The sequence below is a fragment of the Lentibacillus sp. Marseille-P4043 genome (genome assembly GCF_900258515.1).
Classification (GTDB): domain Bacteria; phylum Bacillota; class Bacilli; order Bacillales; family Amphibacillaceae; genus Lentibacillus_C.
This window is the reverse complement of record NZ_LT984884.1, coordinates 979383-1037053: the sequence shown is the minus strand read 5'-3', so window position 1 is coordinate 1037053 and position 57671 is coordinate 979383. Positions and strand designations below refer to the sequence as shown.

General features: G+C 38.0%; 61 protein-coding genes and 4 pseudogenes (2 of these 65 cut by a window edge). 24 read left to right on the top strand and 41 right to left on the bottom strand.

What is annotated here, in order from left to right:
- On the bottom strand, positions 1 to 1187 hold the 5' portion of the coding sequence (locus C8270_RS05375) for a cytochrome P450 (protein WP_106495844.1). The gene continues 73 nt to the left of window position 1, outside the view; the window shows 1187 of its 1260 coding nt (coding positions 1-1187); it begins with the start codon at positions 1185 to 1187; its stop codon lies beyond the left edge, outside the window.
- Between the two features lie 245 nt (positions 1188 to 1432).
- Between C8270_RS05375 and C8270_RS05370 the strand changes: the two genes are divergently transcribed.
- Positions 1433 to 2494 carry an NAD(P)/FAD-dependent oxidoreductase gene (locus C8270_RS05370; protein ID WP_106495843.1) on the top strand — a complete coding sequence of 354 codons (1062 nt, stop codon included), beginning with the start codon at positions 1433 to 1435 and terminating at the stop codon, positions 2492 to 2494.
- A gap of 111 nt (positions 2495 to 2605) precedes the next feature.
- On the opposite strand, the gene C8270_RS05365 is transcribed toward C8270_RS05370, so the two are convergent.
- The 6 genes from C8270_RS05365 to C8270_RS05350 form a co-directional block, all read right to left on the bottom strand.
- Positions 2606 to 3349 (bottom strand): hypothetical protein, encoded by a 744-nt coding sequence (locus tag C8270_RS05365; RefSeq protein ID WP_106495842.1) that lies wholly within the window; start codon positions 3347 to 3349, stop codon positions 2606 to 2608.
- 107 nt (positions 3350 to 3456) lie between these two features.
- Complete coding sequence (locus C8270_RS20615) at positions 3457 to 3579, bottom strand: hypothetical protein (RefSeq protein ID WP_267894829.1); 123 nt, start codon at positions 3577 to 3579, stop codon at positions 3457 to 3459.
- A 125-nt stretch (positions 3580 to 3704) separates the two neighbouring features.
- Positions 3705 to 3974, bottom strand: coding sequence for a hypothetical protein (locus C8270_RS05360; protein WP_106495841.1), 270 nt, complete (start codon positions 3972 to 3974; stop codon positions 3705 to 3707).
- Positions 3975 to 5063, bottom strand: coding sequence for a hypothetical protein (locus C8270_RS05355; RefSeq protein ID WP_234028486.1), 1089 nt, complete (start codon positions 5061 to 5063; stop codon positions 3975 to 3977).
- The gene (locus tag C8270_RS20390) at positions 5026 to 5565 is read right to left on the bottom strand and encodes a hypothetical protein (RefSeq protein ID WP_234028485.1); all 540 of its coding nucleotides are present in this window, start codon (positions 5563 to 5565) and stop codon (positions 5026 to 5028) included. The genes C8270_RS05355 and C8270_RS20390 overlap by 38 nt, the downstream gene beginning before the upstream one ends.
- A 49-nt stretch (positions 5566 to 5614) precedes the next feature.
- A complete protein-coding gene (locus C8270_RS05350; protein ID WP_106495840.1) occupies positions 5615 to 6418 on the bottom strand; it encodes an ABC transporter ATP-binding protein in 804 nt (267 codons plus the stop codon).
- A 231-nt stretch (positions 6419 to 6649) separates the two neighbouring features.
- Between C8270_RS05350 and C8270_RS05345 the strand changes: the two genes are divergently transcribed.
- The 5 genes from C8270_RS05345 (at position 6650) to C8270_RS05320 (ending at position 11270) form a co-directional block, all read left to right on the top strand.
- A complete protein-coding gene (locus C8270_RS05345) occupies positions 6650 to 6928 on the top strand; it encodes a DUF5344 family protein (RefSeq protein WP_106495839.1) in 279 nt (92 codons plus the stop codon).
- 20 nt (positions 6929 to 6948) lie between these two features.
- On the top strand, positions 6949 to 8646 hold the full coding sequence (locus tag C8270_RS05340; RefSeq protein ID WP_106495838.1) for a T7SS effector LXG polymorphic toxin: 1698 nt from the start codon (positions 6949 to 6951) through the stop codon (positions 8644 to 8646).
- 12 nt (positions 8647 to 8658) lie between these two features.
- A complete protein-coding gene (locus C8270_RS05335; RefSeq protein ID WP_106495837.1) occupies positions 8659 to 9081 on the top strand; it encodes an SMI1/KNR4 family protein in 423 nt (140 codons plus the stop codon).
- A gap of 25 nt (positions 9082 to 9106) precedes the next feature.
- The gene (locus tag C8270_RS05330) at positions 9107 to 9304 is read left to right on the top strand and encodes an SMI1/KNR4 family protein (RefSeq protein WP_106495836.1); all 198 of its coding nucleotides are present in this window, start codon (positions 9107 to 9109) and stop codon (positions 9302 to 9304) included.
- 523 nt (positions 9305 to 9827) lie between these two features.
- Positions 9828 to 11270 carry a potassium/proton antiporter gene (locus C8270_RS05320; protein WP_442785822.1) on the top strand — a complete coding sequence of 481 codons (1443 nt, stop codon included), beginning with the start codon at positions 9828 to 9830 and terminating at the stop codon, positions 11268 to 11270.
- A 73-nt stretch (positions 11271 to 11343) separates the two neighbouring features.
- On the opposite strand, the gene C8270_RS05315 is transcribed toward C8270_RS05320, so the two are convergent.
- Positions 11344 to 11988: an SDR family oxidoreductase gene (locus tag C8270_RS05315; RefSeq protein WP_106495833.1), complete on the bottom strand. Its 645-nt coding sequence runs from the start codon at positions 11986 to 11988 to the stop codon at positions 11344 to 11346.
- Between the two features lie 353 nt (positions 11989 to 12341).
- Here C8270_RS05315 and C8270_RS05310 point away from each other — a divergent pair, with 353 nt between their 5' ends.
- From C8270_RS05310 to C8270_RS05295, 4 genes are all read left to right on the top strand, one after another.
- Positions 12342 to 14732: an immune inhibitor A domain-containing protein gene (locus C8270_RS05310; RefSeq protein WP_106495832.1), complete on the top strand. Its 2391-nt coding sequence runs from the start codon at positions 12342 to 12344 to the stop codon at positions 14730 to 14732.
- 110 nt (positions 14733 to 14842) lie between these two features.
- The gene (locus C8270_RS05305; RefSeq protein ID WP_106498453.1) at positions 14843 to 15547 is read left to right on the top strand and encodes a DUF4396 domain-containing protein; all 705 of its coding nucleotides are present in this window, start codon (positions 14843 to 14845) and stop codon (positions 15545 to 15547) included.
- 243 nt (positions 15548 to 15790) lie between these two features.
- The gene (locus C8270_RS05300; RefSeq protein WP_106495831.1) at positions 15791 to 17017 is read left to right on the top strand and encodes a dicarboxylate/amino acid:cation symporter; all 1227 of its coding nucleotides are present in this window, start codon (positions 15791 to 15793) and stop codon (positions 17015 to 17017) included.
- 184 nt (positions 17018 to 17201) lie between these two features.
- The gene (locus tag C8270_RS05295; protein WP_106495830.1) at positions 17202 to 17381 is read left to right on the top strand and encodes an H-type small acid-soluble spore protein; all 180 of its coding nucleotides are present in this window, start codon (positions 17202 to 17204) and stop codon (positions 17379 to 17381) included.
- Between the two features lie 132 nt (positions 17382 to 17513).
- Here the strand turns inward: C8270_RS05295 and C8270_RS05290 are convergent, their stop codons facing one another.
- From C8270_RS05290 to C8270_RS05260, 8 genes are all read right to left on the bottom strand, one after another.
- Complete coding sequence (locus C8270_RS05290) at positions 17514 to 18269, bottom strand: hypothetical protein (RefSeq protein ID WP_106495829.1); 756 nt, start codon at positions 18267 to 18269, stop codon at positions 17514 to 17516.
- A 379-nt stretch (positions 18270 to 18648) separates the two neighbouring features.
- Positions 18649 to 19260 carry a YpjP family protein gene (locus C8270_RS05285; protein ID WP_106495828.1) on the bottom strand — a complete coding sequence of 204 codons (612 nt, stop codon included), beginning with the start codon at positions 19258 to 19260 and terminating at the stop codon, positions 18649 to 18651.
- Between the two features lie 140 nt (positions 19261 to 19400).
- Positions 19401 to 20006: an alpha/beta hydrolase gene (locus C8270_RS05280; protein ID WP_106495827.1), complete on the bottom strand. Its 606-nt coding sequence runs from the start codon at positions 20004 to 20006 to the stop codon at positions 19401 to 19403.
- Positions 19975 to 20166, bottom strand: coding sequence for a hypothetical protein (locus C8270_RS05275; RefSeq protein ID WP_106495826.1), 192 nt, complete (start codon positions 20164 to 20166; stop codon positions 19975 to 19977). Before C8270_RS05275 ends, C8270_RS05280 begins: the two co-directional genes overlap by 32 nt.
- 62 nt (positions 20167 to 20228) lie before the next feature.
- A complete protein-coding gene (locus C8270_RS05270; protein ID WP_106495825.1) occupies positions 20229 to 21218 on the bottom strand; it encodes a ring-cleaving dioxygenase in 990 nt (329 codons plus the stop codon).
- 11 nt (positions 21219 to 21229) lie between these two features.
- Positions 21230 to 21682, bottom strand: coding sequence for a hypothetical protein (locus tag C8270_RS19730; protein ID WP_158701597.1), 453 nt, complete (start codon positions 21680 to 21682; stop codon positions 21230 to 21232).
- Positions 21683 to 21724: 42 nt separating this feature from the next.
- Positions 21725 to 22663 (bottom strand): ring-cleaving dioxygenase, encoded by a 939-nt coding sequence (locus C8270_RS05265; protein ID WP_106495824.1) that lies wholly within the window; start codon positions 22661 to 22663, stop codon positions 21725 to 21727.
- Between the two features lie 128 nt (positions 22664 to 22791).
- A complete protein-coding gene (locus C8270_RS05260; RefSeq protein WP_106495823.1) occupies positions 22792 to 23247 on the bottom strand; it encodes a MarR family winged helix-turn-helix transcriptional regulator in 456 nt (151 codons plus the stop codon).
- A 330-nt stretch (positions 23248 to 23577) separates the two neighbouring features.
- Here C8270_RS05260 and C8270_RS05255 point away from each other — a divergent pair, with 330 nt between their 5' ends.
- On the top strand, positions 23578 to 24693 hold the full coding sequence (locus C8270_RS05255) for an IS4 family transposase (protein WP_106495822.1): 1116 nt from the start codon (positions 23578 to 23580) through the stop codon (positions 24691 to 24693).
- A gap of 203 nt (positions 24694 to 24896) precedes the next feature.
- Here C8270_RS05255 and C8270_RS05250 read toward each other — a convergent pair whose 3' ends face one another.
- Positions 24897 to 26555 carry an FAD-binding protein gene (locus C8270_RS05250; RefSeq protein WP_199794644.1) on the bottom strand — a complete coding sequence of 553 codons (1659 nt, stop codon included), beginning with the start codon at positions 26553 to 26555 and terminating at the stop codon, positions 24897 to 24899.
- Positions 26556 to 27149: 594 nt separating this feature from the next.
- Here C8270_RS05250 and C8270_RS05245 point away from each other — a divergent pair.
- Positions 27150 to 27485 carry a hypothetical protein gene (locus C8270_RS05245; RefSeq protein ID WP_106495820.1) on the top strand — a complete coding sequence of 112 codons (336 nt, stop codon included), beginning with the start codon at positions 27150 to 27152 and terminating at the stop codon, positions 27483 to 27485.
- Positions 27486 to 27600: 115 nt separating this feature from the next.
- Here C8270_RS05245 and C8270_RS05240 read toward each other — a convergent pair whose 3' ends face one another.
- Both C8270_RS05240 and C8270_RS05235 read right to left on the bottom strand, forming a co-directional pair.
- Complete coding sequence (locus C8270_RS05240) at positions 27601 to 27846, bottom strand: hypothetical protein (protein ID WP_234028484.1); 246 nt, start codon at positions 27844 to 27846, stop codon at positions 27601 to 27603.
- Between the two features lie 518 nt (positions 27847 to 28364).
- Positions 28365 to 29778, bottom strand: a pseudogene (locus C8270_RS05235) (SpoVR family protein).
- A gap of 1055 nt (positions 29779 to 30833) precedes the next feature.
- On the opposite strand from C8270_RS05235, the gene C8270_RS05230 reads away from it, so the two are divergent.
- Complete coding sequence (locus C8270_RS05230; RefSeq protein ID WP_106495819.1) at positions 30834 to 31166, top strand: hypothetical protein; 333 nt, start codon at positions 30834 to 30836, stop codon at positions 31164 to 31166.
- 597 nt (positions 31167 to 31763) lie between these two features.
- Here C8270_RS05230 and C8270_RS05225 read toward each other — a convergent pair.
- From C8270_RS05225 to C8270_RS05210, 4 genes and pseudogenes are all read right to left on the bottom strand, one after another.
- Positions 31764 to 32596: pseudogene (locus C8270_RS05225) on the bottom strand (IS1380 family transposase); the annotation flags it as partial.
- 162 nt (positions 32597 to 32758) lie between these two features.
- Positions 32759 to 32977 carry a hypothetical protein gene (locus C8270_RS05220; protein ID WP_106495818.1) on the bottom strand — a complete coding sequence of 73 codons (219 nt, stop codon included), beginning with the start codon at positions 32975 to 32977 and terminating at the stop codon, positions 32759 to 32761.
- Positions 32970 to 33503 carry a hypothetical protein gene (locus tag C8270_RS05215; RefSeq protein ID WP_158701596.1) on the bottom strand — a complete coding sequence of 178 codons (534 nt, stop codon included), beginning with the start codon at positions 33501 to 33503 and terminating at the stop codon, positions 32970 to 32972. The genes C8270_RS05220 and C8270_RS05215 overlap by 8 nt, the downstream gene beginning before the upstream one ends.
- 55 nt (positions 33504 to 33558) lie before the next feature.
- Positions 33559 to 34974: a SpoVR family protein gene (locus tag C8270_RS05210; protein ID WP_106495816.1), complete on the bottom strand. Its 1416-nt coding sequence runs from the start codon at positions 34972 to 34974 to the stop codon at positions 33559 to 33561.
- A 336-nt stretch (positions 34975 to 35310) separates the two neighbouring features.
- Between C8270_RS05210 and C8270_RS05205 the strand changes: the two genes are divergently transcribed.
- From C8270_RS05205 to C8270_RS05190, 4 genes are all read left to right on the top strand, one after another.
- The gene (locus tag C8270_RS05205) at positions 35311 to 35952 is read left to right on the top strand and encodes a DUF6088 family protein (RefSeq protein ID WP_106495815.1); all 642 of its coding nucleotides are present in this window, start codon (positions 35311 to 35313) and stop codon (positions 35950 to 35952) included.
- A gap of 61 nt (positions 35953 to 36013) precedes the next feature.
- Positions 36014 to 36508: a nucleotidyl transferase AbiEii/AbiGii toxin family protein gene (locus tag C8270_RS05200; RefSeq protein ID WP_106495814.1), complete on the top strand. Its 495-nt coding sequence runs from the start codon at positions 36014 to 36016 to the stop codon at positions 36506 to 36508.
- A gap of 46 nt (positions 36509 to 36554) precedes the next feature.
- The gene (locus C8270_RS05195) at positions 36555 to 37910 is read left to right on the top strand and encodes an IS1182 family transposase (RefSeq protein WP_106495813.1); all 1356 of its coding nucleotides are present in this window, start codon (positions 36555 to 36557) and stop codon (positions 37908 to 37910) included.
- Between the two features lie 89 nt (positions 37911 to 37999).
- Complete coding sequence (locus tag C8270_RS05190; RefSeq protein WP_106495812.1) at positions 38000 to 38434, top strand: nucleotidyl transferase AbiEii/AbiGii toxin family protein; 435 nt, start codon at positions 38000 to 38002, stop codon at positions 38432 to 38434.
- Positions 38435 to 38456: 22 nt separating this feature from the next.
- Here the strand turns inward: C8270_RS05190 and C8270_RS05185 are convergent.
- Positions 38457 to 38564 (bottom strand): annotated as a pseudogene (locus C8270_RS05185) (SpoVR family protein); the annotation flags it as partial.
- Between the two features lie 281 nt (positions 38565 to 38845).
- Here C8270_RS05185 and C8270_RS05180 point away from each other — a divergent pair.
- Positions 38846 to 39193 carry a hypothetical protein gene (locus tag C8270_RS05180; RefSeq protein WP_106495811.1) on the top strand — a complete coding sequence of 116 codons (348 nt, stop codon included), beginning with the start codon at positions 38846 to 38848 and terminating at the stop codon, positions 39191 to 39193.
- A 145-nt stretch (positions 39194 to 39338) separates the two neighbouring features.
- On the opposite strand, the gene yhbH is transcribed toward C8270_RS05180, so the two are convergent.
- Together yhbH and C8270_RS05170 are read right to left on the bottom strand one after the other, a co-directional pair.
- Positions 39339 to 40538, bottom strand: coding sequence for a sporulation protein YhbH (gene yhbH / locus C8270_RS05175; protein ID WP_106495810.1), 1200 nt, complete (start codon positions 40536 to 40538; stop codon positions 39339 to 39341).
- Positions 40539 to 41042: 504 nt separating this feature from the next.
- Complete coding sequence (locus C8270_RS05170; protein ID WP_106495809.1) at positions 41043 to 42938, bottom strand: PrkA family serine protein kinase; 1896 nt, start codon at positions 42936 to 42938, stop codon at positions 41043 to 41045.
- A 237-nt stretch (positions 42939 to 43175) separates the two neighbouring features.
- Between C8270_RS05170 and yedE the strand changes: the two genes are divergently transcribed.
- Together yedE and yedF are read left to right on the top strand one after the other, a co-directional pair.
- Entirely contained in the window at positions 43176 to 44375 is a 1200-nt protein-coding gene (gene yedE / locus C8270_RS05165) for a selenium metabolism membrane protein YedE/FdhT (protein ID WP_106495808.1), read from the top strand.
- Positions 44365 to 44592, top strand: a complete 228-nt coding sequence (gene yedF / locus C8270_RS05160) for a sulfurtransferase-like selenium metabolism protein YedF (protein ID WP_106495807.1) — start codon at positions 44365 to 44367, stop codon at positions 44590 to 44592. Before yedE ends, yedF begins: the two co-directional genes overlap by 11 nt.
- Before the next feature lie 355 nt (positions 44593 to 44947).
- Here the strand turns inward: yedF and C8270_RS05150 are convergent, their stop codons facing one another.
- On the bottom strand, positions 44948 to 45550 hold the full coding sequence (locus C8270_RS05150) for a TetR/AcrR family transcriptional regulator (RefSeq protein ID WP_106495805.1): 603 nt from the start codon (positions 45548 to 45550) through the stop codon (positions 44948 to 44950).
- An 85-nt stretch (positions 45551 to 45635) separates the two neighbouring features.
- Between C8270_RS05150 and C8270_RS05145 the strand changes: the two genes are divergently transcribed.
- Positions 45636 to 46112 (top strand): small multi-drug export protein, encoded by a 477-nt coding sequence (locus C8270_RS05145; protein WP_106495804.1) that lies wholly within the window; start codon positions 45636 to 45638, stop codon positions 46110 to 46112.
- A 671-nt stretch (positions 46113 to 46783) separates the two neighbouring features.
- On the opposite strand, the gene C8270_RS20805 is transcribed toward C8270_RS05145, so the two are convergent.
- From C8270_RS20805 to C8270_RS05130, 3 genes and pseudogenes are all read right to left on the bottom strand, one after another.
- Positions 46784 to 46861 (bottom strand): putative holin-like toxin, encoded by a 78-nt coding sequence (locus C8270_RS20805; RefSeq protein WP_373288592.1) that lies wholly within the window; start codon positions 46859 to 46861, stop codon positions 46784 to 46786.
- 630 nt (positions 46862 to 47491) lie between these two features.
- Positions 47492 to 47701, bottom strand: a pseudogene (locus C8270_RS05135) (helix-turn-helix transcriptional regulator); the annotation flags it as partial.
- A 744-nt stretch (positions 47702 to 48445) separates the two neighbouring features.
- Positions 48446 to 48703 (bottom strand): hypothetical protein, encoded by a 258-nt coding sequence (locus C8270_RS05130; protein ID WP_234028481.1) that lies wholly within the window; start codon positions 48701 to 48703, stop codon positions 48446 to 48448.
- A 101-nt stretch (positions 48704 to 48804) separates the two neighbouring features.
- On the opposite strand from C8270_RS05130, the gene C8270_RS19725 reads away from it, so the two are divergent.
- Positions 48805 to 49044, top strand: a complete 240-nt coding sequence (locus tag C8270_RS19725; RefSeq protein ID WP_158701595.1) for a hypothetical protein — start codon at positions 48805 to 48807, stop codon at positions 49042 to 49044.
- Positions 49045 to 49231: 187 nt separating this feature from the next.
- Here C8270_RS19725 and C8270_RS05125 read toward each other — a convergent pair whose 3' ends face one another.
- From C8270_RS05125 to C8270_RS05095, 7 genes are all read right to left on the bottom strand, one after another.
- On the bottom strand, positions 49232 to 49435 hold the full coding sequence (locus C8270_RS05125) for a hypothetical protein (RefSeq protein ID WP_106495801.1): 204 nt from the start codon (positions 49433 to 49435) through the stop codon (positions 49232 to 49234).
- Positions 49436 to 49543: 108 nt separating this feature from the next.
- Positions 49544 to 49732, bottom strand: a complete 189-nt coding sequence (locus C8270_RS05120; protein WP_106495800.1) for a hypothetical protein — start codon at positions 49730 to 49732, stop codon at positions 49544 to 49546.
- 349 nt (positions 49733 to 50081) lie between these two features.
- Positions 50082 to 50660, bottom strand: coding sequence for a helix-turn-helix domain-containing protein (locus C8270_RS05115; RefSeq protein WP_234028480.1), 579 nt, complete (start codon positions 50658 to 50660; stop codon positions 50082 to 50084).
- Positions 50661 to 50839: 179 nt separating this feature from the next.
- Positions 50840 to 51745 carry a hydroxymethylglutaryl-CoA lyase gene (locus tag C8270_RS05110; protein WP_106495798.1) on the bottom strand — a complete coding sequence of 302 codons (906 nt, stop codon included), beginning with the start codon at positions 51743 to 51745 and terminating at the stop codon, positions 50840 to 50842.
- 319 nt (positions 51746 to 52064) lie between these two features.
- Complete coding sequence (locus tag C8270_RS05105; RefSeq protein WP_106495797.1) at positions 52065 to 52436, bottom strand: hypothetical protein; 372 nt, start codon at positions 52434 to 52436, stop codon at positions 52065 to 52067.
- 11 nt (positions 52437 to 52447) lie between these two features.
- On the bottom strand, positions 52448 to 52963 hold the full coding sequence (locus C8270_RS05100; RefSeq protein WP_106495796.1) for an acyl-CoA thioesterase: 516 nt from the start codon (positions 52961 to 52963) through the stop codon (positions 52448 to 52450).
- 246 nt (positions 52964 to 53209) lie between these two features.
- Positions 53210 to 54094, bottom strand: coding sequence for a LysR family transcriptional regulator (locus C8270_RS05095; protein ID WP_106495795.1), 885 nt, complete (start codon positions 54092 to 54094; stop codon positions 53210 to 53212).
- 213 nt (positions 54095 to 54307) lie between these two features.
- Here C8270_RS05095 and C8270_RS05090 point away from each other — a divergent pair, with 213 nt between their 5' ends.
- The gene (locus tag C8270_RS05090; RefSeq protein WP_234028479.1) at positions 54308 to 54619 is read left to right on the top strand and encodes a DUF4870 domain-containing protein; all 312 of its coding nucleotides are present in this window, start codon (positions 54308 to 54310) and stop codon (positions 54617 to 54619) included.
- 121 nt (positions 54620 to 54740) lie between these two features.
- Positions 54741 to 55148: a hypothetical protein gene (locus C8270_RS05085; RefSeq protein ID WP_106495793.1), complete on the top strand. Its 408-nt coding sequence runs from the start codon at positions 54741 to 54743 to the stop codon at positions 55146 to 55148.
- 22 nt (positions 55149 to 55170) lie between these two features.
- On the opposite strand, the gene C8270_RS05080 is transcribed toward C8270_RS05085, so the two are convergent.
- The 4 genes from C8270_RS05080 to C8270_RS05065 form a co-directional block, all read right to left on the bottom strand.
- The gene (locus C8270_RS05080) at positions 55171 to 55746 is read right to left on the bottom strand and encodes a DedA family protein (protein WP_106495792.1); all 576 of its coding nucleotides are present in this window, start codon (positions 55744 to 55746) and stop codon (positions 55171 to 55173) included.
- Between the two features lie 95 nt (positions 55747 to 55841).
- Positions 55842 to 56531, bottom strand: coding sequence for an LrgB family protein (locus C8270_RS05075; protein WP_106495791.1), 690 nt, complete (start codon positions 56529 to 56531; stop codon positions 55842 to 55844).
- Positions 56524 to 56886 carry a CidA/LrgA family protein gene (locus C8270_RS05070; RefSeq protein ID WP_234028478.1) on the bottom strand — a complete coding sequence of 121 codons (363 nt, stop codon included), beginning with the start codon at positions 56884 to 56886 and terminating at the stop codon, positions 56524 to 56526. The genes C8270_RS05075 and C8270_RS05070 overlap by 8 nt, the downstream gene beginning before the upstream one ends.
- A gap of 179 nt (positions 56887 to 57065) precedes the next feature.
- Positions 57066 to 57671: the 3' portion of a glycosyltransferase gene (locus C8270_RS05065; protein WP_106495789.1), read on the bottom strand. The gene runs 396 nt beyond the window's last position; the window shows 606 of its 1002 coding nt (coding positions 397-1002); the start codon falls outside the window, past its right edge; it ends in the stop codon at positions 57066 to 57068.

Below are 57671 nucleotides of genomic sequence, written 5' to 3'. Positions count from 1 at the left end.
CTCAAATCCTGTTTAGGCACTTTATAATCAATCTTTTGCGTTAAAAATTCCAAGCTTGTTTTCATCACTTCTATGGTTACCCACTCGCCGGCGCACCGATGTCCTTTATAATAATCGCCGCCACCTTGAGGAATAAAATCAAATGGACTCCCCTTCCAATGCTTAAAACGCTCCGGTCGGAATTCGTTCGGATTTTGCCAAAGCTGCGGACTGTGACTTGCTCCATAAACATCAAGTAATACCAATGTCCCCTTCGTAAACCGGCAATCCTGCCAAATGAAGTCCCTTTTTACCCTTGCACCGAGAAACGGACCGAATGGATAAAAACGACGGATCTCCTGAACAAAGTGTTGACTATAATCATCCTCGCCCGTCTGTAATTTTCCCCGAGTCTCAGGATGCTCATGTAACGCCAACGCACCAAACATGACGTACCTAGCAATAGCAACTATCGGCCGAACAATATTTAGCAATTCCACTGTAGCCATTTGGGCATCTAAACGTTTTCCATTTAAATCACGATACCATGCCATCGCATACAGTGCCGAATCCTCTGGTGCATCAAGTTTTCCTGCTCGAACCTTTTCAATTATGTTGCGAATCCATGTTTCCGATCGATTTCGTGCTGATCTTCCAGCCCAATGCCTCGGTCCAACTGCACCAAATGCATCGATCATGTCTCCTAAATCATTAGCTCGCTGTTTTACTTCCTTTTCCTTTAGTGGCACCCCAGCCCACTCACATGAGATACGAACCATGATCTCCCGTGCCTCATCGAACAGCACTAATTCTTTTGCTTTCGTCCATTTTTTTACGGCTTCCTCCCAATGTTTTTCAGTAAGTTCCCTAAGCCATTTCAACCGCTCCGGCGTCATAAGTGACATAAACAGCTGTTTCCGATGTTTGTGTGCTGCTCCGTCCATCGTTTGTACACCGTTTTTACCAAATAAAGTTTCTTGTACCCGTTTAGGCGCAGACCCTTTTCGCTGGAATTTTTCGGTATCGTAAAATTGCCGGGCCGCTTCTTCTCCACTCATACAAATTACTTTTTGACCAAGTAACCGCGTTTTAAAAATATTTGATTGGAAACGTCGGCACCTGTTTGGTATGTACATATATCCTTCAGCCAATACTCTCATTGTATTGTCGATTGTTTTTTCATGTGGCACCTTCCCTGCACGCGACATCCCACTCATCAGCTCCTTTGGTTATAGTCAATATTATGTTTCCCCAAAAGACGCTTAAATAACATAGGGAGGTGGGACATGGGGACAGGTTAGGTGTCCCAGGTGATTTTGGCGCGTGGTATGGCTTTGCGGGCGGGACACCTAACCTGTCCCCATGTCCCACTAGTCATTCTGTGTATCTTTTGATATTCTTTAGGGAGATGTTCATACATATATAACAATTGAGAGAGATGGGGTAAGTGTTTATGAAGAGATTGGTCATATTAGGTGGTGGCTATGGAGGTGTTAAAGTAGTTGCAGGACTACTGGATCATCATCTCCCAGAGGATGTGGAAATCACGGTTATTGACAGGAATCCATACCAATCACTGAAGACGGAATTTTACTCAATAGCTGCCGGAACTTCTGCAGATAAGGATGTACGGGTGGCATTTCCGGATGATGAAAGGGTCCGCTATGTTTACGGTGAAATTACCGAGGTCGATACAGACAACCAGCAAATCACACTGAAAGGGAAAAGTGACCTGATTCCTTACGATTATATGGTCGTTGCGCTTGGCTGTGAGGACAATTATCATGGTATTGAAGGGGCAGAGAAATATACCGATAGTGTCCAAACATTTGCCAAGGCACGTCACACGGGAATGTCGGTTGGGAATCTGAAACCATATGGGAAGGTTGCTATTGTTGGTGCTGGTTTAAGTGGTATCGAAGTGGCTGCTGAAATAAGAGAAAGCAGACCGGATTTAAATATACGTTTACTTGATCGTGGAGCAACAGTGCTAAAGGCATTTGATTCAAAGATCCAAGAATATGTTGAATCATGGTTTATTGAAAACAATGTGGAAGTCTTGCATGATGCGAATGTCGAGTATGTTGAGAAAGATGGAGTCTGTAATAATGGTGTTTGTTTTGTAAATGATGTTACTATCTGGACGGCTGGGGTTCGTCCGCATTATTTAGCAAGAAATTTACCATTTGAAAAAGATCAGCAAGATAAGATTATCGTCAATGACTTTTTTCAAGTACCAGAAAGCACCAATGTTTATGTAGTAGGTGACTGTGCATCTTCTGTTCATTCTCCAAGTGGTCAACTAGCCATGCAGCAAGGAGAACAAATCGCTGATATTCTGCTAGCTGTGTTACATGACAAGGAACCAAAGAAACCGAAAGAAATAAAATTAAAAGGAACACTCGGATCACTTGGTAAATCAGATGGGTTCGGCAATATGTTCCAACAGCCATTTACCGGGCTCGTTCCTCGCATTGCCAAATCAGGCGTGTTATGGCTTAGCAAAAGACATTAATTCAGGAAATAAAACAGGCATTCTAAAAAATAGGATGCCTGCTTTTCGTATGGATATTTGCCGTAGAGAGAACTTATTCACAGGGCTTTTTTACCATCCGTCGTCAAAATTCTAATGATGAAGGCCTTTATGGAAATTTCCCTTCATCCCTTCAAACGGAAATACGTTAAGTCGCTTTGCCTCTTCCGCATGATCATTAACAATCTCGTTCAGAATTTGCTGTGGATTTTTACCCTCTGTACCAATTCCTAACTTCTCTGCCGCCTGCATAATTTTCGTCTCCTGAATTTCCTTTGCCAAGGCATAGTCGTCTTTTCCTTCTGTTTCAATGCCTAATTTATCTGCTTCTTTGTTAATATAATGCTTAAAAATACTATGTTTGAGTGATTCTACATCTTTTCCTTTTGTAGAGATCCCTAATTCCTCTGCCTTCTGCTTTAACCTAGCTTCATAAACCTCCTTGGCCAGTTCATCAGGTTCTTTTCCTTCTGTTTTGATCCCCAATTCTTTCGCCTTTTGTTTCACCTTTTCATGGTGTACCTCTTTAGCCAGCTTTTCCGTATCCTTACCTTCTGTTTTAATTCCCATCTCATCTGCGGCCTTTTTTATGGATGCTTCATAAACCTCTTTGGCTAACGTTTCCATATCCTTATTCTTTGTTTCAATTCCTAATTCCTCTGCCCGCATTTTAATCAATGCTTCACTATTATAGAAGCCGTATTCATGCTTTTTATTTTGGTCCTGTTTGTCCTTCATCACATGAACATGGTCAGAAGCTGCTGTTTCGCCTGGAGCATGTAATCCAATTCCTATTAAAAAGCCGGTTAGCAGTACTGCAAATAATACTTTTTTCACTCGTCATCGTCCTTCCTGTTATGGATTTACCTATGAATCTTTGTTGTCTCCCATAGCATCTCCATTTTCAGAAATTAAATGAATGAAAATTTTCCTTAACAAAAAGATTATAACGGGACATATTTTGTGGCACTTACCTTTCTTCGCATCCTTTCTATAACTTGATCGTGTTCCATTAACTCAGAATCCCTATCAATTCGCTTTTCCGCAACTAATAATTCAGATTCCAATCTTTCACAGCATCCTGATATTTAGATAACCCATTATAATTATGTGAAAACAATCTAATATGGTAAATACAAAAAAGGCGTGAACCCGGAAGTCGTGCTCCAACGTGTCCACACCTCTTTTTAATTTAATCATCCTCTTTATTACTAATAAATTCGTTCGGTTCTCCACCCTGACTATTATGATTTTTAAACTGACTTTTGCGGCCATTTCGGTGTTCGCCATGATTTGTATTTTCTTTAAATTGATTATTGAATTCTTTTTCCTTGTTGACCATAAAAAAGCATGCCCCCTTCCATTGAATTTGCATCTTATTCTTTGGAAAAGGGGCATATTTATTCACTTTTTCACTCATCCTATTTTCAACAGGCTGAAAGTGATCCAGTTGCACAACCATCTAGATCAGCATAATCTTTGGCGAAAAGACCTTTTTCCAAGCCACAAACGTTACCAATAACAAGATAGCCAAGTATAAATAAATCCCAAAGTTAATCATAGTTGCCAGAAAGTGTAGTCCCGCAAACAACGCAACAAAGAACATCAATAAGAAATATTTGATCGAATTCCCCCCTTCTTGCGCCGATTCAAATGGTTGTGTAAATGGATAATCCTCATTATTAATTACTTTATAAGCAATCAGTGTGTTTAATACCGCAGTCACAAAAACAATTGCTAAATCAGGCAAGATCCGGAATGAGAAAATCGCAATGAACACCACACACAGAAGCAAATAAATTGGCAAATATAATTTTACGAGAAATGCTTTAAGTGTTGCACTATAAAATCGCTCCGTATTTTGAATCGGTGTGACCTGGAAAATCCACGCACCCTTGTATTTTCCGGAAAACTTTAGCATATGTACAACAATGCCAATGATAATGTTACAAAAATATATATTAAGGTAGACCTTGGTATCCGCGAGTTCCGCAAATGATGTACCTGTATTTAATGAATTAAAGACAAAAATGAACGGAAACACCAACGCCATCCCTAACGATGGATATACCTTTAATTTAAATTCCCTTTCCCGTCCCATCATCACCTGGGAAAACCGGAAAAATAATCGTTCCTCCTTACTGGAACAAATCAATCGCCCCCAAAAATTTCCGAAACTCCACCGGGCTTTTTTTGTTTTAGCTGTATCTTCCATCAACTTTTGCAGGTTTCGTTCAAAGGTTGGCATGAGCCGATAGTAAATATAGATCGAAATGACCGGTACAATCAACGTTAGCAAAGACAAGGTGATAATAACGGATGAATGATTTTGGTTCAAAAACAGCTCGAATGGAGCACCGAACCAAATAGGTGGGATAAACGCATGCCACCAACTAAAATCATAGATAAAATTGAAATCCACAAAATCAAATGCCCGTATTACAATTTGATATCCGACAACAATACCAACTGATAACAGGATTTGCACATAATTAATGATATCCTTTAACCGTTCACCGCTGAAAAACCGCAGTACAAAAATATAGACCAAAGCAGTAAGTGCCATAATAAATAAAACCAATAAAATGATTTCCGCTATATAATAAGAAATAAGCAATGCCTTTAAAGCCCAGCATAACAATCGAAGGCACAGCAATAAACGCGCCTGTTAGCATTGTCATATAAATTGTGATATGGATAATTTTAGCTGCGTTGACCGTCCTAGTGTTCAACGGTTTTGTATGTAGAATCGTTTTGTCACGAACATCAAGTAAGACAGAGGAAAAGTCAGAAATCATCGATGTCATTAAAATAAACATCGTTATGCCAAACATGATGCTCGTTTGATACATATAGTTTTCCCCGAAAAACAGAAACGGAATAATAATCAATCCATACAGAGCGTATATACCTAACGACTTGAGAAACTGATTACTTTCTTTCTTGTTCGATGTATTATTAGTGTTATTTGCAAAAATAGTTGGTACACGTCGCTGATCCATCGTCAGCTTCAATTGAAGAATTTTCCGCATCGCAGTATAATCAATATTCATTGATCGAAATACCGATTGAAAGAGGTCCAAAAATTTCAGTGAGCGGAAGTCATTCATTTCTTTCACCATCCATAACAATATCAACAAATTGTTCCGCTGTTTGTTGATGTTCATCAAATCCAGTCAGTTGGTTAAAGATTCCTTCCAATGATCCCTGTTTGCTTTGTTCCCGTAGTTCTTCAAATGTACCATCGGCAGCAATTTTTCCATCGATAAGCAAGACAATCCGGTTACTGATCTTCTCCACAACATCCATAATATGCGAAGAGTAAAAAATCGTTTTGCCTTTTGCTGCAAGCTGTTCCAGAATATCTTTAATAATCATCACACTATTCGCATCGAGTCCACTCAATGGCTCATCAAGAAAAATCAGATCGGGGTCATGCAATAAACTTGAAATGATCAGTACCTTTTGTCTCATTCCTTTAGAAAAAGAAGAAATACGTGAATGAAAGACATCTGCCATGTCGAATTCCTGCATTAGCTTTCTCGCTTTTTCCTCAGCAAGATCACGATCCATCCCGTATAATTCTCCGATAAAAGTCAGATATTCACTTGCCGTGAGATTATCGTAAATCTCTGCGTTCTCCGCCACATAGCCAATTTTTCGTTTATATGTATGATCACTCCTTGCAATATCCTGCCCGAAAATCTCTACTTCTCCACCATATCCATCAACTAAACCGAGCATGATTTTCAATGTCGTGCTCTTCCCAGCGCCATTCGGGCCAATATAACCAATGATTTGCCCTCGGTACACATCAAGGTCAATCCCAGTTAGCACTTGTTTTCCCGTGTAACGCATTGTTAAATTTCGCAATGATAATACTTTTCCTTCATGTGATTCGATCATAATCACCCCTCAAAAATGGAAATTTTCTATTAACATATCAATCTACCATTGTTTTTGCAAATATTATTTTGATCTTGAAAGAACTTGGGTAACTTATGATTAAGTAAAGTTTGTATTCATAAACACAACTTTCGTACCAAGCCAATAGATTCATTGTTATTATCTGAATTTGGAATTATTATTTATATAATGACAATAGTCTTCGTGTGAAGTAAAGGAGGGGTTACGTAAATGGAAACAGAAATTAAAATTGGACAAAACCCCATCAAACAAGCTATTTCAACACTGGAAGGGGCTACACTAAACTTTGAATCTTCCTTTCCAAATGAGATCGAAGGAGAAAATCAACTCAATCTTTTGGACCAGCTAAATCAATTAAATCGCGGTTATGCATCTCTGATCAAGTCCTATCAGTTGCTAATCCTTCAGCATTTAAGAACAACGGAAAGTTCTGTTGAGTCCTTAATCGAAACAGACTCAATTTTGGCTAATTACATGACATTTAAATAACCCAAATAAGGGGGAATGGAATGAAGACCTTAGATTCCGCAAGTTTACATGAAGGGATCAATGCAACACTGCAGGAAATCAAACATGTTCAAAGTAAAGTAACCGAAATGCAAAAAGGCGTTCGAAGTATTATCTATTTAGAAAGCCATTTAAAAGGTAAGACAGGCGAAGCAATCCGTTCCTTTTATGAAGGCATTCATGGACCCTTTTTGATCTACTTGTACCAATCCTTAACCCAATACAGACAAGCATTAGAAAAATTGCAACAAGCTGTATATTCTTATGAGCCGGTTGAAGAAGGATTTGTACGAGAGCAATTTCTGGACAATGACGTTCAACATGGATTGGATAAAGCGAGAAAGGTAACGGAAGGATTAGTTGATGAAGCAAATGGGATCATGGCCAGTGTTGCTGATCTCGTCTCATTACCCAAGCTAGACACGGAAGAATTTAACTCCATGGTACAAAAGGGAAAAAGGAAAGTGAAGAATGATGTGGAACAGCTGTATGACCTGGATCACGAACAGACAAAAGCTTTAAGTCAAGTCGGGGAGGATCAGGAGCTACTCGATCAATACATAAATGAGATGTCACAAACGTTTGCCTCCGATTATTCCATCACTACTTTTGATGCATTGACCGCACTAAAACTACCTTCCCTTCCTACCATTTTAAAGGAAGTATATGGAGAGCCTGTTACAAAGGAAGAGATAGAGGATAGTTTATGGACCAAGATAACAGAAGGTATTGTTGAATTCGGAAATGGGGTAGTCAACACAGGGAAAGGTGCGGCGATTGGTGTTTACGATGTAGGAAAAGACACATTAGTTGGCATCGGAAACACCGTCATGCATCCGATTAATACAGCGAAATCAATGGGTAATATGGTTCTTCACCCCATCGACACTGGCAAATATATTAGTAATGCAATAGCAGAGTCATATGAACGCGATATGGCCAATGGTGATGCTGAAAGCCGTGCGCATTGGGTCACGTATGCACTGGGTACCGCTGCCACAACCGTCTTTGGTACAAAAGGCGCTGGGACTGTTACAAAGGCAGGCGTGGCAACAACCAAAGCAGGTGCCAAAAAAGTTGCAGCGGCTGGTGATGCTGCTAAAAGTGTAGATTTGTCGCGGTTTTTACCTTATGCACCGCAGTATCAGCTGGCTGGTGGAGCTAGGGTACCTTATAATGTGGTGGATGGGGACTTTTTGAAGGATCAGTTGATTTTGAAGGCGGAGATTAACTCAAAGGATATTGGGAGAGGCAACTCACCAAAATTAGTTGGAAAAGAAATAAAACCCGACTGGCTGAGTGATAATTATAAAGCAGTTGAGTTAGAAGGTACTGTTAAGGTTAATGGTAAAAGCATGGATATCTCAAGGAGGGTCTATCAAAAAAATGACATAGATTGGGATTATAAACCTGGTGATCCAAGTGCTAGGGGACTTTCTAATAGAGAACTTGCAGCGAAAGGTAGACCTCCTTTTATTCTAAATAAGGATGGTGTAGAATCTCAAATAGAATTGCACCACCTAATTCAAAAAGAGGCCGGTGATATGGTAGAAATTATTGCGACAACACATGACGAATATACAAATATCCTTCACGGACTAATTAAAAACGGATATAGTTTTAGAAATAATCCCGAACTAAAGAAACAGTATGCTAATTTTATGAGGAAATACTGGAGATGGCGTGCAAAAAACTTATAAGAAGGTGAAATTATGGATGAAATAATACAAAAAATGATTAATATGTATAAAGAAAAAGGAGATTTCTTCGGTTCTGTAGATCAAAAGCGTATTGAATCAGTTGAAACCGAACTTGGTGTCACTTTTCCCTTTCAGTATAAGAATTTTGTTAGTGGCTATGGTTCCGGGGGGGTATGTGGCGTTTACATTTTGGGTATAGAAGGCAATGAAGGAACCTCGGTTATCGAAACTACAAAAAGGTATAGAGAATTGGGTCTAAGAGATGACTTGATTGTAATTGAAGATCTAGGTGAATTTGTAATGTGCAGTGAAACAGGAAACAAGGAAAATATTTTGGATTGGGATCAGGTGCAAAAACAGGAGTCATTTAGATATGAAAATTTTGATGATTATCTTATTGATACATTTCAAGAAGCAATTGATAATTGGGACTAAATAAATTCATTGGTGCTTCCCTTCAATGGGAAGAGCTGAACAAGAATTGGAGATTAAATTTCCCACGGAGTATAAAGAATTCGTAAAAAAGTATGGGTCTGGTGGTATTTGCGGCGTTCAAGTTGAGGGTGTAGAAGGAGCAGACTATGCTTCTGTAGTAGAAAGCACAAAGCGATATAGAGAATTAGGATTACCAATAAAATATATAGTTATTTCCATTTAAGCGAATTTCTAACTCGGTATGTTCCACTTGATAGTCTGTAAATAGTTGTTTGCATAGTTTTATAAGAAGTACTGGTAATAGGTGTATCCATGGTGGTAATATCTGAATTTCTTATTTTTTTCTCTAATTCAACACCTTTATCGAATTCCTTTTTGCTTATTTCGATTGTAGTACTTAAATTTTCTTTTTGCAATTAATTTAGGGTGAAAGGCTACCAATCACCTATTTAACTGGTTTGGTAATCAAGAGGGCATTGTAAAAGACTTTCTATTAGTGATCTGAGTAAAATTAATAATATTCTCGAAATTACTATAAGACGATACATCACTAAATTTGGGAACTACTGAAAAAAGATGTCGGAGAAAGATATCACCCTGATTCTGCTTGAAAATACAGATCCTTTGTATTTCTGCAAAATTCTAGTTATTATTATAGTATAGCTTATATCATGTATGTTTAGCTCATGGAGGGATTGGATAACTTGGATTTAAGCGTTGAAACATTGATTTTTTTATTTTCTGCTATGCTAATTATCGGTGTATTAGCTACTAAATTCTCTTCACGTTTAGGACTACCTTCACTTGTTTTATTCTTACTTTTAGGAATGGCTCTCAATCAATTTATCTTCTTTGAAAACGCGGAATTTGCCCAATTGATTGGGATACTCGCTTTAATTATTATTTTATTCGATGGTGGTGCGCATACAAAATGGGACCACATCCGCCCTGTCATTGGTGCTGCCGGTACTTTAGCAACATTAGGTGTGCTAATTACCACCTTGGTCACCGGACTGGCTGCAATGTATATTCTTGACTTTTCCTTGTTGGAAGGGATGCTATTTGGCGCAATTGTTGGATCGACTGATGCTGCAGCTGTCTTTTCTGTGTTAGGTAATAAAAATATTAAAAAGAAGCTAACCTCTACATTGGAAGCCGAATCCGGTTCAAACGACCCAATGGCTGTTTTCCTCACAATTGCTTTTATTGAAATGATTCAAATACCGGATAGTTCGATTTGGACTGCAATTGGTAATTTCTTTGTGCAAATGGTACTCGGGTTGATCTTTGGACTTATTCTTGGAAAAGTTATTGTTCTAATCATTAACCATATTAAACTAGAAGCAGCAGGGTTATATCCAGTTCTTGCAATGGGGATGGCTATTTTTACATATGTCATTACAGATCTTTTGAGTGGAAGCGGGCTCTTGGCAGTATATGTTATGGCAGTATTTGTCGGCAATAATGATTTAATGTACCGTTTCACCATTTCACGATTTAATGAAGGCTTCTCGTGGATGATGCAAATTGTTATGTTTATTCTACTAGGATTATTGGTATTCCCAGGTCAGTTATTAGACGTAACCTGGCAAGGTATTCTATTATCCATCATCTTAATGTTTGTAGCTCGCCCAATTGCTGTCTTTCTTTGTATGATATTCATGAAATACAATGTAAAAGAACAACTGTTTATCTCATGGTCAGGACTAAAAGGTGCCGTTCCAATCGTCTTGGCTACCTATCCGATCGTTGCAGGTGTTGAGAACAGTCAACTAATCTTCAATGCCGTCTTTTTCGTTGTCTTAATTTCAGCATTGGTTCAGGGAAGTACATTATCCTGGCTTGCTTCCAAGCTGGGACTAACAGGCGGAACAAACAACCAAGACCCACCTAGCATGGAGTTAATCAACCTTGGAAATACCGATTCGGAAATTATGGAAGTGGCAATCACTGTACAGGCTCCATCTGTTAACACATCGTTGATCGATCTTGAGTTACCTGATGATACCTTAATCATTGGTATTGTCCGGGATAACAATCTTGTCACGCCAACAGGAAATTCTGTGATCGAATCCGGTGATACGCTATATGTACTAATCAATAAAAAGATTAGAGAAAAAGCAAAAACAGCTTTGTTAGGAAAGAAGGAAAAGAAAAAGAGGGAAAGAAAACCTAAAAGTACTGGTTAAATGAAGGCATGCATAAGAAAGAGGTTATTAGGGGATGAAGACGACCTACCTAACAACCTCTTGTTTTTTGCGTTTACAGATTTCTTAGTGCTTCGGTAATCTCATGATCTCCTGCTGTGACATCAAAGGACCGTCTAAATGTTTTTTCCTCGGTTAATGCTGCCATAACTGTCCGTGCTACATCTTCACGCGGAATGGATCCTCTCGTTAGGTTTTCAGCGACAGATACATTTCCTGTACCCGGCTCATTCAATAACCCACCAGGGCGTATAATTGTATAGGTTAAATTACTTGCTTCAATCACATTATCTGCGTAATGCTTAGCAACATAATAAGGTCTTAGCTTATCATTCCAGTTTTCTCGATTGTGAGCTTGGAGTGCGCTGACCATTACAAATCGTTTTACTCCTTGCTTTTCAGCAGCCTCAACCGCTTTTGCCGCCCCATCAAGATCAACTAATAATGTTTTGTCTGAACCAGTGCTGCCACCAGATCCTGCAGTAAAAATCACGGCATCACAGCCATCGACAGCAGCAGAAATCTCGTCAACATTCCCTTCCAGATCCGCTACAATCGACTCTACACCTTTATCTTTTAAAACTTCTGCCTGTTCTTCCTTCCGTACCATTGCTTTTACCGTATGCTCATCACTATTATGTAATAGATCAACTAAATATTGACCTATCTGCCCATTTGCACCTATTAACAATACATTCATTTCTATTTCTCCTTTTCGAGTTAGTTAATTCCCTTTATTATTTCAGATTGACAAACGCTATTCAACTAAATGATTTTCTGGCAAAAATCTATCCTCCCCTATTACTTTGATTGTCCACTGTAACCTATTAAGGTAATTTGCTTCTCTTTAGTCCCAAAATTTGTAAAAATACAGTCCTAATAACATAGCAGCAAATAGGCTAATTATACCATTTTTATTTTAAATATTTACAATATTCTATCGCGGTTATATGATAAATACTGGATATTATATTTTGACTATTAGATTTATTCAAACGTCAAAGGGGGAGTAGAACTAGTTTCGGTAAAAATCGAAATAACAGGAGGAATTATATGAAAAAGAAAAAGGGAATTATTCTTTCCACAACCCTAGCACTCTCATTAGGATTTGGAGCGATAAACGTATCGGCATCACCAATAGCCGAAACACCAGATTTATCGTCAAAGGTTTCAGCCGCATCCCACGGCTCACCAGTCGATTTAGGTATTGCAAATGATGATAAATTAATAGAAATGCTAAAAGAAAATGGCAAAATTGCAAGAAACGCTTCACCTGCTGAAGCTGAGGCGGCATTAAGCAAATATTTACAGGCAAAAACCAAAAATGCTAAGGCAACAAAAGATAGCTTGCCAAAAAGTTTAGATGCAAACATGAAATCATCCAATAAAAAACAAAATAATGCGCTAACAAATGGAAAAGGAAATAAACTTGGACATGCCAAGAAGAATAAAGTTGACTCGGTTCAGGAAGAAAACTATAACGGCGAAGTACGTCATGATAACGTTCTCGTTCTTGCAATCGATTTTCCTGACTATGAAAAAAGCTCGATTACAAAAGATGAAACAGACATGTGGTATGAAGATTACACCCATGATCATTTTCAAGATATGATTTTTGGCGAAAATGGTTATGAAGGGCCAAACGGTGAGAATCTTATATCAATGAAGCAATATTATGAACAACAATCAGGTGGCAGTTATACGGTAGATGGAACTGTTGCTGGCTGGTATACCGCAGATCATCCAGCTGCATATTATGGTGGAAATGATCCAGCACCTGATGGCAGTGATGCACGTGCTCGTGAATTAGTATTTGAAGCACTTGAAAAAGCAGGAGAAGATCAGAATGTTGATTTGAGTGAATATGATGTTTGGGATCGTGACGATTATGATGGTGACGGCGTATATGATGAACCAGATGGCATTATTGACCACCTAATGGTTATTCATGCCGGTGTCGGCGAAGAAGCTGGCGGCGGCTCACTTGGCGGCGACGCAATTTGGTCACACCGCTGGAATCTTGGCGGTCTAATTGCAGTACCTGGCGGGGAGTCTGACAGTGATCGTTTTGATGGACAATTGGCTGCATACGATTACACGATTGAACCAGAAGATGGCGCTGCAGGGGTTTTCGCCCATGAATACGGTCATGATTTAGGACTTCCAGATGAATATGACACACAATATACCGGTGAAGGTGAAGCAGTGGCGTATTGGTCACTGATGGCTAGTGGCAGCTGGGCTGGTGATGTCCCTGGTACAGAACCTCCTGGAATGAGCCCGTATGCTAGAGAAATGCTGCAAACATTACATGGTGGCAATTGGTTAAGCGGAACAACATTACATGCCAATGAAATTACAAGTGACGGTACTTCTGTGCTGCTTGATGAAGGGGTAACAAAAGGTACAAACAATGATGCAGTTCGCATTGATTTACCAGGCAAAGTAAATGTAGTAAATACACCAAAAGATGGAGATTTTGAATACTATGGCGGTAAAGGTGATGAGGCCGACCATAAAATGGCGACAACAATTGATTTAACAGGGGCTTCTAATGCAACACTTGATTTCGATGCTTGGTATAACATCGAACAATATTGGGATTATGCCATGGTACAAGTTTCAACAGATGAAGGGGAAACGTGGCAGTCGCTTGCAACATCAAAAACTAGCGATAAGCTAGATCCAAACGGCTACCCAGCAATCCAAGAAAATCTTCCAGGTTACACTGGTTCAAGTGATGGCTGGATTCATGAAACAATTGATTTGAGTGCATATGCAGGCCAAGAAATCCAACTGCAATTCCGCTCTATGACTGATTGGGCAACAAATTTGGATGGGTTTTTTACTGACAATGTTACTGTAACAGCTGATGGCAACGAAGTGTTCTCTGATGGTGCTGAAGCTGATCCGAAATTTACGTTAGATGGCTTTGAAAAACAAGATGGAACATATACAACAGAGCACTACTACCTACTAGAATGGAGATCACACAACGGTGTCGATGAAGGTCTTGCACATATTCGACGCGGTGCAAGTTTAATGTCATATGACCCAGGTTTAGTTGTCTGGTATGTTGATAAGTCTTTTGATAACAACTGGACTGGTGATCACCCTGGGGATGGCTTCCTTGGAGTAGTTGACGCTGACCAACGTGCTGTAAGCTGGAAAGATAAAACGATTGGCTCAACCCGTTATCAATTGCATGATGCGGCATTTACATTTAATAAGTCTAACAAAATGTTCATTGATTACTCTGGTTTACTCGGTTCAACATTAAAAGATAACTACACAAAACGCACACCACTATTTGATGACAGTGCGGATTGGAGTAACCAAGGATTAGTCGATGCCGGCCGTAATGTTCCGGAATATGGATTGAAATTCCGTGTTATCGGTGAAAGCAAAGATGGCTCAGTCGGCGACGTGTTAATTTTTAAATAATATTTTCTGACCTGCCTTTCCTATTAAAAAGGCAGGTTTTTTTATGTTTTAAACCAGTCATCATGGGAATTATATCTACATATGGGATAGAACATGGGAGGGGTGAAATGATGGACTTACTTACTATAATCTCCTGGATTGCCATCCTTTTAGGTATATTGCAAGCAATCATCATCACTATTGACGTTTTCCGGCATCCACAAAAAATGATGCCCATTATGAATATCGTCTGGCCGCTGACCGGGCTATATTTTCCGATTGCAGGGATATGGGCTTATTACCGGCTTGGGCGAAGTAATGGGATGAGTATGGGGCATGAAAACAATCAGGGACAGATGAGCCACCACGATCATATGAATCACCATAATAAGCCTTTTTGGCAAAGTGTTTTCGTATCGACTACCCATTGTAGCAGTGGTTGCTCGCTTGGTGATATGATCGGTGTACCAATTGTGTTTTTTACTGGGTTCACCATTGCTGGTAGTACATTATTCGCCGATTATGCGGTCGAATTTATTCTCGCTTATATTTTTGGCATTGCCTTTCAATATTATGGGATGGGATTTAAAAAACATGATAATCCCGGAAAAGCCATTGCCAATGCAATCAAAGCTGATACCTGGTCATTGATTGCCTTTGAAATAGGGATGTTTGGTTGGATGGCACTGACACATTTTGTATTTTTTATCGAAATGCCTAAGCCAGACACCGCCATCTTCTGGTTTATGATGCAAATTGCCATGATGCTTGGATTCCTAACAAGCTACCCAGCAAATTGGATTTTAGTTAAAAAAGGTATAAAACATGCGATGTAACGGCAGTTTTCGATCGACTACCTGTTCGCTCAAGACTGCTCCCTTTCGTATTATTTTCAGTCATGGCCATTAATTACCTCATCGCACATACACAACAAGCACTGATTTTGACAAACATCGTTAAGTTCTATAGCCTTTAACTATAATTCCTATTAAATTAGTAGGAATACATATATATTAAATTCATAGCTTACTATTAGGATTAACTTTTTAGGGAAACCTACTGCTAAGGGTGGTCATGGCATGAGAAAAATCTGGAGAGGCTATCTTAATGCCTCATTAATTCTAAAAATCACAATCGCACTTATTGTCGGTATTATTGTCGGGTTAGTTTTTGGTAAGGATGCAGCTGTTTTGGCACCATTTGGAGACCTTTTGCTTCATTTGCTTAAATTCCTTATCATCCCGCTTATTTTATTCACTTTAATCGTTGGGGTAAATCAAACCAAAATTAGTGACCTAGGACGAATGGGAGGAAAAGTATTCGTCTATTATTTACTGACATCCGCTTTAGCCATTATCGTTGGCATTGCTGTTGCTAGTATTTTTCAACCTGGGAGCGGAATGACGCTTGATAAAAATGAGAAATTTGATGTCCCGGATAACCCCGGCGTCATCAGTGTTCTGCTAAATATTGTACCAGAAAACATTGTGACTGCATTTAGCGAATTAAACTTATTAGGAATCATTTTCACTGCGCTTGCTTTTGGGATTGCTATTTCCTCATTAAGATCATCAATGTCTTATGGTGAGCTAGGCGAACATGTATATAAAGTCATTGATGGATTGAATGAAGCAACCTTAAGCATTATGAAAGTCGTCCTGCAATACGTACCTATTGGGATTTTTGCTATTATCGCGAAAACGGTTGGCAATCAAGGTGCGGATACATTATTGTCATTGGGTGACATGGTGATGGTTCTCTATGTGGCTTTAATCGTGCAAGTCGGTGTTTACATCATTTTTATGTTACTTGCTAAAATTTCACCTAAAAGGTTTTTTACCCAAGCGCGTACACCAATGATAACCGCTTTTGTCACACAAAGTAGTTCAGGCACACTGCCACTTACGTTGAATGCGGCCAAAGATCTAGGATTATCAAAAAGCTTGTATGGATTTAGTTTACCATTAGGAGCCACGATTAATATGGATGGTGCAGCAATTCGGATCGCTATATCTGCAGTATTTGCTGCTAATATCGTTGGTGACCCGTTAAGTTTTACTGATATGCTACAGGTCGTATTGGTTGGAACGCTGGCATCTGTTGGCACAGCCGGCGTCCCAGGTGCAGGAATTATTATGATTGCAACCGTCTTTGCACAATTAGGCCTGCCAATGGAAGCTGTCGGACTGTTGACTGCAATTGATGCACTTGTTGGAATGGGTTGCACTGCCTTAAATGTGACTGGTGATCTGGTTGGTACTTCAATTATTGATAAAACCGAGACACGGGAAAATAGTGCTTCATGATAGTTAATTCCGCACTTTTCCATGTGTTTAATTACCACCTATATTTTATTCGATTCAACTAAAAATATATACAGCAAGAGAATTCGACCAAGGGTTAAAAATATTCCTCAACTCGAAATCCTTGTTGTATGATTTAATGCGATATCCAAATTAATGTTTAAGCCAACCATTAAGGAGGAACTTTGTGGACAGTCAACGTGCGCAGGAAATAATTGATTCGATTGTTATGATGAATGTGAATTACCATGGTATACCTGTCTATATCAAACAGGTGCACCCTAATCAAGATTTGGCAACGATCTTTCCTCTTGATGAGATGCACCATGAGCAGCAAGTGGATTTAGACGGTTTATTTGAACACTAAGAAAAGCGCAAGCGCCCTTACCGGCTAAGAGTGCGACGTCCTGAGTTTGCGATTACTTGCCGAAAATTTGCCATAAGCATAGGGCGCCTCTCTTCTAAATTTAACCGAACAGTGTCTGGCACTGTTCGGTATTTAATCGGATTTTTTCTGGCCAGCTTCTTGTTTCTGATTCATCATAAATGTTAATGGTTGATCAGACCCCGTAACTAATTTGTAGACAAATGACGATGTAAGTTTATAGCTGTTTTCAATTTTTTCCGCCAAGAAGTTAGTCCTTTCAAACAGTATTGAGCGAAGATGTGTAATTTGCCGTACTGTTTTCTCCATCAGCGCTTCCTGTTTTTCCAAATGATTCAATGTCTTATTTTGATTTTCGTCTTGATTCGCAATTTTACTGGACATTTCCTTGTGGAGGTCAAACAGCTCATTCATTTGGTTTGTAAGTTGCTCGTGGAAGGATTCATATTTTCCTAATTGATTGACAATCTCCTGGTTTGATTGATTGACACTATTTATTTCGTCAAGGACACCCTGTTTTAACATTCCTTCTTCTTCTAACAGACGGTGCAAATCCTTATTATTTTCATCCAACATTGTTAACCACTCCATTGCATTCCTTTCAAACTTCTCATGCTGCAGATTACATTCTTTTAATGCATGTAACTGATTGCCTACCTCTTCCCATTCTTTTACCTGTGTGTGCTTCTGTTGCTGGTACAGAAATTCAAGTTCATGAAAGGATCGGAATAGCGAATCGTTCATTTTCTGTTGCGATTTTACCAATTCCTTAAAGTAATCGATTTTAAAAAAACGTTGGTTCGGTTCCTTGATACTCCTCTGGTTCATAAAAACATCCGGGTGTTCCCCTTTGTTCATGAATAACCCCATGTATAGTCACTTCCCGTTAGTGTGTTTATAAGTATATCTTATGCGTGTAACAAATACTTGGGACATATGACCGAGGAAAGGAACTGGAATTGGGTCATCGCCTAAACATAAGAAAAGCGCAAGCGCCCGTTTAGCAACGTACAAACTGGAGCACTCCGCAATGAGATAAAGGAAACACGGCGAGGTACGAGCCGATGTTGACTTATCGTAGTGGAGGAGTGTGAAGTTTGCTAGTTGCTGGGCGCTGGAGCTAGACATGGCCTACTTTGCTATAAGTATAATAGCGCCTCTAATTTTATACTTTCTTATTCATTAAAAAAGTGCCATGTTAGTCGCAGACATTTGTCTACGTCCTATACATGGCACTTTAAAATTTCTCCTAAGCCATCCACTTAGGCGGCGTATTTTTATCCCAGTAAATTTCACCGATTTCATGATGCATTTCAAAGTTATCATTGCTTAAATGATAATGAAAATTAAACCAGTATCCTTCTAATGGTCGATTATCACGTCTAACGTGGAATCTGGCTACATCCTTTTTTGTCCGCTCATCATAGATATTGAAAATCTTTTCCCCAGATCCTTGTGATGGATGTTCCGTGATTGCTAAGTATGAGGCATTGCCCTCGCCAGCTTTCTCTAGTATTATTTCCAAAACAGACTCCATATGCGGTAAAATTTCGGCTTCAAAGTCATCTTCAACTTGTCCAACAATTCTAGGTCCTAACTTTGTAATTGTTTGCTCTTTTGCCTTTTCCGTTATGATATGAACATAATTACGTTCAAAATTGTCATCATTATTTGTTGGCGTGAGGGCTATCTCATCTTCGTCTGAAACAGATGTAAGCACGTCCTGATTAACATCCGCATCAGGCGAAACAGCTTCATTATTTTCCTCAGCATTGGTATTTAGATAGGTTGGCGGGACATATAATCCCAAAGTCATAATGGCGATAAGAACAACGGATACTTTTCTCATCCAACGTTTCATGTAAAAATCTCCCCGTATAAGTGCTTTCTTATATTTTACCACGTTGATGAGACATGTCTATAATATTTTTAATATTTAACAAAATGGTAACAATTTAGTAAAAATTTTTACATAGCCTTTTTTCCTCAAACTAATCAACTTTATAAAGTTAAATACCAGTTTCTAGCAGCTTCAACTTCGCCACCTGTTAATTGATGTCCCTTATTTTCCCAGTGTAATTCAACTTTTGCACCCGCACCTTCTAACAAGGACAATAATTCTTCAGACTCCTGCGATGAACAAATTGGATCATTTGTACCCGCCGCAATAAATACATGTTTACCTGTTAAATCCGGCAAATTGATGCCTCTTCTCGGAACCATTGGATGATGCAGGATTGCTCCTTTTAAAGCATCCTGATAATGGAACAGTAAGCTTGCTGCGATATTCGCACCGTTTGAATAGCCGATTGCAAGAATATTATTACGGTCGAACGTATACTTTTCAGCCGCTTCATCCAGAAACGTATTCAATTCATTTGTACGGTAAACCAAATCCTCCTCGTCAAATACACCCTCTGCTAACCTTTTAAAAAAGCGTGGCATTCCGTTCTCCGATACATTTCCTCTTACACTTAAAACATTTGCATCTGAATCAATCATTTCTGTAAGCGGAAGAAGATCCTGCTCCGTGCCTCCAGTCCCATGCAATAAAAGTAATGTCGGTTTGGATGGATCATTTCCTTTTTGAAATATATGTTTCATCATTTACTCCCCTTATTCTATTTGTCTGATAAGCTGTTTTCGTATTTTTTGTTGCCTTCTGCGCCGCTGCTCGGGCGATATCTCGTGTTACTCGGGCCGTATGTGCCGTAACTCGGGCGGTAAGCCGTGCACCCCCGAACTGTATTGCGACTGCCTGCAGCATCAGTCTCTTATTCTCATCAAAAATACAATAATCTTATAAAAAAGCAGCCTTCTAATATCTGATCATTCATCTTCATATTCCTTTTCAAATTCTTTCGTACTTCTCACAGTATCGATTGGACGGACTTGGTTTTCGATTATTTCACGTTTTGATTCGAAAAATGGTGGCAATGCTAATTTCTCACCTAGTGTTTCGTAAGGTTCATCACCCATAAATCCAGGACCGTCTGTCGCGATTTCAAACAGGATTTGCGGGTAAACATTGGTATACAATGATCCAAAATAATATCTCTCCACATAGCCAGAATTTGGCAAACGAAATCCTTGCATTCGTTTCATCCACTCATCCAACTCCGCACGATCCGCTGCCCGAAATGCTGCATGGTGAACTGTACCATATCCTTGTCGTGCACGAGGAAGGACTGTATTATACTCAACAATGACTTGTGCACCATTTCCTCCCTCACCCACTTCAAATAGGTGGAAAGAATCCTCTTGATCAATTTCCTTAAATAGGAGAACTTTTTCCATCAGTTCTTTAAAGTAATCAATATTATCCACACGAACAAAAATTGGCCCTAATCCTGTAATCGCATATTCTAAAGGGATTGGTCCCTTTTGCCATGGTGTACCAGCAGGAACGCCTTTATTGTTTTCGTCTGAAATCAGTTGGTACCCTTGATCATCAAAATCAACAAATGAAAGTGTCTTTTTCCCGAATTGCTCTTTGATTCCGGTATGTTTTACTTCTAGGCGATCAAACCGTTTCACCCAATAGTCTAATGCCCGGTCATCCGGAATGCGGAAAGAAGTTTTGGCAATCTCATTCGTGCCATGTACACCTTTTGGAATTCCAGGGAAATCAAAGAAGGTCATATCTGTTCCCGGGTTCCCTGCATCATCGGCGAAAAATAAGTGATACGTTTGAATATCGTCCTGGTTCACTGTTTTTTTAACTAAACGCATGCCTAATACATACGTGAAAAATTCATAGATCTTTTCTGCACTACTCGTAATTGCCGTTACGTGATGCATTCCTTTTAAGTCGTTCATTCTTATTCCTCCTAGCGTAATCTTAAATTCGTTCTTGATTTCTCCATTAGCCTAGAGTGGGGGCAATGCTCCGGGACGATGTTCTCTTCCTGGCGCCGATGTTCCTCGCATTCGGGACGATGTTTTCGTCCTGGCGCCGATGTTCCTCGCATTCGGGACGATGTTTTCGCTCTGGCGCCGATGTTCCCCGCATTCGGGACGATGTTTTCGCTCTGCCGCCGATGTTCCTCGCATTCGGGACGATGTTTTCGCTCTGGCGCCGATGTTTCCCGCATTCGGGACGATGTTTTTGCTCTGGCGCCGATGTTTCCCGCATTCGGGACGATGTTTTCGCTCTGGCGCCGATGTTCCTCGCATTCGGGACGATGTTTTCGCTCTGGCGCCGATGTTTCCGAGAAAACGTTACAAATGAGTATTTTTACTGTGTCGCATCTTATATCAGCTACGAAATTAAAAAGCAACAAATGTTACGGTGGAAAGAGCTTTATGAAATCATCATCCTTTAATCAATCTAATTCTCTTACCTTAATTGGTATCAAGCTACTTTCGAGACGCTCTCTATTTTTTTCAAACTGTACAGGCAACATTAACTTCTCACCCATTGTTTCTTGAGATTCATCCAGTGCAAAGCCAGGGGGATCGGTTGCAATTTCAAAGAGAATTTTTCCGTGCTCTCTAAAGTAGACGGCATTAAAATAATTCCTATCCTTCACAGGAGTTACACCATACCCATTTGCTTTAATATATTTCTGCCAATCCAATTGATCATTGTCATCGGTAGCTCTCCATGCGATGTGATGAACGGTTCCGATACCCATTTGACCTCTCCCAGACGTAATTGCTTTTAGGTCAATTATATTTCCAATGTCAGCCGAAGAACGGAAACGAATAAAGTCACCCTCTTCACCAATTCGTTCAAGTCCCATCACGTTTTCAAGCAAATCTGCTGTTTTATTTGGTTGTGCAGAGAATAGCGTTGCACCACCGAATCCTTTAATCGCTACTTCCGGATTTACATCGCCAAATGTCCAGGAATTGACCTCCCCTTTTTCTCGCTCAACAATTTCCAAATGGAGACCGTGCGTATCGTCAAATTGCAAATACTCCTCACCAAACCGTTCTATTTTAGTGAACGAAATATTAAACTTCACTAATCTAGCCTCCCAGAAACTCAAAGCGCCTTTAGGAACAACATAAGAGGTAACGCCTACCTGCCCATCACCAATCTTTCCTTGACGAGCTCCCGCCCACGGGAAAAATGTAATAATCGAACCCGGTTTACCACCTTCATTACCAAAATATAGATGGTACGTATCTGGATCATCAAAATTTACTGTTTGTTTCACTAAACGTAAGCCTAAAACCCCTGCATAAAAATCTACATTTTCTTGTGGATGACCTACAATTGCTGAGATGTGATGGATTCCACTTGTTTTTTTAGTCATTTCATTTCACCCCTATTCTATAAGTTGGATCTTCCTATATTGTCTCGGATTCGAGATGTTTATAAAAAATAATTGTTACTATTTACTTCGGTTTAATATATTATGAAACCGAGATAATTACTAAAAAATTAAACACCCTGTGCGTGAAATCCTAACTTTTTCAACTGTTGAATCATAATCTTTTTCTCATCCGCATCTAAACCAGCTACTATTTCTTGGATAGCCAATTTATGTTTAGGAAAGACATCATTCATTAATTCAGTTCCGGCTGCTGTTATTGTTGCATATGTGATACGGCGATCCTTGGGACAAGGTCTTCTCTTCAGCAAATTTTTCTTCTCTAATTTATCCACCACATACGTAATGCTGCTACTTGCAATTAACACCTTTTGACCAATTTTTTGTATTGGTTGATCACCTTTACTGTAAATCAATTCAAGAACAGCAAATTCAGTTGGGTTTAATCCTAAACACTTTATATCTTCTTCAACACGTTTTTTTATTGATTCTAAAGTGCGAGTTAGAACAACAAATAACTTTAGAGACAATTCCTCTTCTTGTTGATTTTTGTTCTGATCGTCCATAATTACCATTCCTTTTTATTATCTCGAATTCGAGGTAATTATACAATTAATTATTTTCTTGTGTCAACTACTTACGTTCCCCAGAACAATATTAACGATTATATCAGATGGCTGCTTTCGCATTGTTTGTCGCTTTGAGCCACGCAGACCATCCCTATGTAGGGAAGTTTTTATACTTTCTTATCTTTTCACTAGCGTTGCATTAATTATATCTAATAATAAAAAATATTGGTAATGTTCAATTTTTGACTGTATAGACAACAAAAAATCCTTTATAATGAATAGGTCAGGTGGTTTTCCTGTCCAAATCCAATATAAAGGACCAACAACATGGACAAGAATACACCAAAATCAGCATTTGGTAAATGGATTGCACCTATAAATACTAAAAATCTTTTTAATCAAGTTAAAAACTTAAATCAAGATAGCTATACCAAAAAACTTACGACTGAAGCCTACATTAAACTGATGCTCTATGCACAAGTACATGAAACGGAAGGGCTCCAAGCATTAAGTGACGCTTTATTGGATGCAGATTTTCAGAAAGCTGTTGGTTTTGAATCAATTAGCGCATCACAGCTTTCCCGAAAGAATAAAGAAATCGACCCATCCATACTAGCGACCCTGTTTTCCGATCTTGTGCAGCAGATACGTGGATATCACAATAAGGCCTACAAGAATTTGCCATTAAAAATTATCGATTCTAGCACCTTGCCTCTTAACCTAACCAATTATAAGTGGGCAAAGTTCCGTAAAACAAAGGCTGGTGTGAAACTACATTTACGACTCGTTTTCATGGATAAAGATACAGTCTATCCTGAGAAAGCTGAGATCACAGTGGCGAAAGAACATGATCGTAATCAGCTTGAAGTTCTCGTTGATGACAAGGAAGCCATGTACGTCTTTGATCGCGGCTATGTGGATTACGAACGATTTGACAGGATGACAGACGAAGGATACTTCTTTGCATCCAGAATAAAGAAAAATGCCGTCATTCGTGAAGTATGTTCCTTTTCCGTTCCAGCTGAATCATCGGTTCTATCTGACAGAATGGTTTACATAGGATCCACACAAAATCGGTGCGAAAACGTATTTCGTCTTCTTGAAGTGATGGATACGAAGGGAAACATCCTTCGATTAATCACGAATCGATTTGACTTGGAACCACAAGAAATTAGTGATATTTATCGATCACGCTGGGCAATCGAATTATTTTTCAAATGGTTAAAGCAGCACGTGGAAATCAAACATTTTTACGGAATGAGTGAAACAGCGTTACAAAATCAAATCTATATTGCGCTCATCACCTATTGTTTGCATGTGCTCATCCAACTGGAAACGAAAAGCAAAAAATCACTGCTTCGAATTACTCGTTGGTTAAAGGCCGCGTTATGGAAACCAGCTTACATTTGGCTACATCGTTTTGAAAACAAGACAGTACCGTAATAAATGATATTGTCGTAGGTTGTATTAATTTGTATTAATTGTATAATTTTACCAGATGGACAGAGCCACCTTTAATTGGACTTTGACTTTTTGGCAAAAATTACAGAAATAATGTTTACAGAACATTTTGATTATATTTATGCAACGCTAGTGTTATCTTTTAAGAAAAACACTTGCGATTTTCTGTGTGGTTTGCAAGTGTTTTAGTTACCCCTACAATGAAGTGCTGCAATATGTCCAAATGTCATACCAGGTCCAATTGTTGCACCGGGTCCTGGGTAAGATTCCCCCATAACAGCAGCAGAACAGTTGCCACAAGCATACAATCCTTTGATTGAGGTTCCGTCCTCTCTTAAAACACGGGCATATTTGTCAATTGCGACGCCACCCTTTGTTCCAATATCGCCTGGATACACTTTTAAAGCATAAAACGGACCCTTATTGATTTCATCAAGATTTGGATTTTTCAAAGTCGGGTCGCCGTAATATCTGTCATGAGGTGTCTCTCCTCTATTGAAATCCAAATCTTTGCCTGTTTTTGCAAAACCATTATAACGTTCAACTGTTTTCATCAAATTCCCTTTTGGCATATTCAATTTTCCTTCTAATTCAGTAATGCTGTTCCCCTTTAAAACAATGTCATGTTCGTAATATTCTTTTGGGAAATCCTGCCCTGGGAACAAACCTGCAAAAAGATGTCTTTTCTTTGCTTTATGGTCTAAAATAATCCAGGAATGAATTGCTTTTCCGTTTGTTTTATCGTTATGTTCATACATTTTATCAACGAATTCGTGATAAGGTGTTGGTTCGTTTATATATCGATTTCCGTCGTGGTCCGTAATAATCATAGAAGGAATCGCTCTATCCGCTACTAAGAAGAAAGGTTTTCCTTCATGGTCAATAATAGACGGTGCACCCCACACCTTATTCATAAAGCCAAGGCTTGCACCTAATTTAGTTGTCGGGTCCAATATATCCCCTGTTTGTCCTTCAGGTGAAGAAGTCCATGCTTTATCAGTAGGAGACGGAAGATATTTCTTTCGGTATTCTTGATTTTTTGAAAAACCACCCGAAGCAAATATAACACCTTTATTCGCTTTAACAGTTGTTTCCTTTCCATCTTTTAGAATTTTAACTCCGGTAACTTTATCATTTTCAACAATATAATCAAGAAATGGGCTATTTAACCAAAGTTCCCCGTTTAATTCCTTATAAGTTAAAGCAAGTCTTCCGATTAACGCTTGCCCTAAAGCAGAATAACGAATTTTAAAGATCAAATAGTTAATCAATCTCCATCCCAAAGATAAACTTCTTAATCTCCCCTTCCAGGTTCGGGTAATCATGTTGACATGACGAAAATCTTGTCCTGTCATAACGAATCCTTTTGTATCTACAGTCGGTGGTTTCAACAATTCTCTCCAATCGCCAAGTTTATTAAGGTTAAAAATTAAAGGTTCAATTGAGCGTCCTTCCCCTTTGCCACCTTCTAAATGAGGATAATAATCAGAATAATCCTTTGCATAGGAAAACCTCATATGTTTTGATGTTTCATGTAGATAATCAAGCATTTCGATTCCTCGTTTTAAATAAGTTTCTTTCATTTCGTCTGAAACTTTATCTCCAACGGTTGAATCCAAATATTTCTTCGCCTCTTCAAAACTATCATCCGATCCCGCTTCGATTAAATATCGGTTATTCGGCACCCAAACGCCTCCGCCAGAAAGGGCTGAAGCTCCACCAAAATAGTTTTCCTTTTCAATTAAAATAGTTTTCAAATTTTCTTTTGCACCTGTTATTGCCGCAGAAAAACCAGATGCTCCTGAACCCACTACAACCAAATCATATTCAAAATCCCAATTCATCAAATTCACCGCCTAATTATTTAAACTATTCCTTTTTAACTATAGGTTTCTTCCCTATTATAAATTATGAATAGATTACTATTTATAGAACTTAAAACAATAAATATACCTTTATGCGGTAATAGTACAATAGTGAGTAGGCAAACATACATAAACCGTCCTTATCATTCCGTCATTGGCATTGTAAATATTTCAATCTTCTGCGTTAGATTCATCATTTGTGCCCGCCATTGTACCAGTCTTCAGACAAATGATGCTATAATAAGATTAATTAGCTAATTACTAGGGAGGTAATTGGTTGGATCATTCACTTAATGATATCATTAAAGGAATTATTCTAGTATACAATCAATCAGGTGTAATCTGAAAAGTTACAAAAGCAAAGCACTTTGGAAAATCACACTTAGAAAAACGTAAAAGAAGGATTGAGTTACCACAAGACTGGTCTCTTGAAGATTATAAAAACCATATATTGAATATAATGAATGGGAAGAATAATGATGTTCACTTATACTTTTTGCCAACATTCACTCAGAACTATTTTGCCAATAACCGGGGTTACACCTATCTCGGGAAAGTAAAGGATGTATGGAAATGAGCAAATATAAACAAGACATTCTTAATTACGGTGATGATGTTAATGATTTGGATTCCAGTCCATTTGAAAGTCTGCGGATGTTACATGACAGAACAAACATTTATGAGGTTCAAAGTAAATTAGATTTTGAAGAAAAAATCTTGCTAGGATATTACGATTTAAAGCTAATTGAAAATGCAAAGGAAATGGTTAACCACCTTCGAAATGTATATGACTTTAAATTATCGGAAGAAAATAATATCCCTAATGAACAATGGTGGTGGCACCTGGATAAAATTGCTGAAGGCATGGTCAATTTCGGTGTTTCGACCGACAAAGGAAAGGCAATTTAATTGGAACTGCGAACAGTGTCGTTCATTTGAGAGCATTTTATTTTCGTTCCCAAAGTTTACTTGCAACTCGACAAGCAACAGCCCATCATCAGCACTTAGTTTCATGCGCGCCCCCTTATTCCTGCAAGAATTGCTCAATAACTTCTGCATTCTCATTGGAGGTGTGGAAGATATAAAGCCCTTTTTCAGGGTTTTGTTTATGGATTTTTTTATACACGCGCCAAGCATCCATGTTCTCATAGAAATCAGATATTACTGCCATTTCATTGATTGTCCTAACCTTATTTTCAGATGTTGTATTAAAAGCCTCAACTATTACTATTCGGTTTGGAACATTTTCACGAACTTTGGACCATCTCATAACAACACCTCCGATACAAATTTATCTTTAATCACATTATTCGAAAGGTGGTTGAAGAGAATATGAGGAGAGATCTAGAATGAGAGGATGCCTTTTTCCCGATAGCCTTTATACGCTTCCAAAAGATCCGAATGCATCAAGGGTTAAAATTCGTGCCCTCCATGCCTATTGCAAAAAACATGGAAAAAAACCAAGTCATTTAACACAAGGTGAGATGGAGCAATTTCTTGTTCTGTCGAGATGACACCTTAATTCTTAAGCCAATTACTACATGGTGCGCGGATATTCCCGCTCCTTTCTTTTCAAACAAATACAAATCTTCCCACTGCACAAGCTCGTTACGTATAAGTGTGGTGCAAATAACATCACTGAAAAGTTTGTGGTGAATTATATATGCCATCTTATATTTTACCCCCTTCAGAAATACCCTCTCAACTATATATTTAATCCGTTAACCCCATCATGCAAACAGTTATATAAGGAAGCAGAATGACATCATCATCCCGCTCCCTTTATTCTTACATATACCGACGATGAACCTTATTCCCATCATACGAATAGAGAATCTGCTTATCCTCCACGTACGTTTCCATATACACAGTCCGACCCCATAACTGATAAATATAAGGCAGAACATTTTCCAAATAATGAAGGTCCAATTCAATTCCCTCATAACCATGTACTAAATAAAGATCACCATTCTTTAAATAATCCCCATTTTCAACACTTATATATGGAAATCCGCCATTTACCCTCATGGAAATAAGTTGATCTCTTACTTTCATAATCTTTCTCCGTAATTTGGTAATTGCTGCCCTTCTTTTCAAACAAATACATATCTTCCCGCTGCACAAGCTCTTTGGTTAAATAATTTCGGATAAATGAAATATCCGACTCAACCTCTCGTACTTCAAACATTTTTTCTCTCCCTGATCCGGGTTCCACACCGAAGCGTTTCATTTCCTCTGTCGGATTATTGAAACGTTCTTCGATGTCCTCGAACATTTTTACACCAAGGTAATAGGGATTGATTTGCGTCTTGGACGGCTGCACAACCCCAGCGTTCAGTGTAGCGAATTCAACCGTTTCATTTGTCGTTAAATCCATTTCACGTAATATCCGCTGATGCCAATACGAAGCCCAGCCTTCGTTCATGATTTTTGTTTCCAATTGCGGCCAAAAATAGAGCATTTCCTCACGCATCATCGTTAAAATATCACGTTGCCAGTCCTCCAGTTCACGACTGTGCTCTTCGATAAATAACAACAGATCCTTTTCCGGCTGTGGTGGGAACTTTTTTTTCGCTTTATCTGTCAGGGGCTTTTCATTCGCTTCTTTTTTATCCAAATCCCATAAATCATCATACGGTGTTCTAACCACTGTTTTTGTTGTTTCTTCTCCCTCATCGGTCTCATAGGAGGCTAATTTTGGTCTGACGATCGATGGGTCAATATGTTCTTGAATGGACAGCACCGCATCCAGAAAACGCTCTACTTCATCCTTTCCATACATCATTTCATAGCTTTCAATTCGTTCTGCCGTTGCTGTCATACTCTCCACCATATCTCTTCTTGTATTGGAAAAACGAGCATTGTTTTTGAAAAAATCGCAGTGGGCAAGTACATGGGCAATGATTAGTTTATTTTGAATGAGGCTATTCGTATCAAGTAAGAAGGCATAACAAGGGTTCGAGTTAATAACAAGCTCGTATATCTGACTTAAGCCAAGGTCATAATGCAGCTTCATTTTATGAAACTGTTTGCCGAAACTCCAGTGGCTAAATCGAGTCAGCATACCATATGCACCAAATGTATAAATAATATCGGCAGGACAAATTTCATATCGCATTGGATAAAAATCAAGGCCAAAGTCAGAGGCAATCTCCGTAATTTCATCAATCGCACGTGTGAGCGCCTTTGTTTCCGTCGTCAATATGATCCCTCCAAGTGTGCTTTTTATAGTTTATGAGCAATGATGGGAATCATGAACTAAGAATATTTTTGTTAACCAGGTCTAGAAGGATGAAACCACGCTATTCTTTTTTCCAAATTCCTTCCACAAATACTGTGCTTCTGCGAGTTCGGCTAGTACTATCCTAGGATCGTATCCATAATGTGCGTTTATTAATCCGATGCGTCATGATAGTAAACATATCGCTTTTCATCATTATCAGGGGAGAGTAGGAGTTGCTTTGAAGTTTGTACAAGCAATTTATTTGTGGTTTTATGCTACTACCTCCATTTAGCCTAATTATTTTTCAATATTGTTTTGTATTTTGTTATATATACTTGTTTTGGATGATTTGTTTGGTCTGATTAAAATAATTCTAATCTTCCTTCTTTTACTAATCCTGAAAGATACATTCTTGTAATAGAGTCCGGCTTTCTGTTTAACAAGTTACTTAACTCTTTTAGTGTAAGTGGATTAATGTCACGAAGGCTTAATATCAATTCATTCATTTGACTTGGATTTATCCGATGCTTTTTTCTTGCTATAGATGCAATTGGTATTCACTTAATAGCTGTTGTTGCATTTTTTCGACCGTGCCATCTTGATACTGACTATGTATGGAAGCTATTAAATTAAGATCCTCCAGATTTTGAAAGAGAAATTGAAGTTTAAGGATCCTAAATGTGTACAGTGTATGAAACCAATTTTACATATTGCTGATGAAACTTACGTAAGCAGAAATACTGTTTATCGTATTCAAAGTGATTTAAAAGGCGAGTCAATTTCATGTTTGGAAATAAGGAATAAAATAACCGGTTACTTAGTTTGACAAGAAATATACTATGATTACTGATTTATCAACACGAATAGTTTTCGCCCTCCTCAAAACAGTGTAACTTTATTATTTTATTGTACCTGCAGCACACAAACTTATGCTGCAGGATGGTATTAAATGACGAGTAGTTACAAATACTCGTCTAATTTGGGATTAATGTGCATAAAAATATAACAAAATGAATTAAGGAGGGAATCCCAATTTGAAAAAAAATATATTTATAATCTTAAATTGTTTAGTGTTGTTTGTAGGAATATTCACCGTTTCTTATCATTTAAAACAAGCAAATACAGTACAGAATACAAAACAAGATATTAAAAGTTTCACTCATCAAATCACTAATAGCCTGGTAAAAGAAGGCCATGATTCCAGTATAAAATTGTTAAGTGATATAAAAAATAAAAAAATCACAATTACAATTGAAACTCCTGAAAATGAACAAGAAAACCGGAATAATGATCATATCAGAAGTATTATCAAACATTTAGCGAAAAAAAATGAATTAGAATCATTTTCGATCAAAATTGATATTTGAATAAAGACATAGGATAATCCCGTCGTTGTCAACTTTTAGATCCACTTGTGACAAGGCTAAATCCAGTTATAAGTACTAAAAATATTCACGGTTGTGTAGTTAAATTTAGCGTTTTCCAAGTCTTAAAACATATCAAAACCACCACCCTTGACCTTGTCTTTGTTCATAGTAGTGTTCTTGTGTCGGATGGGATAAAAAGCAGCCTTAAGGGCTACATCCGCACAGTCAGCGTACTATGGACAAACACTAAAGAGTTGCACGGCGGTCAAGGATAATCAGCTTCGCTGTATTTATACGGTTTTTCTCAAGGTGTGGATCACCCATGTTACGGCTGGATCAATTTTCTGTCATTGATGGGTCAAAAAAATGTCAAGCTGGGTCAACTCCATGGCAATATTCAATATTAAAACCATTAGCTAAAATCTAATGAAATGATTTGATTTTTAGTCTTGTATTTCGACGTAAACTTTATCTGTTTCATAGTATGAATCCATTTTGAGATAAAGTTCTGCATAAGTTCCATCCTGATAAGGCTCCACATGGATCTTACCAGAACACACTCTTCCTCGTTCTCCGGATGGAGCGTTAAAGTGATAGATAAAACCTCAAACTCAGCATCATCCTTACTTCGTTAACCTGAAAGGAGTGGCCGCACATTTTATCTAGGTTAAAACCATCTTTGGCTTCCTTGATATAGTTCTCCATTGTCCCGCGTTTCTGGTAAGAACGGACGATATCTTTTGGTGTAAACGCGTCTGTCAAGTTCATTACAAAGAAGGAGTACATTTCTCGTTGTAGTGTTGGATCAGAGGCTTTACGAAATCCACGACACCATTGGAAGTATAGACATTACCCGGTCGTAGTTTGGCTTTCAGAAAGTCGCCTGTTATGCCATCGAAGGCAACTAAGGGGTGAAATCCGACAGTACCGTAATGGGAATTATACGCAGCAGATTCCTGTTCGCCATATGTATCAGAATGAGTGGAATCCAAATCGAAAATTAACGCCTTTGATCCCCTGAATTGATGTACTTTATCCAAAATTTCTTGATTCGCTTTATTTAGCTGTTTGATGGATTGATCATCAAATCGTGGATATAGTCTAGATAAGCTGGGCTGGGAAGCTAGTACGTCAGAATCAACAATCTGTGTAAAAACAGGATCATTCGTTAATTGATCAGCTGCATCATCTTCAGCGTACCCCACAATAATTTGATAAAGTTTTTGGCGCAGAAGCTGCTCATTAGAATAAACGAAATAACGTCTGTTGTCTTTTAATTCTAGGTGTTTAGCTAGTGTATTGAAGAAACCTATCTTTTCATCGAATTCCCGATACAAAAGTTCACCAGTATCAGAGGAAAGTGAGTCTCCATCATTGGACAATTTAATTTGACGATTGAAATCAAGCGTTATTTGCGGTAAAGTAGCCATTATAAGAACCCTTTCTGTTGGTTATTTGGTGGTACTTTTAACCTTAGCAGAAATGGGTTCTTTTTTCATTTATTTGATGCATGATCGGTCTGGTTGAATTGGCTTGGGAGACAAGTGTTAGCAACTCTTTACATTATTTCTGTGAATAATTCAGGAAGGAATTTATTTATTTTTGTATTCAACATTTCCCTTTTTTGTTGTTATATACGCTTGTTTAGGATGATTTATTTGATCCGGATAAAGTAATTCCAACTTTTCATCTTTAACTAATTTTGAAAGGTAATTTTTCCTAAGTGGTTCAGGCTTCCTATCTAATAAATCACTTAATTCCTGTAGTGTTAGAGCTTTTATTTGGCAGAGCTTCAATATTAATTCATTCATTTGTATTGAACTTAATCGGCGTTTTTTTTGCCACCTCTGAAATATTTAACAATTCTGGCTCACTAGGTACGGAGCTCTTACCGTTAGGACCGGAGTTACTCTCGTTAGGTACGGAGCTCTTATCGTTAGGACCGGAGTTATTTTTCTTTTTCTGATCGTTTTTAGCTAATGTATAAAAAGCTCCACCCCTTGTTCCATTTTGAATAATCAAATCACTCTGTAACAAATATTTTAATTCCTTTGTCGCAGTTACACTTTCGGTACTATTTAATTCCTGATACTCTCGATTAGTAATTCTTTCATTATTTCTTATATAGACAAGCGCAGCTACTTGGCAATCATTCATCGATAAATCGGTGTAGGAATTCAGCCAACTTATAGCCTCTTCGTCAATAAAATTATGGTTTTTAAATGTAACAATAAAACTGTTCCTAGTTTCCTTAAATTGAGGAGGCTCAAGATGTGCAGACTTCATTGTATGTATCATAGTATCGATTTTATATATTTGATCCGTTAATCCCATCATGCGAACAAATATTATAAGGGAGCGGAATAACATCGTCATCCCGCTCCCTTAATTCTTACATATACCGACGATGGATCTTATTTCCATCATACGAATAAAGAATCTGCTTATCCTCCACATACGTTTCCAAATACACAGTCCGCCCCCATAATTGATAAATATATGGGAGGACATTTTCTAAATAATGAAGGTCAAGTTCAATACCTTCATAACCGTGTACTAAATAAAGATCACCATTCTTTAAATAATCACCGTTTTCCACACTTATATACGGAAAGCCACCATTCACTCTGATAGATATAAGTTGATCTCTCACTTGTTCATAATCTTTTTCCGTGATTTGGTAGTTACTGCCTTTCTTCTCAAACAGGTACATATCTTCGCGTTGCACGAGTTCTTTGGTTAAATAATTTCGGATGAACGAAATGTCTGATTCAATCTCACGTACTTCAAACATCTTTTCCCTGCCAGACCCCGGTTTAACACCAAAACGTTGCATTTCCTCTGTCGGATTATTATAACGTTCCTCAATGTCCTCAAACATTTTCACACCAAGGTAATACGGATTGATTTGTGTCTTTGATGGCTGCACAACCCCTGCGTTCAATGTGGCGAATTCAACCGTTTCATTTGTTGTTAAATCCATTTCCCGTAAAATCCGCTGATGCCAATACGAAGCCCAGCCTTCGTTCATGATTTTTGTCTCCAGCTGTGGCCAGAAATAGAGCATTTCCTCACGCATCATCGTTAAAATATCACGTTGCCAGTCCTCCAGTTCCCGACTGTACTCTTCAATAAATAGCAAAAGATCCTTTTCCGGCTGTGGCGGAAACTTCTTCTTTGTTTTGTCTGGCTTAGACTCTTGATCAGCTTCTTTCTTATCCAAGTCCCATAAATCATCGTACGGTGTTTTTGCCACCGTTTTTGATGTTTCTTCCTTTTCATCGGTCTCATAAGGGGTCAATTTTGGCCTAACAATCGATGGGTCAATATGTTCCTGAATGGATAGCACAGCATCCAAAAAATGTTCTACTTCATCCTTGCCATATATCATTTCATAGCTTTCAATTCGCTCTGCCGTTGCTGTCATACTCTCCACCATATCTCTTCTTGTATTGGAAAAACGCGCATTGTTTTTGAAAAAATCGCAATGGGCAAGTACATGGGCAATAATTAATTTATTTTGAATGAGGCTATTCGTATCAAGTAAGAAGGCATAGCAAGGATTGGAATTAATAACAAGCTCGTATATCTGACTCAAGCCAAGATCATAATAAAGCTTCATTTTATGAAACTGTTTGCCAAAACTCCAGTGACTAAATCGAGTTGGCATACCATATGCACCAAATGTATAAATAATATCAGCAGGGCAAATTTCATAACGCATTGGATAAAAATCAAGGCCAAATTCAGATGCAATTTCCGTGATTTCATCAATCGCACGTGTGAGCGCCTTTGTTTCCGTCGTCAATATGATCCCTCCAATTGTGCTTTTTATAGTTTATGAGCAAAGGAGGGAATCATGAACCAGGAATATTATTGTAATAAAAAGTCCTTCGTTATGTTGTGTTTAAATACTGATCTTAATCACCTTTTCATTTATGACAACTTTTACCATTGTAGGAGCGTTAATCTCACAAAAGACCAAGCCTTATAACCATGGTTTAACTGATTGTTTTATTTATGCTGCTGGTGCGTTATCATTTTGTTTCTGGCACGCTAATTTATTATTTTTCACTGAAATAATGTCACGTTTTTTAATATTTTTTATAAAAATGTGTTACAATGTGATTAGGAGGTGTTAACAATGGATTTATACCAATTTTTAGTGTCTAGGATAGGTTACAATGAACCAATCTTCTCAAAAGATTTATTAAAAGATGTTGATTTAAGTCCTAATGCTCTTAGACAATCACTAAAAAGATTAGTTGATAAAGGTAAAATATGTCGTTACGATAACAGCAAGGGCATTTTTTTCATCCCGGATCCAAACTCTCTTCTTAAAAAAAATACGTTAAGTGTCAGTAAGATAATCGATAAAAAGTATTTGTTTAAAAATAATGAGCGAATTGGATATGAAACAGGGTTATCCTTTTCTAATATGCTAAATTTAACTACACAAAATCCTGTAACTATTGAGCTTGTAACCAAGGCTGAAAAAAGATCAATTAGAGTTGTAAATTACAATAAAAGAAAAGTCACTCTAAGAAAACCACGTGTTGATATAAATAATGATAATTACAAAATCTTACAGGTATTAGACCTTTTAACTAATTTTGAAAGGTTAAGTGCAGTTCCTATTTCATCTGCCACTAAGAATATCTTGAAATATCTTAAGGGTATTAATGTAACGGGAGAAAATTTAAATGCCTACTTAGAAAATTACCCCTCTAAAACATCTAAAATCCTTATGGGAAGCGAGTTATACAATGAACTTACACAAAGATAGTGCAGTTTACCAAGAAATTGTTGAAGTAGTTGCTGAAGAAATGGGTTTACCCGAGTAATTTATTGATAAGGATTATTTCGTTTCACTGTTACTTAAAAATATAAGCGAGGAGTCACCGGAAATAATTTTTAAAGGGGGTACCTCGCTTTCAAAATGCTTTGGTGTAATTAACCGCTTTTCAGAAGATATTGATATAAATATCAAAGTGGAAGATAAACCATCAAACGCAGATAGAAAGGAGTTAAAAAGTTCCATTATAAAAGCGATAGAAAAGTCTGAAATGGTGTTGAAAAATCCAAACGACATAAGGTCGAGAAGGGATTTCAACCAATATAAAGTGGAGTATACAACAAATGTTCCTCGAAATGAAGCTCTCAAAGAAAATCTAATAGTGGAAAGTTATTTATCACTAAAGTCATTCCCTTATGAAAGACGGTATGTAAAGAATTATATTTATAATTTTTTATATACTGGAATGAATTTCATAATTCTTAGCCCTTGTCTCCCAATGAGTCTGAGACATGAAAAAGGAAGCACCTCCCCAAATCTTGTATAATGGTAGTTGACTAAAACAACCAAAAAAGACAGAAGGAGTGCTCCCTTTGACCATTATACGACAACCCAGCTTATTTGGCATCCAAGAATTATACGACATGGAACCCACCCAAAAATATGAAGCAGTTATTTCAGCGATAGATTTGGATAAGATCTATCACAAAGTAACTAAGAAATCACGACTAGGTGCGCCAGAAGAATTGAACTATGCAGCCATGATTATTTCCTTTGCGGTGAGATATGTGGAACGAATCCCAACGATAAAGGATCTAATTAAACGTCTTCGTGATGATATTGCCTTTAAATTGAATTGTGGTTTCCTTGTATCAGACTCCGTTCCTTCAGAGGCCTCTTATTCTCGGCTCGTAACGAAATTGATGGAGTGTGACATATTAGAAACTGAAAAGGAAAATATTGTACGTCAAGCTATTGAAGAAGGTTTTATTACAGATGACACTGCCGCCACTGATGCCTGCCATTTCGAAGCTCGAGATCAAGCACCGCCAAAAGAAGAAAAGCCAAGGTCCAAGCCTAAAAAACGTGGCCGCAAATCGAAAGAAGAACGTGAACAATGGCTAAAAGACGAAGCCGAAAAGGAAGCTAACTTGCCTTTGTATGAAAAGAAAATAGAAGCACAATTAGACGTTCCTCTAGCTGAGCTACGTCCCGAAGTTCCTCAAGACCCTAAATGGGGCGTGAAAAAGAATTCGGAAGGAAAGAATGTATTTTGGTTTGGCTACAAGGCGCACTTAGTCGTTGGCACATCAAGTCAATACATTTTGGATTCTCTCTTTTCATCAGGCAGCCTAAATGATGGAAAAGCAGCTATCCCATTACTTAAAGGGCTTAATGAACGCTTTCCTCAGCTGTCTTTACGTTATCAAACAATGGATGCTGGGTATGATTATGAACCAATATATGAACAAGTACATCGAATGGGGCAACAATCTGTGATTGCATACAACAAGCGAAACGAAGGAGAACTCCTTGGTTATGACAAATACTTCGCACCGACCTGTTTTCGTGAGCACTCTTATCGTTACGATAGCTTTGATTCTAAATATGAAACATTAAAATATACGAGACCAAAGGAGTGCAGCGACTGTCCGCTAGCCAACGAAGGCATCTGTCAAAAGGTTTATAAAGTGAAAATAACTCAAGACCTTCGAAAATATACCGCGCCAGCTCGTGGATCTCAGGCATGGAAAAACATTTTTAAACGTCGTACAGCTGTTGAACGGGTGAATGCGTATCTCAAGGAATTCTTTCAGCTTAACAATGTTCGTTATCGTACAGGAAAACGTGCCAAAATTCATTTTGACATGGTTACGCTTATTTACAATGCTTCAAAGCTAGCAGCAGACCGTATCAATGCACAATTAAACCAGCAACAGGTTGCATGATTTCTGTTTTTAAAAATACAATTTAGAAATTCTGTAGGTCTTTGTATTTTTAAAAAGAGCAATTATGAAATTGACTCACTGAACAGCAAATTGATTTAATTAAGAAATATAACCTAGAACCATTTGAAATAAATGTACAAAGTATTGAAAGAACATTTTTTGATAAATTGTTTGCAATTTGTGACTACCATGAAAATAAGGGTTATCACCAAAACTCTAGGCATTTATATGATATCCATAAAATTTGGACAAGCAAAAATATTGAGGCGGAAAAAATAGGTGCCCTTTTTTATGAGATAGTAGAAGAACGTCGCACAAAGCCAAATATTAATATTTCAAGCCAAAAGGGTTATGAGTTGAAGCGGGTTCTAATGCATATAGCTAATGAAGATTATTACAAAAGTGATTACCAGGAAATAACGACAAAATTATTATTCGGAGACGCAAAAATAAACTATGAAACTGTGAAAAAGAGTATTTTTCAAATATTAGATAGTGGAATAATCCCAAATAATTTAGAATAATACCATGATGGCATTATAGATACTGCGGCATGAAATAAAGCATTTCCTCATGCATCATCGTTAAAATATCACGTTGCCAGTCCTCCAGTTCACGGCTATACTCTTCAATAAATAGCAAAAGATCCTTTTCCGACTAGATGCAATTTCATTAATTTCATCAATCGCACGTGTGAGCGCCTTTGTTTCCGTCGTCAATATGATCCCTCCAATTGTGCTTTTTATAGTTTATGAGCAAAGGAGGGAATCATGAACCAGGAATATTTTTATAATAAAAAGTCCTTCGTTATGTTGTGTTTAAATACTGATCTTATTCACCTTTTCATTTATGACAACCTTTACCATTGTAAGAGCGTCAAATCCCCGAATGATAACTCCCAATAGGGGAAAATATAATCAGTAGGAGGAATCATAATGGACCAACATTTCTTATCAATTGAGGAATTTAACGAACTGTTGAAACAATGGAATGGACAAACGATTAAGGTTTCAAAATTTGAACTTGATGATATTGATGAAACAGTGATGAACTTACAGGACATTTCCTATTCCCGAAACACGAGAAGGATTGACGATTATGTACCAATGCACGCCTTACAATTAAACGGTAGTGGAGCCGTTCAGACGGATGCAACGAATCCTCAGTCACTCCCAACATCCTTGTATGAAATACCACTTGAGGATAATTCGCTTTATGAATTTGATAGTTCCCACTTTTTATTAAGTACAGAACGTGGTGTTTATAAGATTGAACTCGTCTAGCAATGTTTCGACCGAGGTGCACGGCTTTTGGCCTGAGTTGCGCGACACTTGGCCCGAGTAGAAACCGACATTACTATTAATCAGCAGAATTTTCTTCCGCTTACAGTATTGAATGGCACCCCTTAATAAGGAGTGCCATTCCTAGTTATACGGTAGCAACCTCTTTCTGAAAGAAGCTCTTCATCGCATGATAAACGTCACTTTTCTCTTTCAAGATGTAGTGCCGGAATTTCGGATTGTCAATTGTTTGATATGCATTCATAAGTGTTGAACGTCTATTGTATTCATTCACTTCACCATAACCAAACATATTTGAAACGTCCATAATCTGATTAATAAGTTCAATACATTTCGGGTTATCCGATGTTATATTTTCTCCATCTGAAAAGTGAAAAGGATAAATATTAAAACGTTGCGGATCGTATTTTTGATCAATCAGCTCTAATGCTTTGTAGTAAGCTGATGAACAAATCGTACCACCACTTTCCCCTTTTGAAAAAAAGTCTTCTTCTGATACAACTTTTGCTTCTGTATGATGCGCAATAAAATCAATTTCAACGGTTTCATATTTCGACCGTAAAAATTTGGTCATCCAGAAAAAGAAACTCCTCGCCATGTATTTGGCAAATGTCCCCATGGATGCACTTGTATCCATCATCGCCAGCACAACCGCTTTTGAATCGGGTTTAATTACTTCATTCCAGGTTTTAAAACGGAGATCATCATTATAAATAGGAGTGATACCAGGCTTTCCTTCTGTTGCATTTCGTTTGAGGGCGGTTAAAATGGTTCGCTTTTTATCAATATTTCCCATTAATCCTTTTTTGCGGACATCATTAAATTCTATTTTTTCCGTGGTAATTTCGGCTTGTTCCTTTTGTTCTAAGTTGGGGAGTTCGAGTTCCTTAAACAGGGCCGCTTCTATTTCAGCGATGGACACATCTGCTTCATAATAGTCACTTCCAGGTTTGTCTCCTGCTTGCTTCCCTTGACCAGCACCCTTTCCTTTATCCTTACTGTTTGGATCACGGGCAACGACATCACCGACTTGACTATCACCATCTCCTTGACCCACATGTTTTGATTTATTGTAATTATAGCGGATTTTGTACTCGTCTAATGAACGGATGGGAATCTTGATCACATCACGCCCATTGGACATAATGATGTTTTCTTCGGTTATTAAATCTGGTAAATTATTCTTAATAGCTTCCTTTACTTTATCCATATGACGTTGCTGATCCTGATAACCCTTACGATGGAGGGACCAATTTTCCTGGGAGACGACAAAGTTTTCCTTTTCTTCCTTCACACTATCCCCTCCTGTTGTTTGAATATTATACATTATTAAATAATTTGACCACTTTCTTTATCCTATGCAGTTGTATACGAGTTATTGCTAAACATTAAGATTATTTATTAACAATGATTCAAAACTGGTATTACATCGGCCCGGGCGTGGAATCATCGGCCCGAAAATGATAACATCAGCCCGTGCACCGAATCATCAGCCCGAAAATGATAACATCAGCCCGTGCACCGAATCATCGGCCCGAAAATGATAACATCAGCCCGTGCACCGAATCATCAGCCCGAAAGCGATAACATCGGCTCGGGCACGGAATCATCGGCCCGAAAATGATAACATCAGCCCGTGCACCGAATCATCGGCCCGAAAGCGATAACATCAGCCCGTGCACCGAATCATCAGCCCGAAAGCGATAACATCAGCCCGGGCGTGGAATCATCGGCGTGAGATTCCGGGCTGCAGTGTGGATAGCAACACTCTAGCCTATAAAAAAACAAGACTAACTCCATAATTAGCCTTGTTTTTTTACATACCTCTTATTTATCGATTCAACAAGCTTCCAACATACCGTAAAAGTTCGTTAGCTGAAATAGAATTATAGCCATATTCATCAATCAATCTAGTAATCACTTCATTGATCTTTTTAAGTTGTGACTCGTCAGGCGTTTTTGATGTCGTTGTAATTTTGACAACATCTTTTAAGTCGGCAAATAATTTCTTTTGAATTGCCTCGCGCAACCGCTCATGCGAGTTATATTCAAAACGTTTCCCCTTTCTTGCATAGGCGGAAATACGAATAAGAATTTCCTCGCGAAAGGCCTTTTTCGCATTTTCAGAAATACCGATTTGTTCCTCAATCGAGCGCATTAATTTTTCATCCGGATTCATTTCTTCTCCTGTCAACGGATCCCTTAGCTTATTCTTGTTACAATACGCCTCGACATTATCTAGGTAGTTATCCATTAACGTTTTCGCCGACTCCTCATACGAATAGACAAATGCTTTCTGAACTTCCTTCTTAGCAATTTCATCGTATTCACGTCTAGCAACGGCAATATAGTTCATATAGTTTTCCCGGTCTTCATCTGAAATTGAAGGATGCTGATCAAGGCCGTCTTTTAGCGATCGCAGAACATCAAGGGCATTAATCGATGGAACTTCTTTACGAATAATCGTCGATGAAATTCGATTAATCACATAACGTGGATCAATCCCGTTCATCCCTTCTTCAGGAAACTCTTTTCTTAATTCCTCCACATCAAGTTGGTTGAACCCCTCAACACTTTCGCCATCATAAAGGCGCATCTTCTTAACATGGTCAACACCTTGCTTTTTAGAATCCTCAAGCCTTGTCAAAATGGAAAAAATCGCAGCAACCCGTAGTGCATGTGGCGCAATGTGGACATGTGCCATATCACTTTCCCTTATCATTTTATCGTAAATACGCTCTTCTTGAGTCACACGTAAATTGTAAGGAATCGGCATCACGATAATTCTTGAATGCAATGCCTCATTCTTTTTATTGGAAATAAAGGAACGGTACTCTGCTTCGTTCGTGTGTGCCACAATGAGTTCATCGGCACTTATTAAAGCAAACCTGCCCGCTTTAAAATTACCCTCCTGCGTGAGTGATAAAAGGTGCCAAAGAAACTTTTCATCACACTTGAGCATCTCCTGGAACTCCATCATTCCTCGGTTCGCTTTGTTCAATTCCCCATCAAAACGGTATGCCCGAGGATCTGATTCCGAACCATATTCAGCAATCGTTGAAAAATCAATGCTACCTGTTAAATCAGCAATATCCTGTGACTTTGGATCAGACGGACTAAATGTTCCAACACCAACACGTTTGTCTTCCGAGAAGAAAATCCGCTCTACCTTCACATCTTCAACTCGCCCATCATATTCCTTTTCTAATCGCATCGTATTCAGAGGTGACAAGCTTCCTTCAACCCGAATACCGTATTCTTCATAAAAGTCCTCCCGCAAATGGTTTGGAATTAGATGAAGCGGATCCTCGTGCATCGGACAGCCTTTAATCGCATAAACTGCTCCTTCATCCGTTCTTGAATAAGCCTCAAGCCCTCGCTTTAGCATTGTTACAATTGTTGATTTCCCACCGCTAACCGGACCCATTAATAGTAAAATACGCTTCCTAACATCAAGTCGTTTTGCTGCCGGATGAAAGTATTCCTCGACAAGCTTTTCAATCGCATCTTCAAGCCCAAATATCTCTTCGCCAAAAAATTGATACATTTTTTTACCATCTTTTTCGGTTAATCCAGAACTTTTGATCATATTATAAACGCGAGAATGTGCTGTTTGGGCAACTTCTGGTCGTTCCTTCACAATTTCCAAATACTCCGCAAATGTACCTTCCCACACTAGTTGCCTTTCCTCTTCCCGGTGATGCTTCACTTTGTCCAGTATACTCATTTTATTTCCTCCATTCAGGGCAAGGTTTATATAGCATATGCTTGAAACGAGCTGGTAATGCCGAATTGTTTCGGTCTACACAACAAATTACATATAATACCTTGAGAATACCTTGAGAAATGGAAATTTTACAGTTTGCGATATGAACAAGTAGTATTACAATAGAAAAGGACATATATTATCCTAAGGAATTGGAACTTATTCTTGTTCTGCTGGAAGTGAAGGAGTTTAGAACGAATGGTTAAGAAATTATTAACAAGCTATTGGAATCCCTACGTAGCTCTTATCATTGCGGGGATTTTGAGTGCAATATATTTTGGTATTACCGAAAGTGTTTGGGCTGTAACAGGCGAATTTACTCGTCTGGGTGGACATATATTGCAATTTTTCGGCGTTGATATTTCCGGTTGGGCTTATTTTAACATGATTCATATGGAAGGAGGTACATTTGATCGAACTGGTGGCTGGATTGTGTGGGGAATGTTTATTGGCACCTTAATGATGGTTTTATTCAGCAATAATTTTAGAATACGAATTCCCAAGCAAAAACGGCGGATTGTGCAAGGATTAGTCGGTGGTATTATTGCGGGATTTGGTGCACGATTAGCCTTAGGATGTAACCTTGCAGCATTCTTTACAGGTGTACCACAGTTTTCTATTCATTCCTGGATTTTTATCGTTGCTACTGGTGTTGGTACTTATCTTGGAACGAAAATCGTAAAAACGCGTTGGTGGAAAGGAAAACCAGTGCTGACAAAGGGAAATGCAGAACCATCCGCTATAAAGTCAAAAAAAGTGCAACCTTATGTTGGTGGCATCGTAACTCTAGCATACGCCGCACTCATTATCTACCTTTTTATTACTGGTAAAACAATGCTAGGTGTTGCTGCATTATTTGGTGCATTTTTTGGTATTTTAATCGAACGGGGGCAGATCTGCTTTACGTCCGCATTCCGTGACTTGTGGATGCTTGGTCGGGGAACAATGGCAAAGGCAATCATTGCTGGGATGGCCATCAGTTCGGTGATTACAATTATTGTTATCGGTGTTTATGGGTTAGAACCAATCACACAAATAGCAGCAATAAGTACGTTTATCGGTGGTGCCCTCTTCGGTCTTGGCATTGTCTTAGCAAGTAGCTGTGAAACAGGAATGATGTACCGGCTCATGGAAGGACAAATCCTTTACCTCACCGTATTCATTGGGAACATAGCCGGTGCGACTTTGCTTGCCTATGCTTGGGATCATCTTGGTATTTATCATCTACTTGTTGAAAGTGGAGATAAGGTTAACTTAGTTGCTTCAATTGGCCCTGTTGGTGCGATTATCGCAACGCTTGTGATGCTGGCAATTTGTTTTGGTATTACACATTACTGGCAAAAACATTATCAGTCAAGAATTGAATTCAAGAAAGGAGTGCAGAAACATGTCGGTTGATTATACATTGGATTTACGAGGGGAGTCATGCCCATACCCAGTAATTTATACTCTGGAAGCTTTGGAAGGGATGGAAAAAGGAAAACTTTTAAAGGTAATCACAGATTGCCCTTCCTCTTTCCGTAATATACCGGAAGATGTGCCAAACCATGGCTATCAATTTGCCCAAGAACCCGTTAAAAACGGTCCGGAGTATTTGTTTTATATTATTGCCTAGTTGAAACAAGTAAAATAAACTTCGAATTAACATTGGCTTCGTCACAATATTTGACGGAGCCTTTTTATTGACCATATTAGTTAAAATGCCTGTTGAATAGTCCAAATCAGGTGAATCCCGCGGCAATTGAAGTAGATTGTGAATACATGTACTTAATTTAAATGGCGGATTAGTTGGAAAGTGTTGTTTACCTTAAGTTCAACAATCGGCCAGATAGTGGAGGAATTGATTTCGAAATAATGTTGAAAAAACCATACAGAATTAGATACTACTCTGAAGAGCGCAACCTTGCATCTAAGGTTTACGCCCTTATAGGGTCAATTTTTGAATTTGAAGGTAGACCGACTGTGCATAATTAATTGTAGTTACAGATCCTTCGTAAATATTCTCTGATTTCTTTTTCTATAACTTGATCGTTGTATAAACTAGCATAAATGACAGATTCGAATACTAAGCCGTGGATGAATATAATTAACGAATTTGCGTTGTCTTCAATACTTATGGAATTTTTAATATACCCATTTTTATAAAGCATCCTTAATACATCCTTTGCAAAATTAAGGTTTACTTCTCGAGATCTATTCTTTGTCACGTGATATTCTGGGTTCATCGTTGCCATTATGGAAAATTTCATCCATATATCATTTTCCATTCTTTCTTCTTCTGTATTAGCTTGAACAATTTGTTTTATCATACGGACTGCGTTTTCAATCCCACCCTGATTCACCTGTACGACCTTTTGCATTCTCTCCTCAAATCTTTGATAGATAACGTTGATTGCAAACATATATATGTCTTTTTGTTTTGGAAAAAAGTATTGAACAGAACCTAAAGATAATCCAGCTTCTTTGGCAATTTCGCGAGATGTCGCCTTTTCAAAACCCAAATGATGAATAATACGAAACATTGCTTCTACAATTTGATCTCTTCTTTCAGCATGATCTATTTTTTTAGGCATACTATAACTCCTTTGAGTTTCTAAGTCATCTGTATTATAATTATTTTAAGTCAACCGACCTAACAAAAGAAGGGAAGATATTTATATGGAAAATGTTTTACTACAGTGCGTTTTTATATTTTTTGTAAGTATGGTTCCTTTCCTTGAAGTATTTTTAACAGTTCCAACAGCAATCATCGTTTTTAACTTTCCGCCTCTTGTAGCATTAATCCTAGCCATTCTCGGGAATGCAATTAGTGTCCTTCTGTTTGTGTTTTTTGGAGCTGAAATTAACAAACTTTTTGCCACAATATCTAATAAACTTCGAAAGAGGGATAAAACGCATATAGGAATTAATCCTCGAATAAAAAGAACCTTCGATCGTTTTGGAGCAACCGGAGTATGTTTTTTATCATCTATTTTGTTTAGTAGTCAGGTTGGTGCTGGTGCAATAACTACTCTTGGGGCCTCAAGAAGTCAAGTGTTTATTTGGACGATTCTAGGAGTTAGTACACTGGCTATAGTAATGGCAACATTATCTGTTGTGGCGGAAGGATTAGTTTCATCATTAATGAATCTATAGTGAATTATAAAAGAAAAATTTGGTTAAAACAACTCTATTCTAGTAATAGTTCTCTTTCAAGGTGCAAAATGGAAAGCCAATGGACATTGTTAGTGCGCTCACCCTCATGATATCCTTCAGGATGTTAGTGGCGTTTATTGTTTCTGATAATAACCATAAAAGAATCCCTCATGCACTTTAGCCGGTAAGTGAGGGATTATTTTCCTAAGATGCCAGCCCCTCTTGTCGGGGTTCAATCTGTTGCGACCGTTCCATGTATCAGCATGGGCGGTCTTTCATTTATAATCTTTCTATGTTAATTATTCCACTTATAAATGCCCTTGTACGCCAATCCTTATTCCTGATTTGTGCCCCTTTGTGGAACAATTTTCTGATATTAGCTGGTTGCGGAAGTTAAATTGTAAAGCGCTTTTAGAAAAACGCCACGTTCGGTACGTTGATGGGAGCAACCTGAGAGCTGTGTTATAAGAACGCTAACAAAAACATCACATATTTTTTTGTTTGCAAATTGCTTTTTCGTGTTATAATAAACATAGAGACAAGAAAAAAGCATAAACTAATAAAGACCGAAGATACGCTAATATCTCCGGTCAGCAATGAATCGCTCCCCTTCAAGAGGGGTCAGCGCAAGCAAGGAATAGACCTCACCCGGCTGCTAAACACAGGGAGGTCTATTTTTTCTGGTCTGTAATCGTTACAACGAGTGTTGCGAAAGCGATCATTAGAACCAGTGTCTCAAAAACAGACATGAGCAACACCCCCTTCTGTTATAGCATATCGTATGACACTACAACCGACAGGAATGCGCCGACCTCCCTTGAGGAAAACGCGACTATTGCATATATCTATTTTATACCACTTTCCTAAGGAGTTTAAAGAATTTTTTAAACTTTCCTTTAGAAACTATTTGACTAAAAAATCTTATTTCCTTTGTTCTGCTTCTTGACCATTATATTAAAGAATTGCGCCTGTTTGCGGTAATTCATAGTAGATCGTTCTACTTCTTAATTACAATCAATGCACTAATTCCACTGATTACAAAATAAGTAATAAAAACTATCCAAACATACGACAGCGAAATTGTATCAAATCCCATTGAAGTCAAAATTATTAGCAACAAAAAAATCACCATAATAAAAGCACTAGATACATAGGCATAAAATTTCTGCACGTTGCCTATTGTTCGTTCATCAAAATCTGGAGTCTTATCTTTCTTGTTCAGAAATCTAATTAAATCAATTACAAATACTAAGGCAAACACTGTCAAGCCAGCAAGAAAATTGGTTAGGTCAAATTCACCCCTTTTGATAATTGGACCGATTGTCATACCAACCAAACCGCCGACACCACCATACGTAAGATACCATTGGGAAGTTTTTTTCTTTTTCATCCTCCTCCAGCATAAATACATCGTCAATTGGTAATTCAAAATACTTTACAATTTTTAAAGCTAGTTCAAGACTTGGGTTATATTTGTTTCTTTCTATGGCTGTGAACGTTTGTCTTGTTACTTCTAAATCTTCAGCCATTTTTAGTTGTTTAATCCCCTTTTCCTTCCTTATTTTTCTTATGTTGTTTATAACGGGCATTTCTTTCACCGCCTAAAATGTAAATGAATCTTTACTTAATTATAATACATATCTGAATTAATGTAAATAAATCTTTACATTTTTATAAAGAATTCTCCGTACAAAAACTGCATCCTTATAAAAAGATGCAGTTTTTAATAAAATTTCCTATTCCGTTAAATGGTCCGAGTCTTGAAGACCGCTTTTCCGCAAACGCGCCCGTTTATGGAACAATGAATTAGCTATTTGTTGTTAAACTTTTGATCCAATTTGAAAGTCAAAAGTAATCAAATAATTAAAGTATAAATGATAGCAATATGTTATAATAAAATACAATAGACTGGCTTCGCATGAGGGGTTTGGCAGCACTGTCACTCGTCGGTAGTCTTCGGTGGGAGACTTCCCGGGGAGGGAGGTGATTGCCTATGGACATTGTTAGTGCGCTAACGCTTATGATATCCTTCGGGATGTTAGTGGCGTTTATCGTTTCTGATAATAACCATAAAAAATAATCCCTCATGCACTTTAGCAGGTAAGTGAGGGATTATTTTCCTGAGCTGCCAACCCCTCTTGTCGGGGTTCAGTTCTATTATGACCGTTCCATGTATTAGCATGGGCGGTCTTTATTAGTGTATGCACTTATTCTCTTTCTATGTTAATTATACCACTAAATAAATGTTTGTACACATTTTATTTATTATTGTCATCTCTTTGCTACCAAAAAGTCTTTTAATCGTTTAGCGCGCCCTATTATGGAATAAACTCTTATTGCTTATCCCGAAAAAAGTTTATATATTCTTCTGTGCTGCTTAACTCCACTAAGTATGGATATATAATTAAAATAATAGCAATTAAAACAGGCAAAAAACCAAGTGTGCCAGCTACTGATATATCAAATAAATTTGGTATCCAAACCATTAAGAAAACAACAATGCCCGTTAAAAAACCACCTTTCATTTTTGATTTCTGAGTTTGATATTGTTTTTCTCCGCAATAAGGACAAATCATTGCTGGAAGATCCAAGGTAGTCGTCTTTTAAACTGTTTGTTTCCAACTCCATTTATTACTACAATTTTCGCAAGTAGGCATTTTAGTCCCCCCTTGTTCAGCAAACTGGCCCTACAATGACAATTTGGACTCTTTCCTTTATTCCGGCCCGATTGCTGAATCCTTATCGTTCCTTTCTACGACCATCAAACGAATATTTTTTATACAAGTTGATCATAACCACTGCAAACATAACTATTGTCATTAATCCAAACGAATCTATAAAAGAATCAAAGAAGCTCTCACGTTCAACAGTTATTCTTGCAATAAACAATACAAGCGAACTAGCAAATACCGCTATTATTATTTTTACTTAAAGAAGCATTAAATAAAATCATAGTCAACACAATTATTAATGAGCATATGCCAATTATATTTATTAAACTCATCCAATTCTCCTTCCGCATTCCAGTTCGTTCGAAGCTCTCTTTATTATATTAAATAATTGTTCCCTTATTTATGGATACAGGCGAAAATCCTTATTCCAGATAGGCGTCCTTTTGTTTAATAGTTTTTATCCAAAAGCAGAAGTAGATAACTACCTCCCAAAAGAAAAAATGCAATTTGAGTTACAACATAAACTGTAAGCTCAACTGAGGTCAGTTTTCGTTCCTTCTTGGTTTTTTTGAAATGGAAATAATAATAAATTGCACATATAAACAACGCTACCCCTGATACTTGGAATATTATTTCTAATAACTCAACCAAAAAAATCTCCCCTCCTTCTCCCCTCCTACTAAATGACCTGATTCCGCAATACGGGACGCGCAGATCCTTATTACAGAAATGCGCCCTATTCTTGAACACCTTCCAAAATTACAAGATTTCTTTTGCCTTTGGTGTATTTAAAAACTGCATTATAAGTGCTGTACCTGCTATGTTTGACACAATGCTTACACCAAGAGAAATCCCCCATAATACCGTTGATGTTGTTGCCACAAATGAAACCATTAAGAAGGCAATCCCTACCATAACAAAGATAAGACCCATGTCTCTTTTACTCACTTAAATCACCTCCCTATATATAATTAAACAAAAATTAACTTACACAATCTGGCCCGATTGCTGAACAAAGATCAATCCGGACTCTACCACTAACTTGCCACGTTAGTTGTATAAAAAAACATAAAAAATGACCTATTCAAACTATACAATAACTTGTTGAATATTCCGATAAACTATTCCATTCATCAAAAAAATAGCAGAAGCGAATCCCTGTGCGAATTACCCTGCTACTTTTGTTGTGAATATTTGTGAAACGTATTGTTTTTCCTTGTTTTGCATCTCAAAAGAGCACCCATTATTATCAAATGTCTGCTTATTATTAGGTTTCCAAAACTAATTACAGCATCATTCACACTCCACTATCAACAAATACGGTCAATACCTTTGCCCCTTCATTATCGACTGGCACGAACAGATGTGGCTTGACTCCTTTAAAATAAGAGGTATCACCTGTTTCCATATAATGTTTCTGATCATCATACAGTAAATAAATCGACCCCTCTAAAATATAAATGAATTCATCCTGGGAATGGGTATAGGGTTCGTGACGTAAATTCGCATCTTTTGGTGTGACGTGAACAATGGTTGGTTCAATTCCAGAAAATCGTGACCTGGCGAGCAACTCATAGGAGTAGCCCATATTCTCATCGCCCACTTTGAATTGTCGGTTTGACTTTGGCAATAATACGAGATCTGTTTCTGAGTGACCATCCAATACCCAAGAAAGCGGCACATCCAATGCTTCACTGATTTTTGATAATGTCGCAACAGCAGATGCCGTTTGGCCGTTTTCAATTTTAGATAACAGGCTTTTGGAGATATTACATTGATCCGCGATTTGCTGCTGCGTTTTCTTGCTTCGTAAGCGAGCTTGTTTTATTTTTTTACCTATATTATGAAGATTTATGATTATTCTCCCCTTTCCCACCGAACAGATATGGGTGCCTTTATCATAGAATAGCACCTTCCTTCCGTCAAGGCAGAATAGGGGGATATAGTAGTAAAAGAGCAAATCGACAAAAACATCAAAAAAAAGAGCCCTCATTTTCCACAAACACCAAGGAAAACGATGGCTTACTCTTTTTTACTATTTTTTGACTGGTTCTTTCAGTTCTGGCTAGCAGCATACGCAAGCGATTTACTTGGAAGTGACTTTCCTAACTTTTGCTGGATATAAAATGCTGCTTCTTGTAATTTCTTCTCATCAATCCCTGTATGAATTCCTAATCCATGCAATAGGTATAACACATCATTAGTTGCTACATTACCGGCAGCTCCTGGGGCATATGGGCATCCGCCTAATCCACCTATTGAACTATCAAACCTTGTGATACCATATGGAAGTGATCTTGTTATATTAGCAATAGCCATACCCCTTGTATCATGGAAGTGCATAATAATTTTCTCTTTTGGATAACGACTAAGTACTGCCTCTAGCAACTGGTCCACTTGTGATGGGACAGCTGTACCAATCGTATCGCCAAGCGAAATATCATCAACACCGTATTCAAATAACTTATCACATACTCGAATAACCTGTTCTGGCGTGACTTTTCCTTCAAACGGGCAATCAAACACGGTGGAAACATAGCCAGTAACATGCTTATCGTTCTTTTTAGCTTCTTTAATGACTTCTCCTAAGACCGGGTACGTTTCCGCAATCGATTTGTTGATGTTTTTCTGATTATGTGTTTCACTCGCAGACATGAATACCGATGCTCCATCAATCCCTGTCTCTAGTGCTAATTCCAATCCTTTCATGTTAGGGACCAGTGCTGAGTAACGGACATCGGGATTACGCTTGATCTTCTTGCCTACTTCATGTGCATCGGATAGTTGTGGAACCCACTTTGGATGGACAAATGACGAATACTCGATTTCCTTAACACCTGATTCAGACAACATGTTAATCCAATTAACCTTGTCAGCCGTTGGTACCGGTTTTTTCTCATTCTGTAATCCATCCCGCGGTCCTACTTCTTTAATCTGAACGTGTTTTGGCCAATGTACCATGTTTTCCCCTCCTGGATAGCATTTAGAAAATCAATTGCTCCTTTGCTCGGAATGCGCTTTCACAAAAAACAAATAACAGGCATATCATACCTATAATACGATTCCCGGAAAATAATTGTGATGAACATAATTCCTTCTCTATATCATACTATTCACTTATGTTTATTTTGATTCAACATTGTTGAATCAACTATATAATATTAATTCCCAATATGTCAACTGTTTGCAGATTATTCAAAAGAAATGAAAAGCCACAGGGCAATAATAATCCCCTGTGGCTTTTCATACTACTATTATTTATGTTAAAATAAACTGTTATTTAACGGACAACAGAAGGACCAACCAATACTTTTGGATTTATCCCTAATGCTAGTTTACATACTTTGCTATAGCCAATTTGCTGGTAGGAACTCAGTAATTGTTTCAAATCATGTGCCTTGTTATCTGCTTTTAATTTTTCTATTTCTTGTCGATAGACAGATAATACATAATCGTCCTGCGCATCGGGGCGAAATTTACTCGGGTTTTCGTCCAGAATAAGGCACCCCAAATATTGAAATCCATACTGAAGCTGGCGTGTCAGATGAATGGCGTTCATGAACTTTTGAAATAATGCTGGTTTTGCTATCTTTAAATTCTCAATTTCACGTTGTGCACGTAATAATTCATCGATGCTTGATGTTGCAAGCATAAGATCTCTCCTTACAAAATAGGTTTTTCCAGGGTAAGTTTTGATACTAAATCTTTGTTTTTTTGTCTTTTGAGTTTGCGCAATTTTGCACGTTCTTGACCGGTTTCATAAAGATATTTTTCCTCTTCCGTTTCAGGAATAACTTCGGGTACCATAACAGGTCTTTTATCTTCACCTATCGCAACAAAAGTCAAGAATGCAGTTGCCGCCAATCTTCGTTCACCGGTTTCTAAATCCTCGGCAATTACTTTACAAAAAATCTCCATGGAACTTCTTCCGGTAAACGTTACAAACGATTCAAGACAAACAGAATCACTTACTCGTATCGGTTCAATAAAATTTACCGAGTCTGTTGATGCTGTAACACATTCTCTGACTCTAGAATGCCTTCTGGCAGAAAGTGTCGCACATCCATCCATTTTTTTCATGAGTACCCCACCGAATAATGTATGATAATTATTCAAGTCGTTGGTGAGTACTTGGTCTGTTTGAATAACGCGCGTTTCCTTTACTTTTTTAGCTTCCATTCCAAACATCACCTTATCTATAATAGGGACTATTCCCTTTGCTTTATTACGTTAAGGTGGCAGGGTAATATCTCCTGTCACAAAGAATAGTATACACCGCCCGATCAAATGTAGTACAATGCCGATCGTACATGAGGTTCATAACGATTTGTTATGGAAGCGCTTTGTATCTCGGCTATTCAAATAGGCTTCCTCCACATCAATATGGAGGAAGCCTATTATATTGCTAAAAATCATCATCAACGATTAGATTTGTGCAAGTTTTTCTTTGGCAAAGCGAATAAATTCTTTGTTAATTTGCGATAGATAAGCATCTGTTTTCCAGATAATTGCGAGACTCCATTCGATTTCCGGATTTATTACTGCAACAGTTTGCACATTGCTTGTTAATTCCCGACTAGTACTTTCCGGTAACAAGGTGACACCTAAACCGGAGGCTACCATTTCCTCAATAAAGTCCAACTGTGATGTTTCAGAAATAATTTTCGGCTGAAAACCAACACCTTCACACGCGTTCAGAATAAGGTTTCTTAATGAGAAGTCTTGGTTAAACATAATGAACGTCTCCCCTTTTAGTTCATCAAGTGAAACGTCACTCCTGTTCGCAATAGGGTGAGATGAAGGCGCAACTACTTTCAAATTTTCATTCACAAACGTATAATAATCAAGCATATTGTGATTAGTTGGCAAAACGACAACACCAAAGTCGAGTTGATCACTAATGATTTTTTCCTCAATCCGCTTCGAACCATCCTCTTCCAATTGGAACGTCACTTCTGGATATTCTTTGTGAAACGACCCAATTAGCTGAGAAAAGAAAAAAGAATTGATGATTGTAGGAAGCCCAATACGGATATGCCCTTTTTTCAATGTAAGTAAATTACTAAGCTCTGTTTCTAAAAGGTGAAATTGTTTCTCAATAACCTGTGCATGTTGGTAAAGAACACGCCCTGCATCTGTCAAAATTAGCTTTTTCCGGGAGCGAATAAAAAGCGGAGCACCAAGATCATCTTCCAATGATTTGATAATTCTACTTAGGGCTGGCTGCGTTATGTATAGGTTTTCTGCTGCGTGGGTAAAACTGCCAGCACGTGTAGCCTCAATAAAGTATTGCAAATGTTTAATCTCCATAAGTACCCCACCTTCCATCCCGTTAGTTGCGTATCTTCTACTGATAGCTTATCATATTTTATTAATGTACCTGCGTTTGGTAACTCATGTTATATTTTGTGTGTTTTGTGATATACATGCGAATATGTCCCATGTTTATTCAAACCATTCAATAGCTTAAACCAATCAAAACGGGCATAATAACCTTAGAATAGGATGAAAGGAGAACAAGCCATGGACACAAGCAGCAAAGTATTATCATCATTGAATTACTTTAGTATCTTTTTCGCACCTTTTTTATTCCCGCTTATTGTGTATTTTGTAGTAGAAGAGCCCGTTAAGTATCACGCCAAACGAGCATTAATTTCTCATATTATACCATTTATCGTCATTCTGTTAGCGATTGTATTAGGAATTATTTTTGGCCTTTCCAATTCATTTGGATTAGCAACAGGGTCTATCGTAATTGGATATCTTCTTGCTGGCATTTTGTATATTGTCTATCTTATTTGGAACATCGTACAAGGAATTAAGATATTCATCTGACACCATTATCGGGACATGGGGACAGGTTAGTTGTCCCAGCCCTGTTTTTTGTAGTGCATTTTCACATCATAACTTTTCAAGCATATAGTGTACTAATTTTCCAAACCTGGAGGGAATCATAATGTTTTACCCAACTGGCTCCTACCCATTATGTTGCACATCATACATGCAACCTGTTTACCATCCAATTATGTACTATCCAGTATCACCACATATGCTAAGTGCTCGTCCGCAATACCCAGAAGCTGACCCAACCCTTTTTCATCAGTCAGCTGGGTCCTTTAAGAAGTTGATGAGTGACGCCACGATCGTGTTAAACAAACTTGCCGATTCCAAGGAATTTGCCCACCAAGTAATGAAGGCTGCTCAACAAAACAACAAAGATGAAGTTGAAAAATTGATCCAATCAACCGGAGTAAAAGAAACAGTCGACATAGATTATAATCCGGATGCAATCACACTTGAAATGACGTCCAAAGTAGAAAAGACAGACTGCTGTAAATTAGTTATGACTCTTCGCTGGCGATAGTTAGGATTGATTTGAGCTTTATTTAGTCTTTTCTTATCCTTTTTAAAATATAAAATATTATAATCCCAATGACAACAACTAGAAGTGCTATATAAACATAAATACGATAGGAGTCGAAAAAGCTTTTGAATTTGTCATAATTGCCCTGGAAATAATCTCCTAAAATGATCATGATATAGGACCACGGATATATTCCTACAAACGTCAACATAAAGTATTTGACTATGTTAATCCCGCTCATACCCGCTATATAGGAAATATAATTACCGACACCAAGCGGACGGGATAAAGCGATGCTCCATACCCCATACCGATTAAAGAATGACTTTCCCTTGTCCAAGCCCTTCTTTAGCTTTTTTGAAAAAAATCCCTCTAGCTTCATACCTAAAAAATAAGGAATCAAGCTGGCAAGGCTGTAACACACGCTCATGTTAACTGCCAGCAAGGCCGTATTTAAATACCCCGGAGATAATATATAGCCGAAGGAAAGCACCAGAACCACACCTGGAAAAGGCAGGGATGAACCTTCCAACAACATGACAATATATAAACCTGGCTTGCCAAAAGCACTTAGCCATTCCAGTAACTGTTGAATCATTTATATTTCCTACTTTCCATTTCAAACCTATATTTAGTATGGATAAAAAACGACACTTAAAAACAGGTTATGAACGAAAAGCATGCATTTCAATCTTACATCAGCAGTACAATCAATCCCGGTGTTATGATCGACACCACAACTGCACTAACAACCATTGCAATCGTACTGATGGAGCCCTCAAGCTGATTGTGCTCCATCGCGGCCGCAGTTCCAATGGCATGCGATGCACACCCCATCCCCACACCACGACCTAGATAGTGATGAACATGGAAATATTTCAAAACAATGGAGCTAATCGTAACACCACCAATTCCGGCAATCATGACAAAAACAGCTGCCAATGGTGTGATCCCTCCATTTGAATCCGCAATCGCCATCGCAACCGGAGTAGTTACCGATTTAGGGCTTAGCGAATAAATAATTAGCCGATCAAATCCAGCCCACTTTGTCAGTAGTATGCCAGTAGACACGCCAACAATTGCTCCAAAAAGTGTACCACCAAAGACAGGGATAATCAGCTTTTTTAGTACCCCACGCTGTTGATAAAGCGGGTAAGCAAGCGCCACAACAGCCGGTCCCAGCAGCTTATTAATCCATTCTCCGCCGATCATGTACGTTTCATATGGTATATCAAAAATGAGCAGTCCAACAATGATAATAAAAGTTGCTATAATAACAGGTGCTGTAAAGGTATAATCGAATCTGTTGTGAACTTTTGTCGCAAACAAAAAAATAAGAAGTGTGCCAACAATCGCAGCTAAACCAATAAGGAAATTAATCATGTTTTAATTCCTTTCTTTTGATAATCCATTGACTTACAAATCCTGAACCACCCATAACGAAAACCGTACTTATGAGGACAATGATGACCAGAAGGAACCCCTTGCCAGAAAAAACGTCAAAGTAATTCAAGATCCCTGCAGTTGCCGGGATAAAAAAGAGCGTTAAATTTTTGATAATAAAATTCGACCCTTCCTCAATCCACTTTGCTTTTAATATATTTGTAGAGAGCAAGATAAATAGCAGAATCATCCCAATGACACTCCCCGGTATAAACAAGTTTAGGGAATGCTGAATCCAATTTCCGACTAAAAAAACACAATACAATATAACAATTTGAATAATAATTTTACACATTCTCCGCAATTCACATGACACTTCTTTCTTAATAAAGTGGAACTCCATTCAGTGGGTTTTTTACCAGTTTGATAGCTAAAAAAGGTCTAAAAAATAATAGAAGAATCTATAATAGACCTTCTACTAATCTTTGAAAAGTATTTCGCTCACTTTTACATCCTACTGTAAAAGTGGTTTTGTTATTTCCTTAACCATTGATCAAAAAAGTCCCGATACCCCTGCTTCATGACTTCACTTGTAAATTTGTCAAAAGCATACTGCCGGTTCTCCATTGAAACTTTATTAGGTGAAGCTGCAGCCATGTTCACGAGTTCAAACCAGTTCTTCTCATTACCAGAAAAGGAGTGTGTGGAACTGATATGGTCATAACAAGGATGCTCCGGTTTCACGACCATTTTTCCCATTGCTAATGCTTCTGTTAGCGGCATGGCAAATGTATCAAATTTAGAACAGCTCCAATACACTTTTGCAGAATTCATAAGCGCAAAGATGTCATCTTGCGTTAAAGCAAATTGCAGTTTCACATTATCAGGTATGTTATATTTTTTCATGCTCTCCCTGTACCGCTCCCCGCCAAAGACCATAAACACTTCTTTATCCGGATTTCTTCGTGCATATTCCAGCACCAGATCAGGGCGCCTATTTGCTTCATCTCTACCTATCCAAAGCACACGATTATCAACGACTTGCGAAGGATCGAAATGTTTACTCGCCAGCCTTTCATTGAAACCAATTGGGATAACAGAAACATCCGTAACACCAAAATTTGTATGCAATTCACGCTT

Coding starts and splice junctions, on each gene's coding strand:
- C8270_RS05370 (WP_106495843.1), top strand. CDS start 1,433: ATGAAGAGATTGGTCATATTAGGTGGTGGCTATGGAGGTGTTAAAGTA.
- C8270_RS05360 (WP_106495841.1), bottom strand. CDS start 3,974: ATGGTTGTGCAACTGGATCACTTTCAGCCTGTTGAAAATAGGATGAGT.
- C8270_RS20390 (WP_234028485.1), bottom strand. CDS start 5,565: ATGAATATTGATTATACTGCGATGCGGAAAATTCTTCAATTGAAGCTG.
- C8270_RS05350 (WP_106495840.1), bottom strand. CDS start 6,418: ATGATCGAATCACATGAAGGAAAAGTATTATCATTGCGAAATTTAACA.
- C8270_RS05345 (WP_106495839.1), top strand. CDS start 6,650: ATGGAAACAGAAATTAAAATTGGACAAAACCCCATCAAACAAGCTATT.
- C8270_RS05340 (WP_106495838.1), top strand. CDS start 6,949: ATGAAGACCTTAGATTCCGCAAGTTTACATGAAGGGATCAATGCAACA.
- C8270_RS05335 (WP_106495837.1), top strand. CDS start 8,659: ATGGATGAAATAATACAAAAAATGATTAATATGTATAAAGAAAAAGGA.
- C8270_RS05330 (WP_106495836.1), top strand. CDS start 9,107: ATGGGAAGAGCTGAACAAGAATTGGAGATTAAATTTCCCACGGAGTAT.
- C8270_RS05320 (WP_442785822.1), top strand. CDS start 9,828: ATGCTAATTATCGGTGTATTAGCTACTAAATTCTCTTCACGTTTAGGA.
- C8270_RS05315 (WP_106495833.1), bottom strand. CDS start 11,988: ATGAATGTATTGTTAATAGGTGCAAATGGGCAGATAGGTCAATATTTA.
- C8270_RS05310 (WP_106495832.1), top strand. CDS start 12,342: ATGAAAAAGAAAAAGGGAATTATTCTTTCCACAACCCTAGCACTCTCA.
- C8270_RS05305 (WP_106498453.1), top strand. CDS start 14,843: ATGGACTTACTTACTATAATCTCCTGGATTGCCATCCTTTTAGGTATA.
- C8270_RS05300 (WP_106495831.1), top strand. CDS start 15,791: ATGAGAAAAATCTGGAGAGGCTATCTTAATGCCTCATTAATTCTAAAA.
- C8270_RS05290 (WP_106495829.1), bottom strand. CDS start 18,269: ATGGGGTTATTCATGAACAAAGGGGAACACCCGGATGTTTTTATGAAC.
- C8270_RS05285 (WP_106495828.1), bottom strand. CDS start 19,260: ATGAAACGTTGGATGAGAAAAGTATCCGTTGTTCTTATCGCCATTATG.
- C8270_RS05280 (WP_106495827.1), bottom strand. CDS start 20,006: ATGATGAAACATATATTTCAAAAAGGAAATGATCCATCCAAACCGACA.
- C8270_RS05275 (WP_106495826.1), bottom strand. CDS start 20,166: ATGCTGCAGGCAGTCGCAATACAGTTCGGGGGTGCACGGCTTACCGCC.
- C8270_RS05270 (WP_106495825.1), bottom strand. CDS start 21,218: ATGAACGACTTAAAAGGAATGCATCACGTAACGGCAATTACGAGTAGT.
- C8270_RS05265 (WP_106495824.1), bottom strand. CDS start 22,663: ATGACTAAAAAAACAAGTGGAATCCATCACATCTCAGCAATTGTAGGT.
- C8270_RS05260 (WP_106495823.1), bottom strand. CDS start 23,247: ATGGACGATCAGAACAAAAATCAACAAGAAGAGGAATTGTCTCTAAAG.
- C8270_RS05255 (WP_106495822.1), top strand. CDS start 23,578: ATGGACAAGAATACACCAAAATCAGCATTTGGTAAATGGATTGCACCT.
- C8270_RS05250 (WP_199794644.1), bottom strand. CDS start 26,555: ATGAATTGGGATTTTGAATATGATTTGGTTGTAGTGGGTTCAGGAGCA.
- C8270_RS05245 (WP_106495820.1), top strand. CDS start 27,150: ATGAGCAAATATAAACAAGACATTCTTAATTACGGTGATGATGTTAAT.
- C8270_RS05240 (WP_234028484.1), bottom strand. CDS start 27,846: ATGAGATGGTCCAAAGTTCGTGAAAATGTTCCAAACCGAATAGTAATA.
- C8270_RS05220 (WP_106495818.1), bottom strand. CDS start 32,977: ATGAATGAATTAATATTGAAGCTCTGCCAAATAAAAGCTCTAACACTA.
- C8270_RS05215 (WP_158701596.1), bottom strand. CDS start 33,503: ATGATGGGATTAACGGATCAAATATATAAAATCGATACTATGATACAT.
- C8270_RS05205 (WP_106495815.1), top strand. CDS start 35,311: ATGGATTTATACCAATTTTTAGTGTCTAGGATAGGTTACAATGAACCA.
- C8270_RS05180 (WP_106495811.1), top strand. CDS start 38,846: ATGGACCAACATTTCTTATCAATTGAGGAATTTAACGAACTGTTGAAA.
- yhbH (WP_106495810.1), bottom strand. CDS start 40,538: ATGTATAATATTCAAACAACAGGAGGGGATAGTGTGAAGGAAGAAAAG.
- C8270_RS05170 (WP_106495809.1), bottom strand. CDS start 42,938: ATGAGTATACTGGACAAAGTGAAGCATCACCGGGAAGAGGAAAGGCAA.
- yedE (WP_106495808.1), top strand. CDS start 43,176: ATGGTTAAGAAATTATTAACAAGCTATTGGAATCCCTACGTAGCTCTT.
- yedF (WP_106495807.1), top strand. CDS start 44,365: ATGTCGGTTGATTATACATTGGATTTACGAGGGGAGTCATGCCCATAC.
- C8270_RS05150 (WP_106495805.1), bottom strand. CDS start 45,550: ATGCCTAAAAAAATAGATCATGCTGAAAGAAGAGATCAAATTGTAGAA.
- C8270_RS05145 (WP_106495804.1), top strand. CDS start 45,636: ATGGAAAATGTTTTACTACAGTGCGTTTTTATATTTTTTGTAAGTATG.
- C8270_RS20805 (WP_373288592.1), bottom strand. CDS start 46,861: ATGTCTGTTTTTGAGACACTGGTTCTAATGATCGCTTTCGCAACACTC.
- C8270_RS19725 (WP_158701595.1), top strand. CDS start 48,805: ATGACAATTTGGACTCTTTCCTTTATTCCGGCCCGATTGCTGAATCCT.
- C8270_RS05110 (WP_106495798.1), bottom strand. CDS start 51,745: ATGGTACATTGGCCAAAACACGTTCAGATTAAAGAAGTAGGACCGCGG.
- C8270_RS05105 (WP_106495797.1), bottom strand. CDS start 52,436: ATGCTTGCAACATCAAGCATCGATGAATTATTACGTGCACAACGTGAA.
- C8270_RS05100 (WP_106495796.1), bottom strand. CDS start 52,963: ATGGAAGCTAAAAAAGTAAAGGAAACGCGCGTTATTCAAACAGACCAA.
- C8270_RS05095 (WP_106495795.1), bottom strand. CDS start 54,094: ATGGAGATTAAACATTTGCAATACTTTATTGAGGCTACACGTGCTGGC.
- C8270_RS05090 (WP_234028479.1), top strand. CDS start 54,308: ATGGACACAAGCAGCAAAGTATTATCATCATTGAATTACTTTAGTATC.
- C8270_RS05085 (WP_106495793.1), top strand. CDS start 54,741: ATGTTTTACCCAACTGGCTCCTACCCATTATGTTGCACATCATACATG.
- C8270_RS05080 (WP_106495792.1), bottom strand. CDS start 55,746: ATGATTCAACAGTTACTGGAATGGCTAAGTGCTTTTGGCAAGCCAGGT.
- C8270_RS05075 (WP_106495791.1), bottom strand. CDS start 56,531: ATGATTAATTTCCTTATTGGTTTAGCTGCGATTGTTGGCACACTTCTT.
- C8270_RS05070 (WP_234028478.1), bottom strand. CDS start 56,886: ATGTGTAAAATTATTATTCAAATTGTTATATTGTATTGTGTTTTTTTA.